This is a genomic window from Pseudomonas sp. USHLN015 (assembly GCF_037153275.1).
GTDB classification, from domain to species: domain Bacteria; phylum Pseudomonadota; class Gammaproteobacteria; order Pseudomonadales; family Pseudomonadaceae; genus Metapseudomonas; species Metapseudomonas tohonis.
In genome coordinates, this window is the sequence record NZ_JBBCKP010000012.1 from 111,275 (window position 1) to 163,997 (window position 52,723).

At 68.5% G+C, this 52,723-nt stretch carries 58 protein-coding genes (1 of these 58 only partly in view); 29 read left to right on the forward strand and 29 right to left on the reverse strand.

The genetic code is table 11. The features are described from left to right. Window positions 1-402 carry the 5' portion of a MarR family winged helix-turn-helix transcriptional regulator gene (locus WFQ67_RS24270; protein WP_173178345.1) on the reverse strand. It extends 57 nt beyond the left edge of the window, so 402 of the gene's 459 nt are visible here — the first part of the coding sequence; its start codon is at window positions 400-402; its stop codon lies off the left edge, out of view. An 82-nt stretch (window positions 403-484) separates the two neighbouring features. Here WFQ67_RS24270 and WFQ67_RS24275 point away from each other — a divergent pair, with 82 nt between their 5' ends. The 4 genes from WFQ67_RS24275 to WFQ67_RS24290 are packed head-to-tail and all read left to right on the forward strand — an operon-like array spanning window position 485 to window position 3,235. Continuing rightward, complete coding sequence (locus tag WFQ67_RS24275; RefSeq protein WP_337058431.1) at window positions 485-1,651, forward strand: aminotransferase-like domain-containing protein; 1,167 nt, start codon at window positions 485-487, stop codon at window positions 1,649-1,651. A 14-nt stretch (window positions 1,652-1,665) separates the two neighbouring features. Next, a complete protein-coding gene (locus tag WFQ67_RS24280; RefSeq protein WP_213629253.1) occupies window positions 1,666-2,268 on the forward strand; it encodes a glutathione S-transferase family protein in 603 nt (200 codons plus the stop codon). Window positions 2,269-2,298: 30 nt separating this feature from the next. Continuing rightward, window positions 2,299-2,841: a GNAT family N-acetyltransferase gene (locus WFQ67_RS24285; protein WP_337058432.1), complete on the forward strand. Its 543-nt coding sequence runs from the start codon at window positions 2,299-2,301 to the stop codon at window positions 2,839-2,841. A 43-nt stretch (window positions 2,842-2,884) separates the two neighbouring features. Then, the gene (locus tag WFQ67_RS24290; protein WP_213629255.1) at window positions 2,885-3,235 is read left to right on the forward strand and encodes a GFA family protein; all 351 of its coding nucleotides are present in this window, start codon (window positions 2,885-2,887) and stop codon (window positions 3,233-3,235) included. Window positions 3,236-3,476: 241 nt separating this feature from the next. Here the strand turns inward: WFQ67_RS24290 and folE are convergent, their stop codons facing one another. The 4 genes from folE to WFQ67_RS24310 all read right to left on the reverse strand — a co-directional run bounded on the left by folE (window position 3,477) and on the right by WFQ67_RS24310 (window position 5,914). Beyond that, entirely contained in the window at window positions 3,477-4,037 is a 561-nt protein-coding gene (gene folE, locus WFQ67_RS24295; protein ID WP_021222675.1) for a GTP cyclohydrolase I FolE, read from the reverse strand. Window positions 4,038-4,274: 237 nt separating this feature from the next. Next, window positions 4,275-4,937, reverse strand: a complete 663-nt coding sequence (locus tag WFQ67_RS24300; protein WP_213629256.1) for a class I SAM-dependent methyltransferase — start codon at window positions 4,935-4,937, stop codon at window positions 4,275-4,277. Between the two features lie 75 nt (window positions 4,938-5,012). Next, window positions 5,013-5,222, reverse strand: a complete 210-nt coding sequence (locus WFQ67_RS24305) for a cold-shock protein (protein ID WP_111264092.1) — start codon at window positions 5,220-5,222, stop codon at window positions 5,013-5,015. A gap of 350 nt (window positions 5,223-5,572) precedes the next feature. After that, window positions 5,573-5,914 carry a winged helix-turn-helix transcriptional regulator gene (locus tag WFQ67_RS24310; RefSeq protein WP_213629257.1) on the reverse strand — a complete coding sequence of 114 codons (342 nt, stop codon included), beginning with the start codon at window positions 5,912-5,914 and terminating at the stop codon, window positions 5,573-5,575. Between the two features lie 90 nt (window positions 5,915-6,004). Here WFQ67_RS24310 and WFQ67_RS24315 point away from each other — a divergent pair, with 90 nt between their 5' ends. Then, window positions 6,005-6,553, forward strand: a complete 549-nt coding sequence (locus tag WFQ67_RS24315; RefSeq protein WP_213629258.1) for a carboxymuconolactone decarboxylase family protein — start codon at window positions 6,005-6,007, stop codon at window positions 6,551-6,553. Here WFQ67_RS24315 and WFQ67_RS24320 read toward each other — a convergent pair whose 3' ends face one another. From WFQ67_RS24320 to WFQ67_RS24330, 3 genes are all read right to left on the reverse strand, one after another. Beyond that, window positions 6,554-7,111, reverse strand: coding sequence for a Smr/MutS family protein (locus WFQ67_RS24320; RefSeq protein ID WP_111264089.1), 558 nt, complete (start codon window positions 7,109-7,111; stop codon window positions 6,554-6,556). It lies immediately after the preceding gene. A 45-nt stretch (window positions 7,112-7,156) separates the two neighbouring features. Next, the gene (locus WFQ67_RS24325) at window positions 7,157-7,477 is read right to left on the reverse strand and encodes a hypothetical protein (protein ID WP_173178354.1); all 321 of its coding nucleotides are present in this window, start codon (window positions 7,475-7,477) and stop codon (window positions 7,157-7,159) included. 100 nt (window positions 7,478-7,577) lie between these two features. Next, window positions 7,578-8,174, reverse strand: coding sequence for a cysteine hydrolase family protein (locus WFQ67_RS24330; RefSeq protein ID WP_173178355.1), 597 nt, complete (start codon window positions 8,172-8,174; stop codon window positions 7,578-7,580). A gap of 150 nt (window positions 8,175-8,324) precedes the next feature. Here WFQ67_RS24330 and WFQ67_RS24335 point away from each other — a divergent pair, with 150 nt between their 5' ends. Next, window positions 8,325-8,456, forward strand: a complete 132-nt coding sequence (locus WFQ67_RS24335) for a hypothetical protein (RefSeq protein ID WP_274384541.1) — start codon at window positions 8,325-8,327, stop codon at window positions 8,454-8,456. Between the two features lie 49 nt (window positions 8,457-8,505). Continuing rightward, a complete protein-coding gene (gene prmB / locus WFQ67_RS24340) occupies window positions 8,506-9,420 on the forward strand; it encodes a 50S ribosomal protein L3 N(5)-glutamine methyltransferase (protein WP_213629260.1) in 915 nt (304 codons plus the stop codon). A gap of 170 nt (window positions 9,421-9,590) precedes the next feature. Here the strand turns inward: prmB and WFQ67_RS24345 are convergent, their stop codons facing one another. Further along, the gene (locus WFQ67_RS24345; RefSeq protein WP_213629261.1) at window positions 9,591-10,370 is read right to left on the reverse strand and encodes a hypothetical protein; all 780 of its coding nucleotides are present in this window, start codon (window positions 10,368-10,370) and stop codon (window positions 9,591-9,593) included. 57 nt (window positions 10,371-10,427) lie between these two features. Continuing rightward, the gene (locus tag WFQ67_RS24350; RefSeq protein WP_337058433.1) at window positions 10,428-11,414 is read right to left on the reverse strand and encodes an alpha/beta hydrolase; all 987 of its coding nucleotides are present in this window, start codon (window positions 11,412-11,414) and stop codon (window positions 10,428-10,430) included. A gap of 130 nt (window positions 11,415-11,544) precedes the next feature. Between WFQ67_RS24350 and aroC the strand changes: the two genes are divergently transcribed. The 5 genes from aroC (at window position 11,545) to mtnC (ending at window position 15,831) form a co-directional block, all read left to right on the forward strand. Then, window positions 11,545-12,636 carry a chorismate synthase gene (gene aroC / locus WFQ67_RS24355; protein WP_213629263.1) on the forward strand — a complete coding sequence of 364 codons (1,092 nt, stop codon included), beginning with the start codon at window positions 11,545-11,547 and terminating at the stop codon, window positions 12,634-12,636. Next, window positions 12,633-13,784, forward strand: a complete 1,152-nt coding sequence (locus WFQ67_RS24360; RefSeq protein ID WP_213629264.1) for an MFS transporter — start codon at window positions 12,633-12,635, stop codon at window positions 13,782-13,784. The genes aroC and WFQ67_RS24360 overlap by 4 nt, the downstream gene beginning before the upstream one ends. Then, a complete protein-coding gene (locus tag WFQ67_RS24365) occupies window positions 13,781-14,395 on the forward strand; it encodes a methylthioribulose 1-phosphate dehydratase (RefSeq protein WP_337058434.1) in 615 nt (204 codons plus the stop codon). Before WFQ67_RS24360 ends, WFQ67_RS24365 begins: the two co-directional genes overlap by 4 nt. 86 nt (window positions 14,396-14,481) lie before the next feature. Then, window positions 14,482-15,027 carry a 1,2-dihydroxy-3-keto-5-methylthiopentene dioxygenase gene (locus WFQ67_RS24370; RefSeq protein WP_173178362.1) on the forward strand — a complete coding sequence of 182 codons (546 nt, stop codon included), beginning with the start codon at window positions 14,482-14,484 and terminating at the stop codon, window positions 15,025-15,027. Window positions 15,028-15,147: 120 nt separating this feature from the next. Then, window positions 15,148-15,831: an acireductone synthase gene (gene mtnC / locus WFQ67_RS24375; RefSeq protein ID WP_213629266.1), complete on the forward strand. Its 684-nt coding sequence runs from the start codon at window positions 15,148-15,150 to the stop codon at window positions 15,829-15,831. Window positions 15,832-15,844: 13 nt separating this feature from the next. Here the strand turns inward: mtnC and WFQ67_RS24380 are convergent, their stop codons facing one another. After that, a complete protein-coding gene (locus WFQ67_RS24380; protein WP_213629267.1) occupies window positions 15,845-16,729 on the reverse strand; it encodes an endonuclease/exonuclease/phosphatase family protein in 885 nt (294 codons plus the stop codon). A gap of 129 nt (window positions 16,730-16,858) precedes the next feature. Between WFQ67_RS24380 and WFQ67_RS24385 the strand changes: the two genes are divergently transcribed. Genes WFQ67_RS24385 through WFQ67_RS24395 form a run of 3 tightly spaced genes read left to right on the forward strand, consistent with a single transcriptional unit; the run spans window position 16,859 to window position 17,850 of the window. Next, window positions 16,859-17,056 (forward strand): PLDc N-terminal domain-containing protein, encoded by a 198-nt coding sequence (locus WFQ67_RS24385; RefSeq protein ID WP_228723576.1) that lies wholly within the window; start codon window positions 16,859-16,861, stop codon window positions 17,054-17,056. 51 nt (window positions 17,057-17,107) lie between these two features. Further along, entirely contained in the window at window positions 17,108-17,299 is a 192-nt protein-coding gene (locus tag WFQ67_RS24390) for a PLDc N-terminal domain-containing protein (RefSeq protein ID WP_111264079.1), read from the forward strand. Continuing rightward, window positions 17,296-17,850, forward strand: coding sequence for a histidine phosphatase family protein (locus tag WFQ67_RS24395; protein ID WP_213629268.1), 555 nt, complete (start codon window positions 17,296-17,298; stop codon window positions 17,848-17,850). Before WFQ67_RS24390 ends, WFQ67_RS24395 begins: the two co-directional genes overlap by 4 nt. Window positions 17,851-17,873: 23 nt before the next feature. Here the strand turns inward: WFQ67_RS24395 and WFQ67_RS24400 are convergent, their stop codons facing one another. Both WFQ67_RS24400 and WFQ67_RS24405 read right to left on the reverse strand, forming a co-directional pair. Then, window positions 17,874-18,374 carry a methylated-DNA--[protein]-cysteine S-methyltransferase gene (locus WFQ67_RS24400; RefSeq protein WP_213629269.1) on the reverse strand — a complete coding sequence of 167 codons (501 nt, stop codon included), beginning with the start codon at window positions 18,372-18,374 and terminating at the stop codon, window positions 17,874-17,876. Window positions 18,375-18,377: 3 nt separating this feature from the next. Further along, window positions 18,378-19,268 carry a DNA-3-methyladenine glycosylase family protein gene (locus tag WFQ67_RS24405; RefSeq protein ID WP_337058435.1) on the reverse strand — a complete coding sequence of 297 codons (891 nt, stop codon included), beginning with the start codon at window positions 19,266-19,268 and terminating at the stop codon, window positions 18,378-18,380. A 169-nt stretch (window positions 19,269-19,437) separates the two neighbouring features. Here WFQ67_RS24405 and speE point away from each other — a divergent pair, with 169 nt between their 5' ends. After that, window positions 19,438-20,298 carry a polyamine aminopropyltransferase gene (speE, locus tag WFQ67_RS24410; RefSeq protein WP_173178367.1) on the forward strand — a complete coding sequence of 287 codons (861 nt, stop codon included), beginning with the start codon at window positions 19,438-19,440 and terminating at the stop codon, window positions 20,296-20,298. A gap of 200 nt (window positions 20,299-20,498) precedes the next feature. Here the strand turns inward: speE and WFQ67_RS24415 are convergent, their stop codons facing one another. From WFQ67_RS24415 to WFQ67_RS24430, 4 genes are all read right to left on the reverse strand, one after another. Then, window positions 20,499-21,815 carry an MFS family transporter gene (locus tag WFQ67_RS24415; RefSeq protein ID WP_337058436.1) on the reverse strand — a complete coding sequence of 439 codons (1,317 nt, stop codon included), beginning with the start codon at window positions 21,813-21,815 and terminating at the stop codon, window positions 20,499-20,501. A 295-nt stretch (window positions 21,816-22,110) separates the two neighbouring features. Next, window positions 22,111-22,656: a GNAT family N-acetyltransferase gene (locus tag WFQ67_RS24420; protein WP_213629272.1), complete on the reverse strand. Its 546-nt coding sequence runs from the start codon at window positions 22,654-22,656 to the stop codon at window positions 22,111-22,113. Continuing rightward, window positions 22,656-23,000: a hypothetical protein gene (locus WFQ67_RS24425; protein WP_213629273.1), complete on the reverse strand. Its 345-nt coding sequence runs from the start codon at window positions 22,998-23,000 to the stop codon at window positions 22,656-22,658. The genes WFQ67_RS24420 and WFQ67_RS24425 overlap by 1 nt, the downstream gene beginning before the upstream one ends. Then, on the reverse strand, window positions 22,997-24,037 hold the full coding sequence (locus tag WFQ67_RS24430) for an AraC family transcriptional regulator (protein WP_337058437.1): 1,041 nt from the start codon (window positions 24,035-24,037) through the stop codon (window positions 22,997-22,999). The genes WFQ67_RS24425 and WFQ67_RS24430 overlap by 4 nt, the downstream gene beginning before the upstream one ends. A 166-nt stretch (window positions 24,038-24,203) precedes the next feature. Between WFQ67_RS24430 and WFQ67_RS24435 the strand changes: the two genes are divergently transcribed. From WFQ67_RS24435 to WFQ67_RS24460, 6 genes are all read left to right on the forward strand, one after another. Beyond that, on the forward strand, window positions 24,204-25,679 hold the full coding sequence (locus WFQ67_RS24435) for a flavin-containing monooxygenase (RefSeq protein WP_337058438.1): 1,476 nt from the start codon (window positions 24,204-24,206) through the stop codon (window positions 25,677-25,679). After that, the gene (locus WFQ67_RS24440) at window positions 25,663-26,601 is read left to right on the forward strand and encodes an alpha/beta hydrolase (RefSeq protein ID WP_337058439.1); all 939 of its coding nucleotides are present in this window, start codon (window positions 25,663-25,665) and stop codon (window positions 26,599-26,601) included. Before WFQ67_RS24435 ends, WFQ67_RS24440 begins: the two co-directional genes overlap by 17 nt. Before the next feature lies 1 nt (window position 26,602). Next, window positions 26,603-27,364, forward strand: coding sequence for an SDR family oxidoreductase (locus WFQ67_RS24445; protein ID WP_271105690.1), 762 nt, complete (start codon window positions 26,603-26,605; stop codon window positions 27,362-27,364). Between the two features lie 208 nt (window positions 27,365-27,572). After that, window positions 27,573-28,472 carry a DMT family transporter gene (locus WFQ67_RS24450; RefSeq protein ID WP_337058440.1) on the forward strand — a complete coding sequence of 300 codons (900 nt, stop codon included), beginning with the start codon at window positions 27,573-27,575 and terminating at the stop codon, window positions 28,470-28,472. Window positions 28,473-28,725: 253 nt separating this feature from the next. Then, the gene (locus WFQ67_RS24455; protein WP_173178375.1) at window positions 28,726-29,067 is read left to right on the forward strand and encodes a ribonuclease E inhibitor RraB; all 342 of its coding nucleotides are present in this window, start codon (window positions 28,726-28,728) and stop codon (window positions 29,065-29,067) included. A 134-nt stretch (window positions 29,068-29,201) separates the two neighbouring features. Next, window positions 29,202-29,945 carry a type 1 glutamine amidotransferase gene (locus WFQ67_RS24460; RefSeq protein ID WP_337058441.1) on the forward strand — a complete coding sequence of 248 codons (744 nt, stop codon included), beginning with the start codon at window positions 29,202-29,204 and terminating at the stop codon, window positions 29,943-29,945. Window positions 29,946-30,626: 681 nt separating this feature from the next. Here the strand turns inward: WFQ67_RS24460 and ydcS are convergent. Next, window positions 30,627-31,784: a putative ABC transporter substrate-binding protein YdcS gene (gene ydcS / locus WFQ67_RS24465; RefSeq protein WP_337058442.1), complete on the reverse strand. Its 1,158-nt coding sequence runs from the start codon at window positions 31,782-31,784 to the stop codon at window positions 30,627-30,629. Between the two features lie 393 nt (window positions 31,785-32,177). Between ydcS and WFQ67_RS24470 the strand changes: the two genes are divergently transcribed. The 4 genes from WFQ67_RS24470 (at window position 32,178) to WFQ67_RS24485 (ending at window position 36,205) form a co-directional block, all read left to right on the forward strand. After that, window positions 32,178-33,587: a circularly permuted type 2 ATP-grasp protein gene (locus WFQ67_RS24470; protein WP_337058443.1), complete on the forward strand. Its 1,410-nt coding sequence runs from the start codon at window positions 32,178-32,180 to the stop codon at window positions 33,585-33,587. A gap of 2 nt (window positions 33,588-33,589) precedes the next feature. Next, window positions 33,590-34,540 (forward strand): alpha-E domain-containing protein, encoded by a 951-nt coding sequence (locus WFQ67_RS24475; protein WP_021222640.1) that lies wholly within the window; start codon window positions 33,590-33,592, stop codon window positions 34,538-34,540. Next, window positions 34,537-35,340 carry a transglutaminase family protein gene (locus WFQ67_RS24480; RefSeq protein ID WP_173178378.1) on the forward strand — a complete coding sequence of 268 codons (804 nt, stop codon included), beginning with the start codon at window positions 34,537-34,539 and terminating at the stop codon, window positions 35,338-35,340. Before WFQ67_RS24475 ends, WFQ67_RS24480 begins: the two co-directional genes overlap by 4 nt. A 133-nt stretch (window positions 35,341-35,473) precedes the next feature. Further along, window positions 35,474-36,205 carry a proteasome-type protease gene (locus WFQ67_RS24485; protein ID WP_111264281.1) on the forward strand — a complete coding sequence of 244 codons (732 nt, stop codon included), beginning with the start codon at window positions 35,474-35,476 and terminating at the stop codon, window positions 36,203-36,205. 242 nt (window positions 36,206-36,447) lie between these two features. On the opposite strand, the gene WFQ67_RS24490 is transcribed toward WFQ67_RS24485, so the two are convergent. The 5 genes from WFQ67_RS24490 to WFQ67_RS24510 form a co-directional block, all read right to left on the reverse strand. Continuing rightward, the gene (locus WFQ67_RS24490) at window positions 36,448-36,714 is read right to left on the reverse strand and encodes a hypothetical protein (protein WP_173178379.1); all 267 of its coding nucleotides are present in this window, start codon (window positions 36,712-36,714) and stop codon (window positions 36,448-36,450) included. Then, a complete protein-coding gene (locus tag WFQ67_RS24495; protein WP_337058444.1) occupies window positions 36,711-39,530 on the reverse strand; it encodes a DUF4132 domain-containing protein in 2,820 nt (939 codons plus the stop codon). Before WFQ67_RS24495 ends, WFQ67_RS24490 begins: the two co-directional genes overlap by 4 nt. A 21-nt stretch (window positions 39,531-39,551) precedes the next feature. Continuing rightward, entirely contained in the window at window positions 39,552-39,995 is a 444-nt protein-coding gene (locus tag WFQ67_RS24500) for a hypothetical protein (protein WP_337058445.1), read from the reverse strand. A gap of 90 nt (window positions 39,996-40,085) precedes the next feature. Continuing rightward, a complete protein-coding gene (locus WFQ67_RS24505) occupies window positions 40,086-40,880 on the reverse strand; it encodes a cytochrome c (protein WP_213629284.1) in 795 nt (264 codons plus the stop codon). Continuing rightward, window positions 40,880-41,236, reverse strand: coding sequence for a rhodanese-like domain-containing protein (locus WFQ67_RS24510; protein WP_337058446.1), 357 nt, complete (start codon window positions 41,234-41,236; stop codon window positions 40,880-40,882). Before WFQ67_RS24510 ends, WFQ67_RS24505 begins: the two co-directional genes overlap by 1 nt. A 120-nt stretch (window positions 41,237-41,356) precedes the next feature. Here WFQ67_RS24510 and WFQ67_RS24515 point away from each other — a divergent pair, with 120 nt between their 5' ends. The 3 genes from WFQ67_RS24515 to WFQ67_RS24525 all read left to right on the forward strand — a co-directional run bounded on the left by WFQ67_RS24515 (window position 41,357) and on the right by WFQ67_RS24525 (window position 46,157). Beyond that, the gene (locus WFQ67_RS24515; protein ID WP_173178384.1) at window positions 41,357-42,244 is read left to right on the forward strand and encodes an AEC family transporter; all 888 of its coding nucleotides are present in this window, start codon (window positions 41,357-41,359) and stop codon (window positions 42,242-42,244) included. 547 nt (window positions 42,245-42,791) lie between these two features. Next, window positions 42,792-43,997: an acetyl-CoA C-acetyltransferase gene (locus WFQ67_RS24520; RefSeq protein WP_337058447.1), complete on the forward strand. Its 1,206-nt coding sequence runs from the start codon at window positions 42,792-42,794 to the stop codon at window positions 43,995-43,997. Window positions 43,998-44,012: 15 nt separating this feature from the next. Beyond that, a complete protein-coding gene (locus WFQ67_RS24525) occupies window positions 44,013-46,157 on the forward strand; it encodes a 3-hydroxyacyl-CoA dehydrogenase NAD-binding domain-containing protein (protein WP_337058448.1) in 2,145 nt (714 codons plus the stop codon). Between the two features lie 57 nt (window positions 46,158-46,214). Here WFQ67_RS24525 and WFQ67_RS24530 read toward each other — a convergent pair whose 3' ends face one another. The 6 genes from WFQ67_RS24530 to WFQ67_RS24555 form a co-directional block, all read right to left on the reverse strand. After that, window positions 46,215-47,129 carry a sugar kinase gene (locus tag WFQ67_RS24530; RefSeq protein ID WP_337058449.1) on the reverse strand — a complete coding sequence of 305 codons (915 nt, stop codon included), beginning with the start codon at window positions 47,127-47,129 and terminating at the stop codon, window positions 46,215-46,217. A 4-nt stretch (window positions 47,130-47,133) separates the two neighbouring features. After that, on the reverse strand, window positions 47,134-47,526 hold the full coding sequence (locus tag WFQ67_RS24535; RefSeq protein ID WP_213629290.1) for a RidA family protein: 393 nt from the start codon (window positions 47,524-47,526) through the stop codon (window positions 47,134-47,136). A gap of 11 nt (window positions 47,527-47,537) precedes the next feature. Beyond that, window positions 47,538-48,992 (reverse strand): N-acyl-D-amino-acid deacylase family protein, encoded by a 1,455-nt coding sequence (locus tag WFQ67_RS24540; RefSeq protein ID WP_337058450.1) that lies wholly within the window; start codon window positions 48,990-48,992, stop codon window positions 47,538-47,540. Between the two features lie 3 nt (window positions 48,993-48,995). Continuing rightward, window positions 48,996-49,853, reverse strand: a complete 858-nt coding sequence (locus WFQ67_RS24545; RefSeq protein WP_337058451.1) for a MurR/RpiR family transcriptional regulator — start codon at window positions 49,851-49,853, stop codon at window positions 48,996-48,998. Further along, window positions 49,853-51,205 (reverse strand): GntT/GntP/DsdX family permease, encoded by a 1,353-nt coding sequence (locus WFQ67_RS24550; protein ID WP_337058452.1) that lies wholly within the window; start codon window positions 51,203-51,205, stop codon window positions 49,853-49,855. The genes WFQ67_RS24545 and WFQ67_RS24550 overlap by 1 nt, the downstream gene beginning before the upstream one ends. Before the next feature lie 82 nt (window positions 51,206-51,287). Next, the gene (locus WFQ67_RS24555) at window positions 51,288-52,559 is read right to left on the reverse strand and encodes an amino acid deaminase (protein ID WP_337058453.1); all 1,272 of its coding nucleotides are present in this window, start codon (window positions 52,557-52,559) and stop codon (window positions 51,288-51,290) included. Between the last annotated feature and the right edge of the window lie 164 nt (window positions 52,560-52,723).

A 52,723-nucleotide genomic window follows, 5' to 3' on the forward strand; every position in this document is an offset into this window, starting at 1 on the left:
CAGCCAGCCATCCACGGCGTCCGCCCCGGCCTCGCTGAAGGCGCGCTCCAGCAGGCGCGCCTGTTCGCGGCGCAGGCTCTTCTCCAGTTTCGAGCCGTCGGCGGTCAGGCCCAGCTGGCGCTTGCGCTTGTCGTCGTCGGCGGCGCTGCTCTGCACCAGGTCCATCTCCATCAACTGGCGCAGCGGCGTGTTCAGCGCCTGCTTGCTGACGCCCAGGTAGCCGAGCATTTCCTTGACGCTGAGGCCCGGGTACTTGGCGATGAAGAACAGGATGCGGTGGTGCACCCGCGACAGGCCGCGACGGGCGAGCATCTCGTCGGGCTTGCTGGTGAAGGCCTGGTAACCGAAGAAGAAGGCCTCCATGGCGGCGTGCTGGACGGCTGGGTTTTTAAGGTCAAGCATATTGACGTATCCATCCCGGTCATCGTAATTTCGGTCAAGCAGTTTGACTCAATTTTCCCGTCTTCGCATCCGGTGACAACCCATGGCCTTCTCCGAACGCATCGCCCGCCTGAAAAGCTCCTTGATCCGTGAAATCCTTGCCGCGGCGCAGCGCCCGGAAGTGATGTCCTTCGCCGGTGGCCTGCCGGCCGAGCCGATGCTGCCGAAGGTGGAGTGGGCACAGATGCCGGTGAGCATGGGCCAGTACGGCATGAGCGAGGGCGAACCGGCGCTGCGCGAGGCCATCGCCGCCGAGGCGCAGAAGCTGGGTGTTCCCTGCGACGCCAGCCAGGTGCTGATCGTCAGCGGCTCCCAGCAGACGCTGGACCTGGCTTCCAAGCTGTTCATCGACCCGGGCACCGAGGTGCTGCTGGAGGCGCCGACCTACCTGGCCGCCCTGCAGGCCTTCCAGCTGTTCGGCGCCGACTGCATCGCCGTCGCCCAGGAGGCCGATGGCCCCGAGCTGGCGTCCCTGCGCCAGCGCCTGGAGCAGCACAAGCCGGCCTTCGCCTACCTGATCCCGACCTTCCAGAACCCCTCGGCCGTGCGTTACAGCGAAGCCAAGCGCGACGCCGTGGCGGCACTGCTGGACGAGTTCGGCGTGACCCTGATCGAAGACGAGCCTTATCGTGAGCTGGTGTTCGACGAAGGCACCGCCACCCCCATCGTCAGCCGCCTGAAGAAGGCCAGCTGGATCTACACCGGCACCGTTTCCAAGACCCTGCTGCCGGGCCTGCGCGTGGGCTTCCTGATCGCCAGCCCGGACCTGTTCCCCTACCTGCTGCGCCTGAAGCAGTCGGCCGACCTGCACACCAACCGCATCGGCCAGTGGCAGGCCCTGCAATGGCTGGGCACCGAGCAGTACCGCGAGCACCTGGCCGAGCTGCGCGGCTTCTATCGCCAGCGCCGCGACGCCATGCAGGCTGCGCTGGAGGAGCACTTCGCCGACCTCGCCACTTGGCAGGTGCCCCAGGGCGGGCTGTTCTTCTGGCTGGCGCTGAAGCAGCCGCTGGACACCCGCACCCTGCTCAAGCCGGCGCTGGAGCAGAATGTCGCGTTCATGCCGGGCGAGCCCTTCTTCATCGACCCGGACCAGCATCCCGGCTACCTGCGCCTCAACTTCAGCCATGTGGCGCCCGAGCGCCTGGGCGAAGGCCTGCAGCGCCTCGCCGGGGTCATCCGTCACGCACTGGCCGCCGAGGCCGCCTGATCGAGGAGTACGACATGTACAAGGTCCACGGCGATTACATCTCCGGCAACTGCTACAAGATCAAGCTGATCCTCACCCTGCTCGGCAAGCCCTACCAGTGGGTGCCGGTGGACATTCTCAAGGGCGAGACCCAGAGCGAAGCCTTCCTGGCGCTGAACCCCAACGGCAAGATCCCGGTCCTGGAGCTGGAAGACGGCACCACGCTGTGGGAGTCCAACGCCATCCTCAACTTCCTCGCCGAGGGCAGCGACCTGCTGCCCAGCGAGCCGCGCCTGCGCACCCAGGTGCTGCAGTGGCAGTTCTTCGAACAGTACAGCCACGAGCCCTATGTGGCGGTGGCGCGCTTCATCAAGCTGTACCAGGGCATGCCCGCCGAGCGCGAGGAGGAGTACCGCACCTGCCTGGTGCGCGGCTACAAGGCGCTCAAGGTGATGGAGCAGCAGCTGTCGCGCACGCCTTACCTGGTGGGCGAGCAGTACTCCATCGCCGACATCGCCCTCTACGCCTACACCCATGTCGCGGAAGAGGGCGGCTTCGACCTCTCGCGCTTCCCGGCCGTGCTGGCCTGGATGGACCGCGTGGCCAGCCACCCCAAGCACGTGGGCATGCTCGGCTGACAAGACACTATGGGGCAGGGAGGCCCGAACATGACGACACCAAGGTTGCATGGCCCGCGCGTCGGGCTGCGCCCGTTCAGGGCCGACGACGCAGCCGAGGTGCAGCGCCTGGCCGGCGACCCGGCCATCGCCGCGACCACCGCAACCATTCCCCATCCCTACTCCCTGGAACTGGCCCAGCGCTGGATCGCCAGCCTGGAACCCGGCTACCCGCAGCATCCGCGCATCACCTGGGCCATCGTCCGTCCTGACGATGACGCGCTGCTCGGCTGCATCAGCCTGATCGGCCTCGGTGTCGAATCCGGCGAGCTGGCCTACTGGATCGGCACGCCCCACTGGGGCCGGGGTTATATGCAGGAGGCCGCGCGCCTGGTGCTGGCCCATGCCTTCGAGGTGCTCGGCCTGGCCTGGGTGGAGGGCTTTTGCCTGGCGCACAACCCGGCTTCGGCGCGGGTGATGACCGGCATCGGCATGCAGCCCCTCGGGCAGCGCTTTGCCCGCGAATTCCGTGGCCGCGAGGAGACGCTGCTGGGCTTCCGCCTGGACGTGGCGCACTGGGCGAGGCTGGTCTAACGTGGCGACATCGGTTCGCGACGGGCCAGGCAGGGAGACGTCCATGAAATACAAAGGTGGCTGCCACTGCGGCCGGATTGCGTTCGAGGTGGACGGCAGTCCGCTCGCCGAGGTGATGGAGTGCAATTGCTCGCTGTGCAGCAAGCGCGGCTACCTGCTGTGGTTCGTGCCACGGGCGCAACTGACGCTGTCGACAGCGGATGCGGACCTGTCCACCTACCGCTTCAATCGCATGCACATCGCCCATCACTTCTGCGCCAACTGCGGCTGTGCGCCCTTCGGCGAGGCGGCCGATCCCAAGGGCAATGCCATGGCGGCGGTGAACGTGCGCTGCCTGGAAGGGGTCGATCCCGACACCCTGAAGGTGGTGAAGGTGGATGGGCGGAGTTTCTAGCGCGCTTGGTTCAGGCAGAACGATGTGTTGGATTCGACTCCGCCTGGTGGAGGTGAAAAGCGACCTCCACCCTACGCAGCGGTCATGCGGGATGCACCTGTAGGGGCGACTTCAGTCGCCCGGCGGTGCCGCGCCGCCGGTCTTTTGGGAGCCACTTCATTCGCGAGCAGAGCCCACATCGGATCCTCGAGCCCGATAAACGAAAAAACCGGCCGAGGCCGGTTTTTTCATGGGGGCGGCTTCAGCGGATCAGGCTGAGGAACTCGCTGCGGGTCGCGGCGTTCTGGCGGAATTCGCCGAGCATGACCGAGGTGACCATGGAGGAGTTCTGCTTCTCCACGCCGCGCATCATCATGCACATGTGCTGGGCCTCGATGACCACGGCCACGCCGGCCGCGCCGGTGACCTGCTGCACGGCCTCGGCGATCTGGCGGCTGAGGTTCTCCTGGATCTGCAGGCGGCGGGCGAACATGTCGACGATCCGCGCGACCTTGGACAGGCCCAGCACCTTGCCGCTCGGCAGGTAGGCGACGTGGGCCTTGCCGATGAAGGGCAGCAGGTGGTGCTCGCACAGGGAATACAGCTCGATGTCCTTCACCAGCACCATTTCGCTGTTGTCGGAGCTGAACAGCGCACCGTTGGTGACTTCCTCCAGCGTCTGCTCATAGCCGCGGCAGAGGTACTGCATGGCCTTGGCGGCGCGCTTGGGGGTGTCCAGCAGGCCTTCGCGGGAGACGTCCTCGCCGAGCTGGCCGAGGATCGCGGTGTAATGTTGCTCGAGTTTCTGATTGCTAGATTCCATGGGGCTTCCAGGGGCTAGTGAAATATCAGCGTGCCCGTCGTGGGCCTCCCGGTGCCCGGGGGCCGCACCGCGCGCCCATCTCGGTGGGCTCGGGACAGCTTCTGCACGCTATGGCCGGGTTGCTGGCGATAGAGGTGGGCATCATACCCGCCATGACGCTTCGGGTCGCGTCGGTGAAGCGGCCATTTTACTGCGGGCGCCGTTGCGCCCGGGTATCCATGTGCGCCATGCAAGGGCTCAGGGGGCGACTGCGCCTCGGCTGAAGTGCAGGTAGGAGCCCCTGAAGCGCTCGCCGTTGGCCAGCATGCAGTCGGCGTGGCTGATGTTCATGCCGTAGCCGAGCTCGGCCATCTCGTCGTGGAAGGTCTGCTGGCCCTGGCGATCCGGGTCGACCAGCAGTACTTCCACGGAACTCGCGGAGTGGCGGTCGATGAAGTCGGCCAGGTCGGCCTGGTTGTCATGGTCATAGAGCAGGTCGCTGCCGATGATCAGGTCGAACTCGCCGAACGCCTCGGTGCCGCCCCAGTCGCAGGTTTCGTAGCGCATCGGCGGCAGGCCGTTGAGTCGGGCGTTCTCGGCGAGGAAGGTGGGGATCAGCGGGTGGATGTCGCTGGCGGTCATGTCGCCGCCGCGCTGGTGGCCCACCAGGCTGGCCAGGCAGAGCCCGGCGCCGACTTCCAGCACGCGCAAGCCGGTGAGGTCGCGGGTCGCCATCGTCTGGGCCAGCGCTTCGCCTGCCGGCCACACCTGGCCGAACAGCGCCCAGGTGTCTGCGGTGATGCCCAGGCCGGCAGCCTCGCCCAACGGGTCATGGAATTGCTCGGCGTCCAGCAGCGATTGCATGTGGAAGTCCCGGCCGCCTACGCGGAAGGTACTGGTCTTTATCAGATAGCCTGGCATGTCGCTCCGTAGCGCTGGAAAAAGAGAAGGCAAAAAAAAGCCCCGGGAACCCGGGGCTTCTTTCGGAGGCGGGGGTCAGACCACCTGGACTTGCTCGGCCTGCAGGCCTTTCGGGCCCTTGGCGACCAGGTAGCTCACCTGCTGGCCTTCGGCGAGCGACTTGAAGCCGGCGCTTTCGATGGAGCGGTAGTGGACGAAGAGATCCGGGCCTTCCTGGGGGGTGATGAAGCCGAAGCCTTTTTCATCGTTGAACCATTTGACGGTGCCGGATTGACGATTGGACATGATGTATCTCCAGGGAAATGTAATGGCATCGACGCCGGGACATCCGGGTCGAGACTGAGGGCGAAAGCGAAGGAAGCCGAGGAGATGAAAAGATGGGAATCGTTACATCAGGTCAGAAATCGCAATGACACGTTGCATCCAGTGCGCACACCATACTCCTAATGCGGGAATAACCCAGGTTTATTTTTGTCGGTGCGCCGCCAGGGGCGTCCGGGAGGGAAGAAAAGGCCGCCATCAGCTGAATTTGGGGGGACCGATGGCGGCCCTACTGCAGCCCTCAGCAGGGCTTCCAGAGGATAGTGAGGCTCCCGCCACGCGCCATCGCCGCCCGTCGCCGCGCCGCCGGCAGCTCATGCGTCCGAGGGCGGCGGCAGGCGTTCGGCCCAGGTTTCAGCCCACTCGGCGAGGGGCAGGCAGCGGCGGACCAGTTCCTCGCCGTCCTCGCTGAGCCGATAGCCGGCATCCCCCGTGTCGATCAGCAGCGCCTGGCGCAGTTCGCCCATGCGGGTATTGAGCACCGAGGGCGAGAGGCCTTCGCAGCGTGCCTGGAGTTCGCGGAAAGTGGCTGGGCCCTGGCGCAGTTCCCAGAGGATGCGCAGGCTCCAGCGGCGGCCGAGCAGGTCCAGCAGGGCCATGATGGGCCGGCCGGTGGTGGAGCCGCGGACCGGTTTGCCGGGGAGGGGAAGGGTCATGATCTTATTCCTTGCTTCTTTTTTAGTAGCGGGCGAAGGTCTTTGCTGCTACGTTTTGCGTAGCGTAACAGCCCGACAGGAGATCCGGCCATGAGCACTGCGCGTATCCACCCGCTCCAAGCCCCCTATGACCCGGCCGTGCAGGCCGCCTTCGACAAGGTGATGCCGCCCGGCGTGCCGCCGCTGAAGCTGTTCCGCAGCATGGCGCATAACCCCCGTGTGCTGCAGCGCTTGATCGCGGGGGGCCTGCTCGACCCCGGCAGCATCAGCCTGCGTGAGCGCGAGGTACTGATCCTGCGCACCACCGCCCGTTGCGGCGCCGAATACGAATGGGGCGTTCACGTGGCCTTCTTCGCCGAGCGCGCGGGGTTCAGCGCGGAGCAGGTGGCGGACAGCTGCAGCGAGCAGCCTGAGCCGTCACTGTGGAGCGCGGCCGAGTTGGCACTGATGGAGCTGGCCGATGGCCTGAACCGTTCGGCTCGGGTGGAGGAGGGGTTGTGGCAGCGGCTGGCCTCGCACTTCAGCGATGCGCAACTGATCGAGTGCCTGACACTGGTCGGCTTCTACCACGCGGTGTCGTTCGTGGTGAACGGCACCGGCGTGGAGCGGGAGGCGGGCGTGCCGCGCTTCCCGCGCTGACTACTCGTCGCGGCCTTCGAGCATGGTGCGGCGCAGCATCACGTAGAGCGCGCCGGTGCCACCGTGGCGCGGCAGGCAGGAGGTGAAGCCGAGCACCTGCGGGTGCTGGCGCAGCCAGGTGTTGACGTGGCTCTTGATCAGCGGGCGCTTGCCGTCCAGGCGCGCGGCCTTGCCATGGGTGATGCGCACGCAGCGGATCTCGAACTTCGCTGCTTCGGCGAGGAAGTCCCAGAGGGTTTCGCGGGCCTTTTCCACGGTCATGCCATGCAGGTCGAGGCTGCCTTCGAAGCCGATCTGGCCGAGCTTGAGCTTGCGCATCTGGCCTTCCTGCACGCCGTCGCGGGCCCAGTGCAGCTCGTCCTCGGCGCCGACGTCGATGACGAACAGGTCGGAGAGGCCGTCGACCTTGGTCGATTCGGTTATCTGGGTCGCGTTCTGCCGCAGGCTGGCGACCTGCTTGCGGTCGGCCTTCGGCTTGCCGGTTTCCGCGCGGTCGTTCTGGATGCGCTTCACGCCGCGCATCTCGTTGGTGAACAGGGAAAAGTCGTCGTCTTGCATAAGGCCTCCACGAAGGAGGCCTAGTTTAACCAACAGAGGGGGGCGTCAGTCGCGCTTCTTCATCAGCCCGGGAGACAGGCTCAGGTCGTTGCGACGGCGGGAGCGGCGGCGGGCGATGCGCCAGCCGGCGACGCCGAGCCAGAGGAACAGCAGGCCGATGACCAGGAGCACCACGGCGGAGCCGGTGCTGTCATTGAGCGTACCGAGGGCCGGCGGGCGGCCGAGCAGGGTGGCGGTGCCGGCCATGGCCAGCAGGATGCCGAAGCTGGCGATCAGGGCGGCCAGGGCCGCGGCGAAGCGCCAGCGCCAACTGCCCGGGCCACGGGGGCGCAGGCGGCGGGCATCGAAACCATCGGATAACTTCATCCGGACGTCCTCTGTTGCAATCGGGCGTATGACCGGCGCATGTCGGCGGGGTTCCGGTCATGCGCCCGATTGGATGTCGCCAGATGTGTAGCGCCCAGGCTCAGGCCAGGGCGCGGGCGTGGGGCACCACGCTGGCGAAGTTGTCGGCGAGGGCTATGACTTCGACACGGTGCATGTCTTCGGCGCTGATCACGCCGCCGTCGGTGGTGGGCAGGTCGCGGGTGGCGCAGGCGGCGCTGACCAGGGTGCAGCGGTAGCCGTAGTCCTTGGCGGCGCGCACGGTGGTGCTGACGCTGGAATGGGTCATGAAGCCGCAGACGACGAGGTCCAGATGGCCGATGTCCTGCAGGCGGTCATGCAGTTCGGTGCCGGCGAAGGCATTGGGCAGGCGTTTCTCGACCACGATCTCGCCCGGCAGCGGGGCGACTTCGGGGAGGTGCTGGCCGCGTTCGCCCTGGGGGTCGAGCAGGCCGCCGGGCACCCCCAGGTGCTTGACGTGGACCACGGCGCTGCCGATGGCGCGGGCTGCCGCCAGCAGGGTGGCGATCTCCTCGAGCGCGGCGTCCAGGCCGGGCAGGGCGAGGACGCCGCTGCGGTACTCCTCCTGCGCGTCGATGATCACCAGGGTGGCGTTGTTCAGGCTGGCGGGCGGGTAACCACGGCCACTCAGTTGGAACATGGATTTGGGGGCGGACATGCGGATCTCCGGTACGGCTGTGCCGCCCATTGTCCGCCGAGCGGAGAGATAAGTGAACCATGTCGCGCATCCGACTTGTCGATCCCGGTACGGCCGTGCACTATCGATGCGTTTCGCAGGATGCGAAGCCCCCCGCAGAAGGAGCTGCCCATGCCCGATTTCTCTGAGGTCCCCGCTTATTTCTGGTTGCTCTTCGCCCTGGCCGTGGCCATCGCGGTGATGCGCGAACTGCGTCGTGAACGGCGCGAGGACATCGGGCAGCCGCCGCGTCGCAAGCCATGAGTCGACGGGTGTAGAATCGCCTGTCCGTTCTTGCCTGAGGTCGTCCTTCGTGTCCGAATCCCGCTTGCGCACCCTGCGCGATCACATCCGCTGGGCGGTCAGCCGTTTCCATGCGGAAAACCTGTTCTTCGGTCATGGCACTGACAACGCCTGGGACGAGGCGCGCCAGCTGGTGCTCGGCGCGCTGCACCTGCCCTACGAGGTGGCCGACAGCTACCTCGACTGCCGCCTGGAAGACGACGAGCGTGCCCACGTCCAGGCGCTGCTGCGCCGCCGCATCCTCGAGCGCGTGCCGGTGGCCTACCTGCTGGGCGAGGCCTGGTTCTGCGGCATGCCTTTCGTGGTGGACGAACGTGTGCTGGTGCCGCGCTCGCCCATCGGCGAGCTGATCCAGCAGGGCTTCGAGCCCTGGCTGGCCGCATCGCCCGCGCGGATTCTCGACCTGTGCACCGGCTCCGGCTGCATCGGCATCGCCGCCGCCCACGCCTTCCCGGATGCCGAGGTGGTGCTGGCCGACCTGTCCTTCGACGCGCTGGAAGTGGCCAACCTGAACATCGAGCGGCATGACCTGGAAGACCGCGTCTTCACCGTCCAGGGCGATGGCTTCGATGGCCTGCCGGGGCAGCGCTTCGACCTGATCCTGTCCAACCCGCCCTATGTGGACGCCGAGGACTTCGCCGACATGCCCGAGGAGTTCCAGCACGAGCCGGCCATGGGCCTGGCCTGTGGCGACGACGGGCTGGACCTGGTGCGCCGGATGCTGGCCGAGGCCGCCGACCACCTCACCGAGCGCGGCACGCTGATCATCGAGGTCGGCAACAGCCAGGTGCATGTCGAGGCGCTGTATCCGGAAGTGGACTTCACCTGGCTGGAATTCAGCCACGGCGGCCATGGCGTGTTCCTGCTCGGCGCCAGCCAGTGCCGGGAGCACCAGGCTCTGTTCCGCTCGCGCCTGAACGGCTGATCGACGCCAAGCCCCGAAGCCCGTCCCACGCCAGTAGACGGGCTTTTTCATGCCTGGGGCATTCACAGGTGCAGGGCGGGTGAAACCCGCGTGCGAGGGGCACGGCCCTGTCGGGTTGCACCCGACCTACAAGCATTGTCGCGCGAGGCGTCTGTGGGTAGCGCGCAGGCTCAGTGGGTGGCGATCCAGATCAGCAGCCCCGCCTGGAACACCGCGAACACCACCAGGCAGGCGATGGTGAAGCGCAGGCCGCTGTCTTCGCGCTGGAAGGCGTTGACCCGCTCCTGCAGCTTGCGGATCTCGATCTCCTGCTGGTGCAGGTTGTGGTCGGCCTGCTGGAGCATGGCGGCGGCGTCGAGCATGTCGACGACCTGCACCTTCTCCCGGTTCCAGTCCTCGTGCAGCTCGCTGACGCGACCGGCGCGGTACTCGGCCTTCAACTGCAGCGCATCGAGGTAGGCGACTTCGAAGCCCTGGGCCTTGAGGAAGTGGTCGCGGCGCAGGCGGAGGTCCTCGGCCACCGCGTCCTTGGCCGCCAGGGCACCGCCCTCGACCTTGTAGTGCGGCCAATGGCGCCGCGCCCAGCCGATGCCGCGTGCCAGCAGGAAGCGACCAAGGCCGCGGTTCTGCGGCTCCAGCTGGAGGCCGCTGTCGGCGCCGAAGCGCACCTCCTTCAGGCGGTGGTCGGCCCAGACCTCGAACAGGTTCTGCTCCTTGCGCACGCGCTGCCCGGGCAGGTGCAGGCTAAGGTGCAACACGCTCTGGTCGGTGCTGTGGCGCTCCACCTCGCCGAGCTGGACGAAACGCAGCGGCCGCGCACCGGTCTGGCGATCGGTAGGCAAGGGCGCCAGGCGCAGCAGCTGGAAACGCTCCGGCGGCAGGTCGGCCCAGGGATGCGGCTGCGGCGTCGGTTCGGTGGTTTCCTGCTGTTCGGTTTCGTTGTCGGTCATCGAGCACAATCCTGTGGCGGAGTGCAGCGGCCCAGTGGCGGCGCGCTGACCTGACCCTTATCGGCCGCTTTTCCCGTCGCTGGAGGGCAGGCGTTCGATGAAGGCGATCAGGCGTTCGCCGAGCTCGCGGGCCAGGGGCAGGCCGGGGGAATTATAGGTGGCGAGCGGGTCGCGGGCGTCCGCCGGGGTGATGCGCAGGACATGGTCCATGCCCGGGATGATCACCAGCTCGGCATCCGGGCGGATCGCCTGCAGGGCACGGGCGTCGGCCACGTCCACCTGGCTGTCGTGGCTGCCCTGGACGATCAGCGCCGGCACCCGCACGGCGGCGAAGGCGGCGGCCGGGTCCTTGGCGAACAGGGAGATGAGGTAGGGCTGCACGCTGGGGCGGTAGAGCACCAGCAACGGCTTGGGCACGCCCGGCACCTGATGCCCGGCCCTGAGGCTGGCGAGGATTTCGTCGCTGCGTGCCAGCAGTGGGGGCGGCAGGCGCCGTTGCAGTTGCTCCTGCAGCACCTGGTCGATGGGGCGGGCGCTGCCGGCGATGGAGACCAGCGCATCGGCACCGGCATCCGGTGCGGCCAGGCTGGCGATCAGGGCGCCTTCGCTGTGGCCGATCAGCACCAGGCGCGAGAAGCGCGGGTCGGCCTTGAGCGTGTGGCCCCAGGCCACCGCATCGGCCACGTAGAGGTCGACGCTCAGTTGCCGCTCGTCGGGGCCGGCGGCCTGGCTCGCAGCGATGCCGCGCTTGTCGTAGCGCACGCTGGCGATGCCGTGGCGCGCCAGCAGCTCGGCGAGCTTCTTCAGGCTGTCGTTGCGCCCGCCCATGGGGTTGTTGCCGTTGCGGTCGGTGGGGCCGGAACCGGACAGCAGCAGTGCCACCGGCACCGGGGCGTCGGTCCCGGGGCGCAGCAGGGTGCCATGCAGCGTGCCGCTGGCGGTCTCCAGCTCGATGGGGCGCTGGAGGACGGTCCAGGGGCTGGCCAGGGCTGTGCCGGTGAAGGAGAGCAGGAGCAGGGCGAGCAGGGGGATGAGGCGTGGCATGAAGGGTTCCGGGTACGGCGACGTGGCTTTGACGCCGGCGCCGACGCAAGGTTCGTGGGTGAACTGGCCGGGCGCCGCAGGTATACTCCTCGGCCTTTCTTCGAGGCCCAATTTCAGCGGAGCACTGTGCATGTCCGGCAACACCTACGGCAAGCTGTTCACCGTCACCACGGCTGGCGAAAGCCACGGCCCGGCGCTGGTCGCCATCGTCGACGGCTGCCCGCCCGGGCTGGAGCTTTCCCTGGAGGACCTGCAGCGTGACCTCGACCGCCGCAAGCCGGGCACCAGCCGTCACACCACCCAGCGCCAGGAGGCCGACGAGGTGGAAATCCTCTCCGGCGTTTTCGAAGGCCGCACCACCGGCTGCTCCATCGGCCTGCTGATCCGCAACACCGACCAGAAGTCCAAGGACTACTCGGCGATCAAGGACCTGTTCCGCCCGGCCCACGCCGACTACACCTACCACCACAAGTACGGCGTCCGCGACTACCGCGGCGGCGGCCGTTCCTCGGCGCGTGAGACCGCCATGCGCGTCGCCGCCGGCGCCATCGCCAAGAAGTGGCTGGCTGGGCAGGGCATCCGCATCCGCGGCTACATGAGCCAGCTCGGCCCGATCGAGATCCCCTTCAAGACCTGGGACTCGGTGGAGCAGAACGCCTTCTTCAGCCCCGACCCGGACAAGGTGCCGGAGCTGGAGGCCTACATGGACCAGCTGCGCCGTGACCAGGATTCCGTCGGCGCCAAGATCACCGTCATCGCCGAAGGCGTGCCGCCGGGCCTGGGCGAGCCGATCTTCGACCGCCTGGACGCGGAGCTCGCCCACGCGCTGATGAGCATCAACGCGGTGAAGGGCGTGGAGATCGGCGCCGGCTTCGCGTGCGTCGCCCAGCGCGGCACCGAGCATCGCGACGAGCTGACCCCGGAAGGCTTCCTCAGCAACAACGCCGGCGGCATCCTCGGCGGCATTTCCTCGGGCCAGCCGATCGTTGCCCACCTGGCGCTCAAGCCCACTTCCAGCATCACCACGCCGGGCCGATCCATCGACGTCGACGGCAACCCGGTGGACGTGATCACCAAGGGCCGCCACGACCCCTGCGTCGGCATCCGCGCCACGCCCATCGCCGAAGCCATGATGGCCATCGTGCTGATGGACCACCTGCTGCGCCACCGCGGGCAGAACGCCGATGTGCGCGTCACCACCCCGGTGCTCGGCCAGCTGTGACCGGCGGCGCGCTGCCGTATTGGCGGCTGTCCGGCTTCTACCTGTTCTACTTCGCCCTGCTGGGGGCCACGGCGCCCTTCCTCGGGCTCTACTTCGCCCACCTGGGCTTCTCCGCCGCGCGCATCGGCGAGCTGGTGGCCATCCCCATGCTGATGCGCTGCGTGGCGCCCAACCTCTGGGGCTGGCTGGGCGACCGCAGCGGCCGGCGCCTGGCCATCGTCCGGCTGGGCGCGTTCTGCACCCTGTGCACCTTCGCGCTGATCTTCGTCGACAAGAGCTACGCCTGGCTGGCGATGATCATGGCCCTGCACGCTTTCTTCTGGCATGCGGTACTGCCGCAGTTCGAAGTGATCACCCTGGCCCATCTCAGGGAGCAGGCCGCGCGCTACAGCCAGATCCGCCTGTGGGGCTCCATCGGCTTCATTCTCACCGTGGTCGGCCTGGGCAAGGCGTTCGAGGTGTTCAGCCTGGACGTCTACCCGGTGGCGCTGGTGGTCATCATGGCCGGCATCGTGCTCAGCAGCTGGTGGGTGCCCAATGCCACGCCGGTGGCCCGGGAGGGAGGCGCCCGCGGCGGTTTCCTCGACCAGCTGCGGCAACCCGGCGTGCTGGCGTTCTACCTGTGCGTGGGGTTGATGCAGCTGTCCCACGGCCCGTACTACACCTTCCAGACCATCTACCTCGAAAGCCTCGGCTACCCGCGCGGCTTCATCGGCCAGCTGTGGGCGCTGGGCGTGGTGGCGGAGGTCTTGATGTTCCTGGCGATGGCGCGCATCCTCTCGCGCTTCCCGGTTCGCCAGGTGCTGGCCGCGAGCTTCCTGCTCGCGGCGTTGCGCTGGCTGCTGCTGGGGCATCTTGCCGACAACCTCGCGGTGCTGCTGTTCGCCCAAGTGCTCCATGCGGCGACCTTCGGCAGCTTCCATGCGGCGGCCATCCATTTCGTGCAACGCCAGTTCGGCCCGCAGCAGCAAGGCCAGGGCCAGGCGCTCTACGCAGCACTCGCCGGCACCGGCGGCGCGCTCGGGGCCCTGTACTCGGGTTACAGCTGGAACAGCCTGGGTGCCTCCTGGACCTTCGTCATCGCCAGCCTGGCCGCCATGGCTGCTGCCGTTATCATTGCCACTCAATTGAAAGAGGAGCGGGCATGAACCGCGAAACACTCACCCGTGAAATCATCGAGGCCGGCCGCTTCCTCTATGGTCGCGGCTGGTCCCCGGCGACCAGCAGCAACTACTCGGCGCGGCTGTCGGTCGACCAGGCACTGCTGACCGTCTCCGGCAAGCACAAGGGCCAGCTCGGCGAGGACGACGTCCTGGCCACCGACCTCGACGGCATCAGCCAGGAGCCCGGCAAGAAGCCCTCCGCCGAGACCCTGCTGCACACCCAGCTGTACCGCTGGCAGCCGGGGATCGGCGCCGTGCTGCACACCCATTCGGTCAATGCCACGGTGCTCTCGCGCCTGACCCTGGCCGACTCGCTGGTGTTCGCCGACTACGAGTTGCAGAAGGCCTTCAGCGGCGTCTCCACCCACGAGTCGCAGGTGCTGGTGCCGATCTTCGACAACGACCAGGACATCGCCCGCCTGGCCGCGAAGGTGCAGCCCTGGCTGGACGCGCATCCCGACTGCGTCGGCTACCTGATCCGTGGCCACGGCCTCTACACCTGGGGCCCACGCATGAGCGACGCGCTGCGCCAGGTCGAAGCCTTCGAATTCCTGTTCGAGTGCGAGCTGAAGGTTCGCGCCCTCCATAAACCCTGACGCTTCCTTCCGCCGAAGGTGCATGACCGATCGAGCGTCCGCCCGACCTGCCCCAGAGCGGGAGCGCGGCGCCAGGAGCAGCCCCGATGAGCAGCCTTACCGTCTACCACGAGTCCAGCCCCGACGTTCCCAACAAGATGCTGACCCATGTCGATGACATCGCCAGCACCCTCGCCGATGTCGGCGTGCGCTTCGAGCGTTGGCAGGCCAGTGCGCCGATCACCGCCGGCGCGTCCCAGGAGGAGGTGATCGCCGCCTACCGCCCGCAGATCGACGCCCTGATGCAGGAGCGCGGCTACGTGACGGTGGACGTGGTCAGCCTCGACCGCGACCACCCGCAGAAGGCCGAGCTGCGTGCCAAGTTCCTCGACGAGCACCGCCACGCCGAGGACGAAGTGCGCTTCTTCGTCGCCGGGCGCGGCCTGTTCACCCTGCACATCGACGACTATGTCTACGCCGTCTTGTGCGAGAAGAACGACCTGATCTCGGTGCCCGCCGGCACCCGCCACTGGTTCGACATGGGCGAGGAACCGCATTTCGTCGCCATCCGCCTGTTCAACAACCCCGAGGGTTGGGTGGCGCAGTTCACCGGCGAGGACATCGCCAGCCGCTTCCCGCGGTTGGAGGATTGAGGTGGCAGGTTTGGGGAAAGCGGTGGGCTGAAGCCCACCCTACGCCCACCCTGCGCTCGTGCCTCACTTGCCCGCTGTCCCCGCTCGGGGCTCATTGAATAACGCGACACCGGAGCCTGCATGCCCATCAAAGCCATCCTCACCGATATCGAAGGCACCACCAGTGCCGTCAGCTTCGTCTTCGACGTGCTCTTCCCCTATGCCGCCCGCCACCTGCCGGAGTTCGTGCTGACCCACGCCGAGCGGGCGGATGTCGCCGAGCAGCTGCAGGCTGTGCGTGTGGAGAGCGGCGAGGCCGATGCCGATGTGCGACGGGTGGTGGAGATCCTCCTCGGCTGGATCGCCGAAGACCGCAAGGCCACGCCGCTGAAGGCGCTGCAGGGCATGGTCTGGGAGCAGGGCTATGCCGCCGGCCAGCTCAAGGGCCACGTCTATCCGGACGCGGTGGATGCGCTGAAGCGCTGGAAGCAGGACGGCTACGACCTCTATGTCTATTCCTCCGGCTCGATCCAGGCGCAGAAGCTGATCTTCGGCTGCTCCGAGGCGGGCGACCTGACGCCGCTGTTCTCCGGCTACTTCGACACCACCTCCGGTCCCAAGCGCGAGGCGGCCTCCTATGCGCGCATCGCCGAGGCCATCGGGCGCCCGGCCGAGGACATCCTCTTCCTCTCCGATGTGGTGCAGGAGCTGGACGCCGCGCAGCAGGCCGGCATGCCCACCATCGGCCTGGCCCGCGAAGGCGGTGAGCTCGCCGGCCATCCCACCGTGGCCAGCTTCGCCGTGATCGACCCGGCGCGCGCCTGAGCCGTACCGGGCCTCACTGGTCCAGCCACACCGCGCGGTGATCCGAGCCGCGCCAGGGCAGGGTGCCCACCGCGCGCACCGGCCGCTCGCCGCGCACCAGGATGTGGTCCAGCCCGAGCATGCCCGGCCACCAGGTGGGGCGGATGCGCGGGCTGGTCAGGCGCAGCCCGGCGGTGGCGAGGAAATCCTGCAGGCGCGGTGAATAGGCCGTGCTGTTGAAGTCCCCCAGCACGACCACTTCCGGCCCCTCGGAGGCCACGCGCTCGGCCAGTTGCCGCAGCGACTCGTCGCGCGCCAGCGCCAGTTGCGTGCCCAGCGGCGGCGGCGGGTGCACGCCATAGAGCACCGTGCCGTCCTCCAGCTCCGCGCGCAGGTAGGGGTAGCCGCTGGCGGCGCCGGCGAGTTCCAGCACCTGGCAGCTTTTCAGTGGCAGGCGCGAGAACAGCGCCAGGCCGAAGGGCGAGTCGGTGTAGCGGGCGCAGGCCTCGAACGGGCGCAGGGTGGCCAGCTGTTGCGACCAGGCGGGCGTGGCCTCGGTGACGAAGACCAGGTCTGCGCGCTGTTTTGCCAGCCAGCGGGCATCGGCCCCGGCGTCGGCGTTGTCCAGTTTCAGGTTGAAGGCCAGGAAGCGCCGCGCGGGGGCCTCCGTCGCCAGGGGCTCGGCGGGCAAGGGGGTCAATGCCCAGCCCAGGGCGCCCAGCCCACAGAGCGCGAACAGCAACGATGAGGCATTGCGCGGCTGCACGGCGGCGCCGAGCAGCATCACCACGGCCTGGATCGGCACGAAGTGGCTGAGCAGCTCCAGGCCCCAGTGCAGGCGGCCGAACTGGCCAAGCACCAGGGTGACCAGGGCCAGCCAGGCGAGCTGATTGAGATGAAAGCGCAAGGCCTTGAGCACGCGTGCGTCCTGCATTCATGGGAAAGGCGCGAATTGTAGGCCATCCGACGTGCCTCGCGTGATCGGCGACGGGAACCCTGGCCGGCGCCCATGTCCTAACACTTGAGAGCCACCCTGCCGGAGCCCACGATGAGCCAACACGCGATGACCCTCTACGCCGTCCTGGGCACGCTGTACCTGCTGCTCACCGCCTGGGCGCTGTTCAATGTCCTGGGCAGCGGCGCGCGGCGCGAGCAGAAGGTCCTCTGGACTGCCCTGTTGCTGCTGTTCCCGCTGCTCGGGCTGTTCAACTGGGCCTGGATGGGGCCGCGTCGCCAGCACCGTTGATCCAGGCTCACCTATCCTGCACCCACACCCCCCGCAATAAGGAGCATCGCCATGGGTTCGATCCTCAACAGCCTGGCCGGGCTGATCATTCTCGCCCTCGACATCTGGGCCATCCTCAACGTCATCAAGAGCAACGCCGAGATCGGCATGAAGGTGCTGTGGATCCTGCTGATCGTGCTGCTGCCGGTGATCGGCCTGATCATCTGGGCCATCGCCGGGCCGCGGGGCGACGTGAGGATATGAACCGCCGCCGTGGCGCCTGGCTGCTGCTCTGGGCCTGCCTGGCGCTGCCGGCCCACGCCTACGAGGATGCCGCCTGGGCCGCGCTGCGCGGTGGCCAGGCGGTGTTCCTCATGCACCACGCCACCGCGCCGGGAGCGGGCGACCCCGACACCTTCCGCCTCGGCGACTGCACCACCCAGCGCAACCTCGATGCCGGCGGGCGCTACCAGGCGCAGCAGTGGGGCCAGTTGTTGCGCAGCCACTGGATCGAGGGGCCGCGCATCTTCACCGGGCGCTGGTGCCGCACCCAGGACACCGCCCTGGAAATGGGCATGGGCGCCTCGCAGCCGATGCCCGAGCTGGACTATTTCGAGGGGGATACCGCCGTCATGCAGCGCATGCGCCAGGCCATCAACGCGCTGCCACGCGGCCTGCCGCTGGTGCTGGTGACCCACGGGGTGAACATGACGGCCCTGACCGGAGTCCCGGCGGCACCGGATGAAGCCCTGATCGTCGCGCTGCCCATCACCGAGCCGGCGCGGGTGCTGGCACGGGTGCCCGCGCCGCGCTAGGCCCGGCGCCAGGGTGAAGGGGGTCAGATGAGCTGCAGCTGATCCTGCACCGGCTGCATTGCCGCGCCTTCCAGGCGCAAGAGGATGGCCTTGCGCTCCAGCCCTCCGCCGAACCCGGTCAGGCTGCCGTCACGGCCGATGACCCGGTGGCAGGGGATGATCACCGCGATGGGGTTGGCACCGTTGGCCAGGCCGATGGCGCGCACCGCCTTGGGCCTGCCGATGCGCATCGCCTGGGTGGCGTAGCTGATGGTCTGGCCATAGGGGATATCCAGCAGCGCCTGCCAGGCGGCCCGCTGGAACTCGGTGCCCTGGGGCGCCAGCTGCAGGTCGAAGCGCTTGCGCTTGCCGGCGAAGTACTCGTCCAGCTGGCGGCAGGCCGCATCGAGCTGGCGGGTGGCCGGGTGCCAGAGCGGGTCCAGCTCTGTCGGCCGCTCGGTCTCCATGTGCAGCAGGCGCAGCCCGGCCTCGTCGCCGGCCAGCAGCAGCGGGCCTATGGGGCTGTCCTGATAGCGGAAGTACATGGATCAATTCTCCGATGCGTAGCTGTGCCAGAGGTACACGGCGGCGTAGGCGCGCCAGGGCCGCCAGTGTTCGGCGCGGCTGGCCAGGGCCTTGGCGCTGATGCCGGCATCGCCCCAGAACGGCGACTTGAGCAGGCCCAGGTCGGCGGTGGGGAAGGCATCCGGCTGGCCGAAGGCACGCAGGGCGATGTATTCGGCGGTCCAGGGGCCGATGCCGGGCAGGGCGCAGAGCCGCGCGATGAGCGCTTCGACGCCCTCGGCCACCGAGAGTTCCAGGGCACCGGAAGCCACCGCGTCGGCGAAGCGGCGCAGCGTCTCCACCCGCTTGCCGGGCATGCCGATGCCGGGCAGCGCGTCGTCGGCGATGGCGCGGGCGGTGGGGAACAGGCGCAGCGGGCCGTCGTCGGGGGAATCCGCCAGGGGCTCGCCAAGGCGCTCCACCAGGCGCCCGGCGATGGTCACCGCGGCCTTCACCGTCACCTGCTGGCCGATGATGGTGCGCACGCCCTGCTCGAAGGGGTCGAAGGCCACCGGCAGGCGCAGGCCGGGGTAGCGTTCCAGCAGGGGTTGCAGCTGCGGGTCGCCGCAGAGGTGCCGGGCGATGGCCAGGGGGTCGCTGTCGAGGTCGAACATCTGTCGCACCCGCGCCACCAGCTCCGCTTCGCGGCCGAGGCACGAGGGGCTCAGCTCCAGGGCGAGGTGCCCGGCACCGGGGCGCACGCGGAACCAGCCATGCAGCTCGCCGAGGCGGAAGCTGCGGCAGTAGCTTGCGGCGTCGATGCGCTCGACGCCGGGCAGGCGGCGCAGGGCGAAGTGGCGCAGGAACTGCTCCCAGCTCCAGGGTTCGATGTAGGGAAGGTGCAGGCCGGGCGGCAGGGGGGTGGATTCGTTCATCGGGCGACGATACCGGCGGTCGTGGCGGCTGTCTCTCGGAAACTGATCATCGAATTCCCCACCTTCGCGGTTCGACCTGAAACCCGGGCCATCGTAGAATGCGCGCCTTTTCTTCGGACGGGCCCGGGCCAGCCGCCCACCCACCTGCAGCCATCACGGGAGACCCCTCATGAGCGACTACCAGGAAACTCTCTACGAAGGCTACGGCCAGCGTTTTCGCATGGACAAGCTGCTCCACGAAGTGCGCACCGAGCACCAGCACCTGGTGATATTCGAGAACCCGCGCATGGGCCGCGTCATGGCCCTGGACGGCGTGATCCAGACCACCGAGGCGGACGAGTTCATCTACCACGAGATGCTCACCCACGTGCCCATCCTCGCCCACGGCGCCGCGCGTCGCGTGCTGATCATCGGCGGTGGCGACGGCGGCATGCTGCGCGAGGTGCGCAAGCACAAGGGCGTCGAGAGCATCACCATGGTCGAGATCGACGGCACGGTGGTGGAGATGTGCAAGGAGTTCCTGCCCAACCACTCCAGGGGCGCCTATGACGACCCGCGACTGAACCTGGTGATCGACGACGGCATGCGCTTCGTCGCCAGCACCGAGGAGAAGTTCGACGTGATCATCTCCGACTCCACCGACCCGATCGGCCCGGGCGAGGTGCTGTTTTCCGAGAACTTCTACCAGGCCTGCCGCCGCTGCCTGAACGAAGGCGGCATCCTGGTCACCCAGAACGGCACGCCCTTCATGCAGCTGGGCGAGGTGCAGACCACAGCCGGGCGCATGAACGGCCTGTTCGCCGACTGGCACTTCTACCAGGCGGCCGTACCCACCTACATCGGCGGCTCCATGACCTTCGCCTGGGGCGCCACCCACCCGGAGTCGCGCAAGGTCTCGCTGGAAACCCTGCGCCAGCGCTTCGCCGGCAGCGGCATCGTCACCCGCTACTACAACCCCGAGATCCACCTCGGCGCCTTCGCCCTGCCGCAGTACGTGCTGCAGGCCATCGGCAAACCGAGCAACGACTGAGTCGCGCGACACCAGGAGGCCCCGCAAGGGGCCTTTTTCGTGCCCGCCCGATGGTCGGTGCAGGAGCGGTTTCACCGCGAAATGGCTCGCGAAGGACACCGTTGCGGCACAGTAGGGGCGAATTCATTCGCCCACGGGCAACGGCGTTGCCCTGATCGTGGAAGGCAGCCCTGCGGGCTGACTGGCGACTGAAGTCGCCCCTACAGATCGTGATGCAGGTAGCTCGCCTGTTTCGGCAGCCGCAGGCTGAAGAGGAAGGCCACCACCATCATGGCCGAGACGTACCAGTAGAAGCTTTCCTCCATGCCGATGGACTTCAGCCCCAGTGCCGCGTATTCCGCCGAGCCGCCGAAGACGGCGTTGGCCACCGCATAGGCCAGGCCGACGCCGAGGGCGCGGACTTCCGGCGGGAACATCTCGGCCTTCACCAGGCCGCTGATGGAGGTGTACAGGCTGACGATGGCCAGCGCCACGATGATCAGCGCGAAGGCGATGTATGGGCTCTGCACGCCCTTGAGCGCGGTGAGGATCGGCCAGGTGCACAGCGCGCCCAGGGCGCCGAACCAGAGCATCGATGTGCGCCGGCCGATGCGGTCGGAGAGGGCGCCGAACAGCGGCTGCATGAGCATGTAGACGAACAGCGCGCAGGTCATCACGGCGCTGGCGGTCTTGGTGGTCATGCCGGCGCTGTTGACCAGGTATTTCTGCATGTAGGTGGTGAAGGTGTAGAAGATCAGCGAGCCGCCGGCGGTGTAGCCGAGCACCGTGACGAAGGCGCGCTTGTGGTGGCGGAACAGGTGGCCCAGGCTGCCGGATTCCTCGCTGTGCAGCTGGTCCTGGCGGGCGGTCTCGTTCAGCGAGCGGCGCAGGTAGAAGGCGATCACCGCCGTCGCCGCGCCGATCACGAAGGGGATGCGCCAGCCCCAGGCCCGCAGTTCGTCCTCGCTCAGCACCTGCTGCAGGATCACCACCACCAGAACCGCCAGCAGCTGTCCGCCGATCAGGGTCACGTACTGGAAGGACGCGAAGAAGCCGCGCTGGCCCCTGAGCGCCACCTCGCTCATGTAGGTGGCCGTGGTGCCGTATTCACCACCCACCGACAGCCCCTGGAACAGCCGAGCCACCAGCAGCAGCGCCGGCGCCAGGGCGCCGATGGCGGCATAGGTGGGCATGCAGGCGATGGCCAGGGAGCCGGCGCATATCATCAGCACCGAGATCATCATCGAGCGCTTGCGCCCGTACCTGTCGGCGATGCGGCCGAACAGCCAGCCGCCGATGGGGCGCATGAGGAAGCCGGCGGCGAACACGCCCGCGGTATTGAGCAACTGCACCGTCGGGTCGTCGGAGGGGAAGAAGGCCGGGGCGAAGTAGATGGAGCAGAAGGCGTAGACGTAGAAGTCGAACCACTCCACCAGGTTGCCGGAGGAGGCGCCGACTATCGCGAACACGCGTTTGCGGCGCTCTTCGAAGCTGTAGTGCGGATGGGGGCTGTCGAGGTGTTCGGTCGTACTGCTCATGGGGCTGGGCACTCGTTCTGGAAGGAGTTGCGGCCCGCGCCCCCGAGCGGGAGACGGGCCGGGCCTGTCCTTGGATTGACTGCCGGTGTCACAAAATGTTGCGGCTCCTGGTATCAGCCAAGCCCCGGTTGGACGGGAAAGCAACGACCGCAGGGCGGCTCGCGGACGATGTTAGGGGACGTATAGGGCGCGCGTAGGATGGGTAGAGCTTGGCGAAACCCATGCTGTGGTGGTCGGTGGCGCTGGCGTGGGTTCGGGCTCGGGATCGATGGGGTTCGCTGCGCTCTACGCCATCCTACGGGACGGGTGCGGGGATCACCGGGCCGAGGCGCAGTTGCATGGCCACCCGGTCGGCCAGGCCGAAGGCCTTTTCCTCCTTGAGGCGGCGGATCAGCTCGTCGTGCAGCTCGGCTTCCTCCAGCGGGCGGAAGCCGAGCCGGGCGTAGTAGGGGGCGTTCCAGGGAATGTCGGCGAAGGTGGTCAGGTACAGCGCATCGTGGCCGCGTGCCTCGGCCCAGTCGCGGGCGGCGGCGATCAGGCGACGGCCGATGCCGCGACGCCCCAGGGCCGGCAGCACGTCCAGTTCCGCCAGCAAGGCGATGCCGCCGAGCACCTCCACCAGGGCGAAGCCCACGGCCATGCCGCCGCTGTCCTGTGCCACCCACAGGCGGCCTTCGGCCTGCCCCTGGGCCAGCAGCGCCTGGGGCACGGTCGCCTCGCGCAAGAGTGCGGGAATGGCACCCTCCGGGAACAGGCTGGCGGCGGCGCGCTCGATCTCGGCCAGCACCGCCAGGTGACGGGGCTCGGCCGGAACCACCGGGTAGTCCTCCTGGGCGAGCATCAGCGCCACTCGCCCCGCTGGTCCACCAGCGTGCGGTCGCCCCGGGTCACGCTCAGGCGGCCGTCCTCGCCGACGAAGTAGTGGGTATCGCCGTTGTTGAACTCGTAGCCCAGGGAATGGCAGGGGGTGATGCCGTCGGCACACAGTCGCATGAGCTGGCGACCCTTGAGTTCGAGGGTGTTGCCGCTCTTCTTGCTGGTGCCCCGGTAGAGCACGTTGTCGCAGCCGACGGTGCCTTCGTCGCACTGCTCGATGATCTCGACGCGGTAGCCGGGGGTGTCCAGGGTGGCCGCCGGCAGCGGGCCGGCAACGAGCAGCAGGGGCAGGGCGAGGGCGGGTCTCATGACAGGGCGTTCCGGGTCTGGAGTTGGCTGCGGTACTGGCCGGGCGTGATGCCCTTCCAGCGTTTGAAAGCATGGATGAAGTTGGACAGTTCGCCATAACCGAGGCGTTCGGCGATCTCTTCCAGTCGGATGCCATCGGTGGCCAGCAGTTCCTCGGCCAGGGCGTTGCGCACTTCCTCATGCAACTGGCGGAAGGAGGTGCCCTCGGCGTCCAGGCGGCGGCGCAGGGTGCGCGAGGTCATGTGCAGCTCGGTGGCGATGCGCTCCATGTCCGGCAGCAGCCCCGGCTGGGACAGCAGGCGATCGCGGATGCGCCCGGCGAGCCCCGCGCGCACCCGGCGGCGCGCCAGCAGCGCCTTGCACTGGGCCTCGCACTGCTGCGCCACCTGCGGGTTGGCGCCGGGCAGCGGCAGGTCGAGCAGGGCGCGGGCGAAGACGATGCGGTTCTCCGGGGCGTCGAAGCCCGGCATCACCCCCAGCAGCTCGCGGTAGGGCGTGGCGTCGGCCGGGGCGGGCAGGGCGAGGCTCACGCGCTGCAGCGGCAGGTCGGCATTGTTCAGGTCGCGCTGCACGCTGAGGGCCCCGGCGATGTCGCGCTCCAGCAGGAAGCCGCGCAGGTCCTCGGGCAGGCCGCGCCCCTCCAGCACCAGGTGCGCTTCGTCGTCGTGCTCTTCCAGGCGCATGGTGTGGAAGGCGTAGGTCAGGTCGAGGTAGCGCAGGCCCAGTTCGGCGGCGCTGCGGTAGGTGGGGCTGCTGAGCAGGGCGAACCCCCAGATGCCATAGGTGCTGAGGTGGTAGCGGCGGCCGGCCTTGAGGCCGATGCCGGGAATGTGCCCGAGGGCCTGGACGATGTTGCGCACCAGGGCCAGTTCCTGGGCGGCGTTGACCTCGGCGCCGGGGTCGGCCAGGGCGTTCCAGTCCAGGCCGGTGCCGGCCAGGCAACGTTCCACCGACAGGCCGTGGTCGAGGCCGAACTGGGTGAGCAACTGCACGCTGATGGCACTGCGGCGGGGCGGCCAGTGGGAAATGTCCTGCATATCGTGTCGCGTTCCTTGGCAGTTGAACGGGCATTTATGTCCGAAAAGCACAATTCGCTGTCCGATCATGCCATAAACAGCGTGCGCCGCCGCGCATTAGCATCCTCTCATCCGCACGTTCGGCTGGCCTGGTCCCCGACGGTTGCGGCGAGCATGGGAGAAAACAATGAACAACAATCCCCAGCACCCGGCGCCCCTGCGCGTGCTGATCATCGGAGCCGGCTTCGGCGGCCTCGGCCTGGCCATCCGCCTGCAGCAATGCGGCATCGAGGATTTCCTGATCCTCGAGAAGGCCGCCGACCTCGGCGGCACCTGGCGTGACAACACCTACCCCGGCGCGGCCTGCGACGTGCCTTCGCACCTCTACTCCTTCTCCTTCGAGCCCAAGCTCGACTGGTCGCGCAAGTTCGCGCCCCAGGCGGAGATCCACGCCTACCAGCAGCAGTGCGCCGAGCGCCACGGCCTGCGTCGGCGCATCCGCTTCGGCACCGAGGTGGCCGGCGCCCGCTTCGACGAAGAGGCGGCGCTGTGGCGGGTGGAAAGCACCACGGGCGAGCACTTCAGCGCCCGCGCCCTGATCAGCGCCTGCGGCCAGTTGAACCGGCCGGCCATGCCGCGCCTGCCCGGCATCGAGCGCTTCACTGGCGAGGTGTTCCACTCGGCGCGCTGGAACCATGACTACGACCTGGCCGGCAAGCGCGTGGCGGTGATCGGCACCGGCGCCAGCGCCATCCAGTTCGTGCCGCAGATCGCGCCGCAGGTGGCGCAGCTGCACCTGTTCCAGCGCTCCGCCGCCTATGTCATCGCCAAGCCCGACCGCGCCTACCGCCCGTGGGAGCTGGCGCTGATGAAGCGCCTGCCGGTGCTGCAGAAGGTCGACCGGCTGCTCAAGTACGTGCAGCACGAGGCGCGCGCCCTGGCCTTCACCGTCTTCCCGCCGCTGATGAAGGTGATGCGCCTGAGCTTCCACCGGCACCTGTCCCGCGGCATCCGTGACCCGGAACTGCGTCGGCGCCTGCAGCCGGACTACCCGCTGGGCTGCAAGCGCATCCTCATCTCCAACGACTTCTACCCCGCCCTGGCGCGGGACAACGTCGAGCTGGTGGAGCAGGGCATCACCGGCATCAGCGAGCGTGGCGTGCTCACCGCCGACGGCCGCGAGCGCGAAGTGGACGCGATCATCTATGGCACCGGTTTCGCCGCCACCGATTTCCTCGCCCCCATGAGCATCCGCGGGCGCGACGGCCGCGACCTCAACGAGGCCTGGCGCGAGGGCGCCGAAGCCTACCTGGGCATCAGCGTCAGCGGCTTCCCCAACCTGTTCATCCTCTACGGGCCGAACACCAACCTGGGGCACAACTCGATCCTCTACATGCTGGAAAGTCAGTTCGCCTATGTGCTTGGCTGCCTGCGCGCGCTGCAGCGCGACGGCCTGCGCTACATGGACCTCAAGCCCGAGGTGCAGCGCCGCTTCAACGACAGGCTGCAGCACGCCGTTCGCCATACGGTGTGGGAGCGCGGCTGCAACAGCTGGTACAAGACCGCCGATGGCCGCAACACCAACAACTGGCCCGGCTTCACCCTGACCTACCGCCAACAGACCCGCCAACCGGAGCTCGACCACTATGAATGCGTCCGTTGATTTCACCGCGCCCGATGCCGGCCAGCCGCTGCTGCGTGCGGTGCTGCGTGGGGGCTTGCGGGTGCTGTTCCGGAGCCTGGTGCGCCCGCCGATGCCCATCGCCGGGCAGCGGGCGGTGATCCGCGCGCTGACTTCCACCCCGGTGTCGATGCGCGGTGTCACCCGCAGTCGCGACAGCCTCGGCGGGGTGCCCTGCGAATGGCACCGCCCTGCACGGGACAACGGCAGCGTGCTGCTCTACCTGCACGGCGGCGCCTTCCTCATCGGCGCCGCCGCGACCCACCGTGCCATCACCGCCACCCTGGCGCGCCGGGGCGGGCTGTCGGTCTGCGCGCTGGACTATCGCCTGGCGCCCGAACACCCGTTCCCCGCCGCCCGCCAGGACGGCGTGGCCGCCTACCGCGCGCTGCTGGCCCAGGGGTATGCCAGCGAGCGCATCTTCATCGGCGGTGATTCCGCAGGTGGCAATCTCAGCCTGATCACCGCCCTGGAACTCGGTTGCCAGGGGCTGCCGCAGCCGGCGGGGCTGGTGCTGCTGTCGCCGGTGACCGACTTCAGCGGCGAGCAGATGCACCAGCCTCCGGCCGGCGACCCGCTGCTAAATCCGCTGTGGATGGAGCAGGCCATCAGCCTCTACGCCCCGGCAGGGCTGGATCGACGCGACCCCGGGCTGTCGCCGATCTACGCCGACCTGGCCGGCCTGCCGCCGATCCTGGTGCAGGTGGGCGAGGACGAACTGCTGCTCAACGACAGCCTGCGCCTGGCGGACGCGGCGCGGGCGGCCGGGGTGCCGGTGCGCCTGGAGCGCTACCCGGGGCTGTGGCATGTGTTCCAGGCCCACGCCGGCATACTGCGTGCCGCCGACCAGGCGCTGGCCAGTATCCTCGCCTTCATCCACGCCCGCAGCGGCGAGGGGGCTTGAAATGCACAACATCCTCATCACCGGCGCCGCTTCCGGCATCGGCCGGGCCACGGCGCGGCTGTTCCACCAGAAGGGCTGGACCGTCGGCCTGCTGGACATCGCCCCGCAGCCGCTGGAGGAACTCTCCGCCGAACTGGGCGGGCTCTGGTACCAGGCGCTGGACGTCACCGACCTGGCCGCCGTCGAAGGCGCCCTGGCGGACTTCTGCGGGCGCCATGACGGGCAGTTGCGGCTGCTGTTCAACTGCGCGGGCCTGCTGCGCTTCGGCCACTTCGAGACGATCGATGTGGCCGAGCACGCGCGCATCCTCGCGGTGAACGTGCTGGGCCTGGTGCAGATGACCCACGCGGCCTTCCCCTATCTCAAGGCCACCGCCGATGCCCAGGTGATCAACATGGGCTCGGCCTCGGGTCTCTACGGCACGCCGCACATGGCCAGCTACTCCGCCTCCAAGTTCGCCGTGCGCGGCTTCACCGAGGCCCTGGAGCTGGAGTGGCGGCGCCACGGCATCCGTGTCGGCGACCTGATGCCGCCCTTCGTGCGCACCCCGATGGTCGAGAGCCAGCGCTTCGAGCCGCCGACCCTGCGCCGCCTCGGGGTGAGCCTCAAGGCCGAGGACATCGCCGAGGCGGCCTGGCAGCAGGCCCATGGCGCCGCGGTGCACCGGCCCATCAGCCTGCTGTTCAAGCTGATGTACTGGTCCGGGCAGGTGTCGCCGCCGTGGGTCAGCCGGCTGATCATGGGCCGGCTGAGCCGGGAGTAGGGCGGCCGACGGGTCATGGCTGAAGCCGGTCTCCAGTGGGCCCCGCGTCCGCGAGGGTGACGGTGTCTGCGGGGCTTGCATGCACGCCGTCATCCCCGCGAAAGCGGGGACCCACCGAAGAGACAGCTCCGGGTGGCTTTGCACGGGGGCCGGCACCCTATAGCCTGGCCGGCCGCACCTCCCTGGTGCGCCCGAAAGGACGCCTTCCATGACCCCCTGGTTCGCCTACGCCTGTCTCGCCCTGTCCATGCTGCTGGTCGGCGGCAATATCGCCATCGGCAAGCTGGTGCTGGCCGAGGTGCCGCTGTTCGTCTTCGCCTGCCTGCGCTTTCTCATCGCCACCCTGGTGCTGGCGCCGGGCATGCTGTCGTCCAGGGTGCGTCGGGGTCTGGATGCCACGGCCGGCAAGGGACTGTTCCTGCAGGCGTTCTTCGGCTGCTTCCTGTTCAGCCTGTTCATGCTCTATGGCGTGCAGCACACCAGTGCCACCAGTGCGGGCATCATCACCAGCGCGACGCCGAGCGTGGTGGCGCTGCTGGCCTGGTTCTGGCTGCGTGAGCGGGTTGGCGCGCAGGGCGCGCTGGCGATTGCGTTGGCGGTAGCGGGCATCGCCCTGCTCAACCTGCTGGGCGGCGGCGAGGGCGGCACCGGCAGCGTGCTCGGCAATACGCTGGTGCTGGGCGCGGTGCTGGCCGAGGCGATCTTCGCCATCTATTCGCGGCGCCTGTCCCTGGCGCTGCATCCCTGGGCGATGGCCTTCGGCGTGAACCTCGCCGGGCTGGCGCTGTTCCTGCCCCTGGCTCTGGTGCAGGCCCCCGCGTTCGACTGGATGGCGATAAGCCTGGCGAGCTGGGCCTGGGTGCTGTTCTATGCGCTGAGCGCCAGCGTGCTGTCCTTCCTGCTCTGGTACCGCGGCATCAGCCAGGTGCAGGCCAGCGTGGCCGGGCTGTTCACCGGGCTGATGCCGGTGGGCGCGGTGCTGGTCGGCGGCCTGCTGCTGGGCGAAGGGCTGAGCGCCGGCCAGGCCCTGGGCATGGCCCTGGTGCTGGGTGCCATCGGCCTCGGTGGGCGGGCGGAGCGACGGGCGGTTTCGCCCGGCGGCGCCTGAAGTGCCGCCCGTCGTGCCGGGCGAAGGAAAGTTCGCTCGACGGCGGGCAGACCGGCCGAGCTGACGCTAACCTGCACTCTGATGCAGTCGATCGTTGTGCGTGAGAAAAGCAGCGGCCATCTCAAGGAGCTGGCCAGGGTGGTGCCCCGCGTCCGCGGGGCCGCCCGTGGCGACGCCGCCAGGTGTCGCGAGGCCGAAGCCTTCGGCCGTCTACAAGCGAAACTCATCAATCGCCAGAGAGGAGGTCGTTACCATGAGCACAACCTTCCACGATGACGTCAGCAGCAATGTTCTACGGCGCATGAAAGAGGGCGGTTTCGATTTCGCCCGGGTACATCCCATCGAGTTCTACGCCATCTTCCCCGACGAGGACCGGGCCCGGATGGTTGCGCGAAAGTTCTGCGGTGAATGGCTTAACGCCCAGGTATCCCCCCGTGATGACGGGGCCTGGCACCTGCAGGTGAGCAAGGTGATGTACGCCACCCACGCCGGCATCGGCGATTTCGAACACGACCTGGAGGAGCTGGTCGTGCCCCTCGGCGGGACCCTGGATGGATGGGGCGTGACCCAGGAACTCCCCGCGCCTTCGCGCTGAGTTCCCCAACGCCTGGTAATCACCGGCCAGCCCTGCGCTGGCCGGTGTCGTTCCAGGTGCCTGAAAAAACTTACCTTTTCCTGACTCGACCTCGGCACGGGCTTTGCCTCAGACTCCGGAAACGGAGGGCTGACATGACCGATATCCTGATTCTTACCCACGCCGATTTCTGTCCGGCTGGCCATCTCGCGAACGTGCTGGACGCGCAAGGCCGGGCCTTCACCGTGTTGCGCGCGGACCAGGGCGAACTGTACGGCTACGACCTCGATCGCCCGCGCGCGGTCGCGGTGATGGGCGGGCCGATGAGCGTCAACGACCCACTGCCCTGGATCGAAGCGGAAATCGCGGCGCTGCGGCATTTCATCGCGCGGGACATCCCCCTCATCGGGCACTGCCTCGGCGGCCAGTTGCTGGCACGGGCGCTGGGGGCGGCGGTGCACCGCATGCCCTATACCGAGATCGGCTGGCAGCCGCTGGAGAAACGCGCGCTGGCGGTGGGCAATCCCTGGGTCGCGCACCTGCCCATGCAGTTCCCGGTCTACCAGTGGCACAGCGATACCTTCGATCTGCCCAGCGGCGCGCAGTGGCTGTTCGACAGCCCCTGGTGCCCCAATCAGGGCTTCTCCTGGGGCGACAAGGTGCTGGCCCTGCAAGGCCACCCGGAGATGACCGAGGAACTGGTGCAGCTGTGGCTCACCGACTGGGCCCACCTGCTCGACGAGACCCAGCCCAGCCAGCAGTCCAGGGAGCGCATGCTCAAAGACCTGCCGGCCAAGGTGGAGGCGCTGCACCAGGTGGCGGAAGGGTTCTACCGACGCTGGCTGGACCTGGCCTTCCAGGACCAGCCCCAGCGCTCGGCCCCCGCGTTGAGCGCCTAGCGCTGGGTTGCACCCGACCTATATGAGGCCAATGCCTGACGCCGTACCGCGATCGACCCCGCCTGGTGGAGGTAAAAAGCGACCTCCACCCTACGCAGCGGTCGGGTCCGGGGTGGGAGCGAATTCATTCGCGAAAAGGGCCGTGCAACGCGCCCACCCATGATTGCCATGAAGTCCGTGGTGCGTAGGGCGGGTGGAACCCGCGGCGTTGTGCACCATCGTCGGGTCGCACCCGACCTACATGCGATCCAGACCCTGTAGGGGCGAATTCATTCGCCCAGCGGCGCGCAGCGCCGCCGCTCTCCTGCCGGGGTAAACTCCCAGGCCTGACGCCGTGCCGTGATCGAGCCCGCCGGGTGGAGGTGAAAAGCGACCTCCACCCTACGCAGTGGTCAGGACCGGCGTGGGAGCGAATTCATTCGCGAATACGGCCCGAGCCGGGCGTCGCGGTTGAAACCGCTCCTACATGAGGCGCCTGCACTGTAGGGGCGAATTCATTCGCCAAGCGGCGCGCAGCGTCGCAGCTCTCCTGCCGGGGTAAACTCCCAGGCCTGAAGCCGTGCCGTGATCGAGCCCGCCGGGTGGAGGTGAAAAGCGACCTCCACCCTACGCAGCGGTCGGGTCCGGGGTGGGAGCGAATTCATTCGCGAAGAGGGTCGCACGGCGCCTCGGGCAGGCCCGCTAACGCCCACCCATGATCGCGATGTAGTCCTGGGTCCAGCGGCTGTAGGGCACGCATTGCCCGTCGCCGCATTTGGCCTGGGGCGTCTTCCAGAAGGCGATCTTATCGAACTGGTCGTAGCCGTTGGTGGCGCAGCCGCCGGCGCCGAGCAGTTCGCTGCTGGAGCAGCCCTTGGGTACCGCCGGCACCGAGCCGAACCAGGCCGCCACGTCGCCCTGCACCTTGGGCTCCAGGGACCAGTTCATCCATCTGTAGGCGCAGTTGGGGTGCTTGGCCTCGGCGTGCAGCATGGTGGTGTCGGCCCAGCCGGTGGAGCCCTCCGTGGGGATGGTGGAGGCGACGGGCTGCTTCTCGCCGCGCAGGGCGTTGACCTGGTAGGGCCAGGAGCCCGAGGCGGCCACGCCTTCGTTCTTGAAGTCGCTCATCTGCACGGTCGCGTCGTGCCAGTAGCGGTGGACCAGCGGTTGCTGGCCGCGCAGCAGGGCGATGACGGCGGCGTACTGCGCCTCGCTCAGTTCGTAGGGATCGCGGATGCCCAGCTCGGGCCGGGTGCGGCGCAGGTAGAGGGCGGCGTCGGCGATGTAGATGGGGCCGTCGTAGGCCTGCACGCGGCCCTTGTTGCTCTTGCCGTCGGGCAGGGTGGTCTCCTCGAACACCACGTTCCAGCTCGTGGGCGGCTTGGGGAAGACCTGGGTGTTGTACATCAGCACGTTCGGCCCCCACTGGTAGGGCGTGCCGAAATGCTGCCCGGCCACGGTGTGCCAGGCGGCGTCCCTGAGCCGCTCGTCGAGGTTCTTCCAGTTGGGAATCAGCGCGGTGTCGATCGGCTGCACGCGCTTGCCCGCCACCAGGCGCAGGGAGGCATCGCCGGAGGCTGTGACCAGGTCGTAGCCACCCTTGGCCATGAGGCTGACCATCTCGTCGGAGGTGGCGGCGGTCTTCACGTTGACCTTGCAGCCGCTGTCCTTTTCGAAGGCGGTGACCCAGTCGTAGGCCTTGTCGGTCTCGCCGCGCTCGACGTAGCCGGGCCAGGCGATGATGTCGAGCGCGCCTTCGCCCTCGCCAATCTGCTTGAGCGGTTGTGCGGCCTGCAGCGCGCCGCTGAGCAGGGCGCTGGCGCAGGCAAACGCCGAAAGGGTGCTTCTGATCGAGGACATGGTCGACTCCTGATGCGGATGCGGCGGAGCCTGGGCGGCGACCGCCAGAGCAGCGGGCCGTGAGGCGGGAGGTGCTCAAGCCAGCGTAGTTCGCGGCCTGTGGCCTGACAAGCAAGGTTACCGACGGCGCGGGCAGGCTGGCGGCCTTGTCCTAGACTGCTTGCGTGGGCGCATTCGCGATGAGCGAAGAATTAGGGAACAAGTACGCGCAGCTCCCCGTCCTAATCCGTATCGCCGCCAAACGGGGCGGTGGCACCCGTTCCGCTTCCGAAGCTGCACCATCGCAGTGCGTCGGAGTGGGAGTCCGAGTGCAACTCATTGATACGTAAGGGGTTGAGTCGCTGGCACGAGGCTTGCGACTGCAAGATGGTCGGTGGTGACAAGGAGTCCGGCATGGCCCGCACCTTTTTTGACGAGATGTACGACGCGAGTGGCGAATGCCGCCCGCACTACCGGGAATTCGCCCGCTGGTTGGCCGATACCCCCGAGGAGCTGCTTGCCCAGAGGCGGCGCGAAGCCGACCTGCTGTTCCACCGGGCGGGCATCACCTTCACCCTCTATGGGGATGAACAGGGCACCGAGCGCCTGATCCCCTTCGATACCATTCCCCGATCCATCCCCATGAGCGAGTGGCGTGTCGTCGAGCGCGGCTGCATCCAGCGCGTCAAGGCGCTGAACATGTTCCTCGCCGACCTCTACCACGGCCAGCGCATCATCAAGGCGGGGATCATCCCGGCCGAGCAGGTGCTGGCCAACGAGGGCTACCAGATCGCGATGCAGGGCCTGGACCTGCATCGCGACATCTACGCCCATATCGCCGGCGTGGACCTGGTGCGTGACGGCGACGGCACCTACTACGTGCTCGAGGACAACCTGCGCACCCCCAGCGGCGTCAGCTACATGCTCGAAGACCGCAAGATGATGATGCGCCTGTTCCCCGAGCTGTTCGCGGCGCAGCGCGTGGCGCCCATCGACCACTACCCGAACATGCTGCTGGAGACCCTCAAGAGCTCCAGCCCGCTGGACAACCCCAGCGTCGTGGTGCTGACCCCGGGGCGCTTCAACAGTGCCTACTTCGAGCACGCCTTCCTCGCCCGCGAGATGGGCGTCGAGCTGGTGGAGGGCGCCGACCTGTTCGTCCGCGACGACCGCGTCTACATGCGCACCACCTCCGGCCCGCAGCCGGTGGACGTGATCTACCGTCGCCTCGACGACGCCTTCCTCGACCCGCTGGCCTTCAACCCGGACTCCATGCTCGGCGTGCCCGGACTGCTGGCGGCCTACCGTTCCGGCAACGTGGTGCTGGCCAACGCCATCGGCACCGGGGTGGCGGACGACAAGTCGATCTATCCCTATGTCGGCGACATGATCCGCTTCTACCTCGACGAGGAACCCATCCTCGCCAACGTGCCCACCTGGCAGTGCCGCAAGCCCGAGGAGCTGTCCCACGTGCTGGCCAACCTGCCGGAGCTGGTGGTGAAGGAAACCCAGGGTTCCGGCGGCTACGGCATGCTAGTCGGCCCGGCTGCCACCAAGGCGGAGATCGAAGCCTTCCGCGAACGCCTCAAGGCGCGCCCGGAGGCCTACATCGCCCAGCCCACGCTGAGCCTGTCCACCTGCCCGACCTTCGTCGAGAAGGGCATCGCCCCGCGCCACATCGACTTGCGCCCGTTCGTCCTCTCCGGCCGCGAAACGCGCCTGGTGCCGGGCGGCCTGACGCGCGTCGCGCTGCGCGAAGGCTCGCTGGTGGTGAACTCGTCGCAGGGCGGCGGTACCAAAGACACCTGGATCGTGGAGGACTGATCGTGCTGAGCCGTACTGCCTCCGATCTGTACTGGATGTCGCGCTACCTGGAGCGCGCCGAGAACCTCGCGCGCATGCTCGATGTGAGCTACTCGCTGTCGCTGATGCCCCAGGACGGCCGTGGCGATGGCCTGGAAGAGCTCGCCATGCCGCTGCTGATCACCGGCACCCTGGACGCCTACCTGACCCGCCACGGCCAGCTGCACGCCGAGCGCATGCTGCACTTCTTCGCCCTCGACGCGGAGAACCCGGCGAGCATCTACAGCTGCCTGGGCGCCGCCCGTACCAACGCCCACGCCGTGCGCGGCCGCATCACCGCCGACATGTGGGAGAACATCAACGCCACCTGGCTGGAGATGCGCGGCATCGCCGGCGAGGGCCTGGGGCGCTACGGGATCAAGCGCTTCTGCGAGTGGGTCAAGGAGCGCTCGCACCTGTTCCGCGGCGCCACCTTCGGCACCATCATGCGCCACGACCCCTACCGCTTCATCCGTCTCGGAACCTTCATAGAACGGGCGGACAATACGTTGCGCCTGCTCGATGCACGCTACGAGATGCTCGGCGAGGAGGCGGAGGAGGTCAGCGATACGTCCGCACGTGGCTACTACCAGTGGAGCGCCTTGCTCCGCGCGCTGTCGTCCTTCGAGGCCTACACCGAGGTGTTCCGGGGTTCGCCCGGTGCACGCCAGGTGTCCGAGCTCCTGTTGCTGCGCCCCGACGTGCCGCGCTCCCTGCGCGCCTGCATGGAGGAGCTCAACCTGATCCTTTCCAGCCTGCCCGGCGAGAACGGTCGGCCGGCCCAGCGCCTGGCCGCCGAGCTGGACGCGCGCCTGCGCTACACGAGCATCGACGAGATCCTCGGTGAGGGCCTGCACGGCTGGCTCACCGACTTCATCCTGCTGGTTCGCCAATTGGCCAGAGCGATCCACAGCTCTTATCTGGAGGCCGTATGAAACTGTCCATCCGCCACGAAACCACCTATCGCTACGACGACCAGGTTCGCGCGAGCATCCAGTACCTGCGCCTGACGCCCCACGACAGCGAGCGCCAGCACATCCTCAGCTGGCAGCTCGACCTGCCGCGACCGGTTCGCGCACAGATCGACCCCTACGGCAACATCCTCCACGTGCTGACCCTGGATGAACCCCATGAGGCCATCGTCATCGGCGCCCGTGGCCAGGTGGAGATCGACGAGCACAGCGAGGCCGAGCACGACAAGCTCTCGGCGCTGCCGTTCCTGCGCTCCACCCGCCTGACCACGGCGGACGAGGCGCTGCGTGCCTTCGCCCACGCCCACTGCAAGCCCCGGCCCGAGCGCAGCGGCCTGATCACCCTGATGGACGCGCTGCACGAGCACATCGACTACCAGACCGGCGTCACCGCCGTGGACAGCACCGCCGCCGAGGCTTTCGCCGGCCGCGCGGGGGTCTGCCAGGACCATACCCACGCCTTCCTCGCCTGCGCCCGCACCCTCGGCGTGCCGGCGCGCTTCGTCTCCGGCTACCTGTACAAGGAGAACAACGCCCACCTGGTCAGCCACGCCTGGGCGGAAGCCTGGCTGGGCGATGCCTGGTACAGCTTCGACGTCACCAATCGCCTGTCCCGCCCGGAGCGCCACCTCAAGCTCGCCGTCGGCCTGGACTACCTGGACGCCTGCCCGGTCCGCGGCATGCGCCGTGGCGGCGGCGAGCAGATGCACGCGCGCGTCGACATCGACGTGCCGCCGCTGCTGATGGTCCAGGAGCAGCAGTAACACGCGTCACAGGACTTCTCGCTGCATCACCGGTCATTCGACTGCCCGCCTGCCATCCCGGCAGGCACGGGCCGGTGATGCCGAAGCGCAAGGCGCGGGGGAGGCGGGGGCATATAAAAAACGGGAGAGAACCATGACCTACTGCGTCGCCATGCACCTTGCCGATGGCCTGGTGTTCGTTTCCGATTCGCGCACCAACGCGGGCATCGACCACATCGCCACCTTCCGCAAGCTCTTCACCTTCGGCACGCCCGGCGAACGCCTGATCGTGCTGCAGACGGCGGGCAACCTGGCCACCTCGCAGTCGGTGGTCAACCTGCTCAAGCAGCGCCTGGGCAGTACCCTGGTGAACCTCGACAGCGTGCCCACGCTCTACGACGCCACCGCCCTGGTCGCCGAAACCATCCGCGAGGTGGTGGCCCGCGATGGCGCGCCGCTGGCGGGCAACACCGACCTGACCTGCTCCTTCCTCGTCGGCGGCCAGATCGCCGGCCAGCCGCCCGCGCTCTACAGCATCTACCCGCAGGGCAACTTCATCCAGGCCACCGAGGACACGCCCTTCCTGCAACTGGGGGAGAGCAAGTACGGCAAGCCGATCCTCGACCGCAACCTCAAGCACGACACCAGCCTGGAGGAGGCGCTGCGGTGCGCGCTGGTCTCCTTCGACTCCACCATCCGCAGTAACCTCTCGGTCGGCATGCCGCTGGACCTGCTGGTCTACCACACCGACAGCCTGATCCTCCCCGCCGGCTACCGCGTCACCGAGGACGACGAGTACTACGAAGGCGTCCGCCGCCAGTGGGCCGCCGGGCTGCACGAGGTGCTGGAGAAACTGCCGGCGCCACCGGCGGAATACAACGTCTGAGGTTGAACTCGCAGGCGGCGCGAAAGCGCGGGCGAATGAATTCGCCCCTACAGGCTGTGGGCGCCTGTAGGTTGAACCGGGATTGTGGGAGCGGCTTCAGCCGCGAAAGGGGCGGGCACGGTGCCGGCTTCATCGCGAATGAATTCGCTCCCACGTGGGAGGCGGCGCCAGCATCTTTTTCCGCGAACAACGATGCCGTAGGGCGGGAGAAACCCGCGTGCCTGAGCGCTAGGTCAAAGGCGTTACTCGTAAAGGCTGCCGCATAGCAGGAAGGTAGCGGCGCAGCGCCAGGGGTTGGCGCCTGCCAGACCCTGGCGGGCGCCGAAGTCACTGTCATCGGCCCAGGCCAGCGCGCCGTCGAGGAAGTCCTCGATGGTGTCGTGGGCCCACTGCCCGGTCGCGGGGGCGGCGACGGCGCGCAGGCGGTCTTCGCGCAGGGCGCGGACGAAGGCGAGGAAGCTGGCCGCGTCCTCGACTTCGGCCAACCGTGCGGCGAGTACGTCGCTCACGCCGGCACCTCGCTGCGGCGGATCTGTTCGAGGATGCTGGGGTCGTCGATCGCCCCGTCGTCCAGCAGCAGGAACAGCTTGCTGATGATCTCGCTGGTGCGTGCATCGCTGTCGGCGAAGGGCAGGTAGAGGTCATCCGCCGGCTTGCCGGCGGGAACGATGCACAGGTAGTTGCCCGGCTCGATATGGATGACGCCGCTGCCCAGGTGCAGCCGGTAGCGCGCGCGGGCGCCGGTGATGTGCGCGTGGTGGCCCTCGCAGCGCACATTGGCCAGCCCCAGGTTGCCCACCAGGGCCTGCACCAGTTCGGCGCGGCGCTGGATGACCTCGGCGCTGCCGGCGTGGGTGCCGGTCTCGCCGGTGAAGGCCACGGAGACGATCAGGTCGGCGTCGCGCAGGGTCTCGGAGAACACCAGCGGCGGGACCTCTTCCAGGGGCAGGGGCGCGCGGTCGCGGACGAATTCGATGGCCTGCAGGGTGATGGTCTCGGTCAGCGGCAGGTAGCGCTGCGCATCGGGGAAGTCGACGAAGGCATACAGGCCCTGGCCCCAGTTGCGGAACACTTCCTCGCCGTCATGGGTGGTCCAGCCCCGGGCCCGCAGCAGGCGGGCCGCCACGGCGCTGCGCAGCACGTGACCGGCGAAGCGCATGGACTTCAGGCCGTTCTCCCGTTCGGCCGGGGTCAGCAGGTATAGCTCGCGGAACACCTGCTTGAAGGGCTGCACCCGGCGCTGGGCCACCAGGGTCTGTTGCCAGGCGGAGAGCGCACCGGCTTCGTACAGGTGCAGCGGGTGGGCGATCAGCAGCGGACCTTCGATGGGGCGCGCGGGTCCGGTCAGCGGGCGCAGGGCGAAGGCGTCGCCGTCCAGCCAGCCCAGCAGGCCGTCGCCATCGCGCAGCACCAGGTGGTCCAGCAGCAGGCGCGCCGCCGGCATGCGAAGCAGTTGGTGCAGTTGTGTCGGCTCCAGGGCCTCGCCCCGGGCCATGATGGCTTCCAGGGTCAGGCGGAAGCGGCGGATCTGGTCCTTCATGCGGCCCTGCAGGGTCTTCAGCTCCGCGTGGCCGTCGTGCTTGCGCAGGGCGGCGGGTACGGACTTCAGGCGCTTGCCCCCCTTGCTGGCGACCATGACCGGGTTGAGGCCCTGCAATTCCAGCCACAGGTCGTAGCCGTCCAGGTGCAGGCGGTCCGGGGTCTGTTCGGCGATCTCCGCTTCCATCGCCCATTCCAGCCGGGTGGCGTCGCCGTAGCCGGCGGTGCGGGCGAGGTTCTCCAGCCCGGCCTGGATGGCCGCCTGGGAGTTGGCCTGGCGTTCGGCACCGTAGCGCTCGACTTCGCGGTGGTAGCGCTTGAGGGCCAGGTAGCGTTCGCGGGTTTCGTCCGCGCCGCGTGTGGGCAGCAGGCCGTAGGCGCGCAGGGCGGCCTGGGCGTGGCGTTGCAGCTTCTTCTCCAGGGCCTTGCGCTCCAGGCCACGGAAGGCGTCCAGCAGCAGGCGGGTGTTGGGGAAGGCCCAGGGGGTGCCTTCCAGCGCGGCGAGGTAGTCGGCCAGGTGCCCGGCGTCGGCCTGGTCCAGGGCGGCTTGCAGGGCGTCGCGGTCCACCACGCCCAGCTCCGGGTCGTCGCTGCTTTGCAGGTCTTCCACCTGTCGCCCGCTGTGGTCGGTGGCCAGCGCCAGGTCGAGGTAGAGGCGCTGCAGGGGCTTCAGGTCGCTCCAGCCGAGGGCGTCCAGCACCGCTTCGCTGGCTGCACCGCTGAAGGGCAGGGCGGTGAGCAGGCTGGCGCGGGGGAAGCCGGCGAGCTGTTCGGCCAGTGCGGCCTCTTCGTCCTTTTCCAGGTGGCCGACGTCGAGCAGGGCGGTCAGTGCCCGGCCGGATATGTCGTTGTAGTGGGTATTGAGGGTGCCTGGCTCCAGGCCGAGGCGGGCCAGCTCGCGCACCCCAGCCAGCAGCCAGCGGGCGGTGGAGGTGCCGCGTTCGCCGATGAGGCGGAACAGGCCGCTGGTGTCAGGCAACTGGGCGAGGTTGCGGTCGACGAGCTCGGCGTTGAGTGCGTCGAGCCGCTGTTCGCCCGTACTGTCGCCTTCCTCAAGCGGCGGCAGCGTGCACAGGCTGTCGGCCCAGGTGAGCACGGCTCGTTGGTGCTGCGCCGCATCCAGGTGCCCGGCGTCGGCCAGGGCCACGGCGAACTGCCGGATGGCATCCGCCGCCTTGCCCTGGTAGACCTCGGCAAGACGCGGGTAGTAAGCGTTCGAGGCGGGGTTGGGGCGGTCCCATTCGCCCCCGAGCAGCCACTGGGCCAGGTCCAGCCAGGCTTCGTCGATAGGGTGTCCGGCCAACAGCGCCAGGCACTCCGCCAGGCCGGGCCTGGCCCAGGCCCCAGAGGGATAGTCCCAGTGGTTGTCGGCCTTGTAGCCGGGTTGCAGGGCGTGGTCGCTGTCCTCGAAGGCGTGGACCAGCATGTGCCGCACGCGCCGCTCCAGTGCCTGGAAGCCATAGGGGCTGGGGTAGGCCGCGACACCGGCCTGGTTGACGATCTGCAGCAGGCGCTGGCGAATGTAGGCATGGTCGCTCTCGTCATGGCCCAGGCTGCGCGGGAAGACCAGGGCGTCCACCAGGGCTTGCTGGCCCTCGGGGCCGGCTTCGGCGAGGAAGACGTCGGCCAGGGCGAGGCCGTCGACCTCGTCCCAGAACGGATGCTGGTAGCCGTCTTCGGCCAGCAGGGCGTCGCGCTCGGGCAGGGCATCCAGTTGGCGGTCGAGGAAGGCTTCGAGCAGGTCGATGCGGGTCTGCTGATGGGCGTCGGCTTGGTAATGCTGCATGAGGAGTCCGTTCGTCAGGGCTTAGCCGCCCACCAGGGGCACCAGGCGCAGGAAGGTGAGCCGGGCCTGGGCGGGCAGGTCGAGGGAATGGTCGAGGTCGTTGAGCATCCGGCCATCGAGGAGGATGCGATAGCGGCGCTGGCGGAAGCCGTCCAGGGCTCGCTGCACCTCGGCTTCGGCGTCGATCCGGGGGGCGTCGGGCACCTCGGTGCGCAGCTTGATGGCGCCCCGGGCTGACTGGCGGCGGATGTCGTCGTCGCTGAGGTAGTCGGAGGGGCCGCTGGCCTGGAGGCGATCCAGCCAGCCGGTGACCGTCCGTTCGGCCACCTGATGCAGCACCACCCGGCGGATCAGCTCGCCCAGGCTGAGCCGGGGGTCGTCCAGGTGCAGGTTGAGGTCGGGGGTGAGGGCCTCGTTGCGGGCCCCGCGCAGGACCAGGCTTTCGACGTGGAGCTCGGTGCTCATGCTGGCCCTCCCGGCCGGCGGTTCAGGTGGGTGAGCGTAGCGCCGGTCCGGGCGCCGGAAAAGTCCATCCGCGTCCGTCCGTGAGGGACATCACGGCGTCTTGCGACCGCTCATGTGGCGCAGGTAGGCGACCAGTTGCTGCAGCTGCGCATCGTCGATCACCGCCGCCGGGAAGGCGGGCATCCGGCCCTGGGGCCAGCGGCGCATGGCCTGCGGGTCGCGGATGTAGCGCTGGAGGAAGCCCTCGGCGAAGTATTCGGTGGGGTTGTAGGGCAGGTTGAGGTCGGGGCCGAACTGGGCATCGCCGGCGCCGTTGAGGCGGTGGCAGGCCAGGCAGTTCTTCTGGAACTGGGCGAAGCCGGCCTGAACGTCAGCGCTCGCATCGGCTGCCGGCAGCAGCGCGGGGAAGCGCTCGGCGACCGAAGCCAGGTAGCGGATCCTGACCACCTGGAAGGGCCATTGCTCCGGGCCGATGCCGCCGGCCTGCGGGTCGGTCCACACCAGGTAGAAGGGCCCGGCGCTGGGCTTGCCCTCGGCCAGGGGCGGCCAGGGCTTGCCCGGGTCTTCCACCGCCAGCCAGGCCCGGGCGCCATCCTTGGCGAGCAGGGGCGCGGCGGGCAGTTCGGCGGCGAAACCATCCGCCGCCACGGCCTGCAGGTGCTGGCCGGGCTCGACCCCGTCCAGCAGCGCCGCCAGGGGCAGGGCGCGGTAATGCATGGTGCGCTTGTAGGCGACATCCGCGGGTACGTCGATATCCCGCGCCTGGGGGTGGGCCAGCAGCCTGGCGCTGTCCCAGCGTTGCGTGCCGCCGGGCAATTCGAGCAGCAGCTCGGCGGCGTGCAGGGTGGGGGTCAGCAACAGCAGGCAGAGCAGCAGGTGGCGCATCAGGGCGTGTCCAGAATCGGTTTGAGGGTGGAGTAACCGCCGGCATTCTGCACATTGGTGTAGCCCCTGGCACGCAGATCTTCCTGGGCGATGCCGGAGCGGCGGCCACTGCGGCAGTAGAGGACGATGGGGGTGTGCTTGTCCGGTGCCAGTTCCGCGATTTTCGTACCGATGTCCTCGAAGCCGATGTAACGGGCACCGGGCAAGGCTCCTGCCTCGATTTCTTCCGGTGTACGCACGTCGATCAGCACGGCGCCCGGTTGCTTGAGGGCTTCCAGCGCAGCGGCCTGGTCGACGTCGGCGGCGGCTGCGGGAAGGCTGAGGCAAAGGGTGAGCGTGGCGAGCATCTTGCGCATGGTGTAACTCCCTGAAAAACAAGAACCCTTGGACCCTAGCACAATTGCCGAGGGGCATCGCGAACCGCTAGGATCGGGCCTTTCAGCCATTCCACGACCCTCCGGGCCAAGGAGCGGGCCATGCTGGCCGCGCTGTTCGCCGTCATGGCGCCGATCCTGATCACCGCCGGTATCGGCTATGCCTGGGCACGCTCCGGGCAGAATTACCCGACAGACTTCGTCGCTCGTCTGGTTCTCAACGTGGGCACGCCGAGCCTGGTGCTTTCCACCCTCAGCCAGGCGCAGATCGACAAGCATGCCTTCGGCCAGATCGCGCTCGCCTGCCTGCTCACTACGGCGCTGATGGGGGCGATCGGCATGGGCCTCGGCCGGGCCATGAAGCAGGACTGGCGCGTGCTGGTGCCGGCCTTCCTGTTTCCCAACTCCGGCAACATGGGCCTGCCGGTGGCGCTCTACGCGTTCGGCGAGAAGGGCCTGGCGCTGGCGGTGGGCTTCTTCCTGGCGCTGGCGGTGGTGCAGTTCAGCCTGGGGCTGCTGCTCTCGGGCAGCGAGCGCTCGGTGAAGAAGCTGTTCATCAACCCCATCGTCATCAGCCTGGCGCTGGCCATCCCGCTGATCGTCTTCGACCTGACGCTGCCGCGCTGGCTGGCCAACACCATCGAGCTGCTGGGCGGCATGACCATCCCGCTGATGCTCCTGACCCTCGGCGTGTCCCTGGCCAGTATCCGCGTCGGCCACCTGGGCAGCGGGCTGCTGCAGGGGGCACTGCGCATCCTCTTCGGTGCGGGCGTGGGGTGGGGAGTGGGCCTGGCGCTGCAACTGGAGCCGCTGACCCTGGGCGTGCTGGTGATGCAGTCGGCGATGCCGGTGGCGGTGTTCAACTACCTGCTGGCAGTGCGCGCCGGGCGTTCGCCGGAGCAGGTGGCGAGCCTGGTGATGTGTTCGACGCTGCTGTCGTTCGTGACCATTCCGCTGCTGCTGGCCTGGTGGCTACCTGCGCTGCGTTGACCGCTCGCGGCGGTGCGCAGCACAGGACGATGCCCGCGTTGTCAGCTGACCAGCCGGGTCAGGTTGGGGAGGATGAGGATGACGGTGGTGGCGAAGACGATGAGGCTCGCTTGCCGCATTTTCGGCTGTTTGAACATGGCCTGCTGCCTTTGTTTTTGTTGGAGGCGCCGTGCGTCAGGCGTCAACGGCCTGCCTGTCGGCCTGGCCGCCTCCTTGGCGGTGGGTGGATAGAGCCGCTCCGGCAAAACCCGGCAACGACCTCTGACAACCTGAACTCTAGGGGCCGGCCCCCGATCCCTTTAGAACGCTTGGGATCAATAGGCGAATGCTTAGAACCCCATCGCCGGGTGGCACCGGAACCGCGCGTGGCAACCCTTGCGCCAGACGCATCGCATTGACCCCCGGGTCAGGCGACCGTTCGTCTGAGCGTAGAAGTCAATGGCGCTGAGCAGTTCGGTCATTGAGTGCGGCCCGCGTGCCGCTAAGGTAAGCCCCACAGCGGTTGGCCCCTGGCCGGCCCGTCTGCCTAACGACAAGAGAGAACGCCATGACCGAAGCATATATCTACGACGCGGTGCGCACGCCCCGCGGCAAGGGCAAGAAGGACGGGGCGCTGCACAGCGTCAAGCCGGTCAACCTGATCGGCGGGCTGCTCAGGGCCCTTCAGGCGCGCAACACGCTGGATACCAGCCAGGTCGACGATATCGTGCTCGGTTGCGTGACCCCGGTGGGCGACCAGGGCGCCGACATCGCCAAGACCGCCGCGCTGGTGGCCGACTGGGACGAGACCGTCTCGGGCCAGCAGATCAACCGCTTCTGCGCGTCGGGCCTGGAGGCCGTGAACCTCGCCGCGATGAAGGTGCGCTCCGGCTTCGAGGACCTGGTGGTGGCCGGCGGCGTGGAATCCATGTCGCGCATCCCCATGGGCTCCGACGGTGGCGCCTGGGCCATGGACCCGGAAACCAACCTGCACACCAGCTTCGTGCCCCAGGGCATCGGCGCCGACCTGATCGCCACCCTGGAAGGCTTCAGCCGCCAGGACGTCGACGCCTTCGCCCTGCGCTCCCAGCAGAAGGCCGCCCGCGCCCGCGCCGACGGCTCGTTCAACAAATCCCTGGTGCCGGTCACCGACCAGAACGGCATCGTGCTGCTGGACCACGACGAGTTCATCCGGGGCGAATCCACCCTCGAAGGCCTCGGCGCGCTCAAGCCTAGCTTCGAGATGATGGGCCAGATGGGCTTCGACGCCACCGCGCTGCGCAAGTACAGCCACGTCGAGCGCATCCATCACGTGCACACCCCGGGCAACAGCTCCGGCATCGTCGACGGCGCCGCCGCGATGCTCATCGGCTCTGCAGCCAAGGGCAAGGAACTGGGCCTCAAGCCCCGCGCACGCATCGTCGCCACGGCGGTGACCAGCACCGACCCGACCATCATGCTCACCGGCCCGGCGCCGGCCACCCGCAAGGCCCTGGCCAAGGCCGGGCTGTCGGTGGGCGACATCGACCTGTTCGAGGTCAACGAAGCCTTCGCCTCGGTGGTGATGAAGTTCATGAAGGACATGGGCGTGCCGGAGGAGAAGGTCAACGTCAACGGCGGTTCCATCGCCATGGGCCATCCCCTGGGCGCCACCGGCTGCGCCATCCTCGGCACCCTGCTCGACGAGCTGGAGAAGCGCCAGCTGCGCTACGGCCTCGCCACCCTGTGCGTGGGCGGCGGCATGGGTATCGCAACGATCATTGAGCGCGTTTGAGGCCGGAGAACAAAAATGACTGACGCCATCCGTTACGAAAAAGGCCCGGACAACATCGTCGTCCTGACCATCGACATGCCCGGCCAGAGCGCCAACACCATGAACGCGGTGTACCGCGAGGCCATGGGCGCCACCGTGGACCGCCTGGAAGCCGAGAAGGACTCCATCGCCGGGGTCATCGTCACCTCCGCCAAGAAGACCTTCTTCGCCGGCGGCGACCTCAACGAGCTGATCAAGGTCACCCAGGCCGATGCCAACGGCTTCTACCAGATGATCCTCAAGATCAAGGGCCAGCTGCGCCGCCTGGAAAGCCTCGGCAAGCCCGTGGTTGCCGCCATCAACGGCGCGGCCCTGGGCGGCGGCTGGGAAATCTGCCTGGCCTGCCACCACCGCATCGCCCTTGACGAGAGCCACGTCCAGCTCGGCCTGCCGGAAGTCACCCTGGGCCTGCTGCCCGGTGGCGGCGGCGTGGTGCGCATGGTGCGCCTGCTGGGCATCGAGAAGGCGCTGCCGTACCTCGCCGAAGGCAAGAAGGTGCGCCCGGACCAGGCCCTCAAGGCCGGCCTGATCCACGACATCGCCAAGGACCGCGACGAACTGCTGGCCAAGGCCCGTGCCTTTATCGCCGCCAACCCTACGGCCGTGCAGCCCTGGGACGTGAAGGGCTACAAGATCCCCGGCGGCACCCCGTCGACCCCGGCCGTGGCGCAGATGCTGGCCATCGCCCCGAGCGTGCTGCGGGACAAGACCAAGGGCTGCTTCCCGGCGCCGGAGAAGATCATGTGCGCCGCCGTCGAAGGCGCCCAGGTGGACTTCGACACCGCCCAGCTGATCGAGGCGCGCTACTTCACCGAGCTGACCACCGGCCAGGTGGCGAAGAACATGATCGGCACCTTCTGGTTCCAGCTGAACGAGATCAACGCCGGCAGCTCCCGGCCCAAGGGCCCGGCCCGTTATGAAACGAAGAAGGTCGGCGTGCTCGGCGCCGGCATGATGGGCGCGGGCATCGCCTACGTCTCCGCCGCCGCCGGCATCGAGGTGGTGCTCAAGGACGTCTCCATCGAAGCCGCCGAGAAGGGCAAGGCTTACTCCGCCGGCCTGCTGGACAAGAAGGTCGCCCGTGGCCACATGAGCGCGGAGAAGCGCGACGCCTTCCTCGCCCGCATCAAGCCGACCGTGGATGACGCCGACTTCGACGGCTGCGACCTGATCATCGAGGCCGTGTTCGAGAACCGCGAGCTGAAGGGCAAGGTCACCGCCGCCGCCGAGGCCAGCGCCCTGGCCGATGCGGTGATCGCCTCCAACACCTCCACGCTGCCCATCACCGGGCTGGCCACCGCTGTCGCCAAGCCGGAGAAGTTCATCGGCCTGCACTTCTTCAGCCCGGTCGACAAGATGCCGCTGGTGGAGATCATCCGTGGCGAGAAGACCTCGGACGAGACCCTGGCCCGTGGCTTCGACTACGTGTTGCAGATCAAGAAGACCCCCATCGTGGTCAACGACAGCCGTGGCTTCTTCACCTCGCGGGTGTTCGGCACCTTCACCAACGAAGGCATCGCCATGCTCGGCGAGGGCGTGTCGGCGGCGATGATCGAGAACGAGACCCGCCAGGCCGGCATGCCGGTGGGCCCGCTGGCGATCTCCGACGAGGTCTCCATGAGCCTGATGACCCACATCCGCAACCAGACCGCCGCCGACCTCAAGGCCGAAGGCAAGGCGATGCCGCAGCACCCGGCCTTCGCCGTGATCGACCTGATGGTCAACGAGTACAAGCGTCCCGGCAAGGCGGCTGGCGGCGGCTTCTACGAGTACCCGGCAGGCGGCAAGAAGCACCTGTGGCCGGAACTGAAGGCACGCTTCGAGAAGGCCGACCGGCAGATCCCGGCGCAAGACGTGCGTGACCGCATCCTCTTCATCCAGGCCATCGAGACCGTGCGTTGCGTGGAGGAGGGCGTGCTGCTGTCCACCGCCGACGCCAACATCGGCTCGATCTTCGGCATCGGCTTCGCCGCCTGGAGCGGTGGTGCCCTGCAGTTCATCAACCAATACGGCGTGCAGGACTTCGTCGCCCGTGCCCGCTACCTGGCCGAGCAGTACGGCGAACGCTTCGAGCCGCCGGCGCTGCTGCTGGAGAAGGCGGCCAAGGGGGAGGGGTTCTGATCCTCTGATGGCGTCACGACAAAGCCGGCCTCGCGCCGGCTTTGTCGTTCCCGGGGCTCAGGCGAAGGCTGTGGGCATGGCGCAGCGCGGGATGATCGCGCCTGGATGCCCGATCACGGCAGCGGCAAGGCGGTGCCCGTCTTCGGCGGATATGGCGGGCGATCGCCGCAGGGTGCGCCCGGCCAGGTAGCCGGCCGCAAAGGCGTCGCCCGCCGCGCAACTGTCCACCACGCGCGGGACGGGCAGAGCGGGCACCTCGATGCGCTGATCGGCGGTCGCGACCAGGCAGGCGGCGGCGCCGCGCTTGATCACCACCTCCGCACAACCCAGCTGGAGTGCCCGATCCGCCGCGGCCCGTGCCTCATGGGGGCCGTGCAGTCGGCATTCGTCATCCAGCGTCAGCAGGGCGATGTCCGTCAGGGACAGCATCCGCTGGTGCACGGGGCGGGCCTCTTCGACGCTCCAGAGTTCCGCCCGGTAGTTGCTGTCGAAGCCGATCCGGCCGCCCTCGGCCCTGAAGTCGGCCAGTGCAGCCAGCAGCGCCTCGCGCCGTGGTGGCGGAAACAGCGCGAGGCTGATGCCGGACAGGTAGAGCATGTCGAGGCGTGGCCGGGCGAGCCAGTCCTCCAGCGCGATCTCGCCGACGAACCAGCGGCGCGCGGCGCTTTCCCCGCGCCAGTAATGGAAGCGGCGCTCGCCCAGCGCATCGACCTCCACCAGGTACAGGCCCGGACGGTGACCCGGGAGCCGCGCCACCCGACGGGTATCGATGCCTTCCTCTGCCCAGGCGTGGAGCATCTGCTCGCTCAGGGGATCGTCACCAAGGGCGCTGAGGTACTCGACCCGGTGGGGCGTTCCCGCCAGCAGCCGGGCGAGGTAGAGCGCGGTGTTCAGGGTGTCGCCGCCGAAGCCGCGCCTGAGCGGGGTGGCGGCGAGTTCCACCATGCATTCTCCAAGGCAGGCGATGCGCATGCGCTCACCTCCGCCCGGGCGTGCGGTAGGCGATGCAGTCCACCTCGACGCGGCAGTCGATCACCATGCTGGAGACCACGCAGGCCCGCGCTGGCGGGTGTTCGCCGAAGAACTCCAGGAACACGGCGTTGAAGGCGGCGAAGTCCCGGGGGTCGTCCAGCCAGACACCGCAGCGCACCACGTGCTCGGGCCCGTAGCCGGCCTCCTCGAGTATCGCCACCAGGTTGCGCAGGCACTGGCGCGCCTGGGGGACGATGCCGCCGTCCACCATCACCCCGTCCAGAAGCGGCGTCTGGCCGGATACATGGAGCCAGCCGTCGGCCTGTACGGCGCGGGCGAATGGCATGGGCTGGGCGGCGCTGCCGGTGGCCCGGGCGTAGCGTTTCAACGCGGTCATGGGGAACTCCTTCAGGTCCGTTCGGGTGTGTCGCGGGTGAGGAAGCGGCCGGCCCTCTGCGGGCAGGCTTCGCCGGGGCGATGGGCCAGGGTGCCGTTGACCCACACGGCGTGAATGCCGGCCGCGGGGCATTGCGGGTCTTCGAAGCTGGCGACGTCCGAAAGGCTCAGCGGGTCGAAGAGCACCAGGTCGGCCCAGTGGCCGGTGCGGATCAGCCCGCGCCGGTCCAGCCCGAAGCGCCCGGCAGGCAGCGAGGTCATCTTGCGCACCGCTTCCTCGAGGCTGAACAGGCCGATGTCCTGGGCGTAGTGGCCGAGCACCCGGGGGAACGTTCCCCAGAGCCGTGGGTGGGGGTGCGGGTCTTCCGGCAGGCCGTCCGAGCCGATCATGGTCAGCGGGTGCGCGAGGATGCGCTGCACGTCCGCCTCGCTCATGCAGTGATACACCGCACCGGCGGGTTGCAGGCGTCGCGCCGCCTCCAGCAGGGGCAGGTCCCAGGTGGCGGCGATGTCGGCGAGGGTGCGGCGCGCCATGTGGGGATGGGGCTCCGACCAGGTGATCAGGATGTCGTAGGCGTCGGTGACCTGGCCGAGGTCGAGGGTCGAGGCGCTGGCCGCATAGGGGTAGCAGTCCCAGCCCAGGGGCTGCGCTGCGCTGGCGGCGTCCAGGTGGGCGAGCACCTCGGCGCTGCGTCCCCAGTTGCCGGCGCCCGCGCACTTGAGGTGGGACACCACCACCGGGCTGTCGGCGTGGCGGCCGATGGCGAAGGCCTCGTCGAGCGCCTCGAGAATGCCGTCGAACTCATCGCGCAGGTGCGTGGCATACAGGCCGCCGTGATGGGCCAGTTCTTCGGCCAGCCCACGCACTTCCTCGATGTCCGCGGCGCGGGCCGATGCGTAGGCCAGCCCGCTGCTCAGGCCGATGGCGCCTTCGGCCAGGCTTTCGGCCAGCTCGATGCGCATGGCATGGATCTCGGCCTGCGTGGCGCTGCGCTCGAGACGGTCCAGCTGGTTGTTGCGCAGGGCGGTGTGCCCCACCAGGGCGGCGACGTTGACGGCCGGGCAGGCCTGCTCGACCGCCTGGCGATAGTCGGCGAAGCGCGGATAACGGAACGCCTCGGCCGGCCCCAGCAGGTTCATCGGGTCCGGCAGGGGGCCGGCCAGCGTGACGGGGGCGGCGCTGATACCGCAGTTGCCGACGATCACCGTGGTGACGCCCTGGCTCAGCTTGGGCAGCATGGCCGGGTGGCGGATCACCGCCATGTCGTCGTGGGTGTGCGCGTCGATGAAGCCCGGGGCCAGGACCAGCCCCTCGGCGTCGAATACCCGGTTGGCCGTGCTGCCGTCGGCGGCCTCGCCGATGTGGACGATGCGCCCCTGGCCGAGCCCGACATCGGCGACGAATTCCTCCGTGCCGCTGCCATCCATGATCCGCGCGCCGCGGATCAGCGTGTCGTAGTGCGTCATGCTTCAGTCCCCCAGTGGTAGTCGGTCGCCGTCCTGGCGGTATTCGTCCAGCGCCAGCTTCACCCGGCGCAGGAGTTCCTGGCTGGCATCGACCTTGCGCAAGGCGAGCTCCGTGGCGAGGAGGTCGATGACCAGCAGCATCCCGTAGCGGGCAGCCGTCGGTTTGTGGATGAAGTCGGTTTCATCGAGGTGCAGCCCGAGCACCACGTCCGCCAGCGGGGCCAGTGGCCCGTCGGCCCGGGTGAGGGCGAGGATCCGGGCGCCATAGGCTCGCGCCAGGCGCAGGATGTCCGGCATGCCCGGGAGCGCGCCGGTGAGGGAGAGGACGATGAGCACGTCGTCCTCCGTGCAGGTCGAGGCGACCATGCGCATCAGCACCGGGTCGTGGTAGCTGGAAACCGGATAGCCCAGCCGTACCAGGCGATACTGCACCTCCATCGAGAACAGCGTGGAGCAGCCGCCCATGCCGAAGGCGTGAAGGCGTCGCGCGCCGGCCAGCAGGTCGACGGCGGCTTCCAGGCGTGCCTCGTCGAGCCCGTCGAGGTGGCGACGCAGGCTGGTTTCGATGTCCGCCAGGATCTGCCCGTGGAAGGGCGAGACCGGCTTCGGTGCTCCCCCCAGGAAGCGATGCCCGACCCGGGACGCGCGGGCCAGCTTCAGGCGCAGGTCGCGCAGGTCGTCGCAATCCATCAGCCTTGCGAAGCGCGACATCGCCGCCTTGCTCACGCCGGCCTTGCTGGCCAATTGGTCGATGCTGGCCGCCGCGGCGAAGGCGACGTCGTCCAGCACCGCTTCGGCGATGCGTGCCGCGTTGCCGCTCAGCGTTTCCCGGCGGCTGCGGATGAGGTACAGGATGTCCATCAGAGGATCAGCGCCAGGCCGCCGGTGAGCAGCAGGGCGACCAGCGAGATCAGCGTTTCCAGGACCGTCCAGGTCTGCAGGGTCTGGAGCACGGACAGGTTGAAGTACTCCTTGATCAGCCAGAAGCCGCCATCGTTGACGTGGGAGAGGATCAGCGAGCCCGCGCCCGTGCTCAGCACCAGCAGCTCCGGATGGGGATAGCCGCCGGCCAGGGCGATGGGCGCGACGATGCCGGCGGCGGTGGTCATGGCGACGGTGGCCGAGCCGGTGGCGATGCGCATGAGCGCGGCGACCAGCCACCCCAGCAGCAGGGGCGACAACTCGAAGCGCGACGACAGGGCGACGATCTCGGTGGTGATGCCGGTCTCCATGAGGATGCGATTGAGGCCGCCACCGGTCCCCACCAGCAGGGTGATGGCGGCGGTGGGGGCCAGGCATTCGGTGCTGAACTTCAGGATCGCGTCACGGTTGAAGCCTCGCGCCAGCCCCAGGCTCCAGAAGCTGAAGAGGGTGGCGATCAGCAGGGCGACCACCGAGTTGCCGATGAACGAGAGAACCTGGTTGAGCCCGCTGCCCCGGGTGCTCAGCGCATCGGCCCAGCCTCCGAGCAGCATCAGCGCCACCGGCAGCAGGATGGTGCCGAGGGTGATGCCGAAGCCCGGCAGCGAAGCGGATGAGCCCTCGGAGCGGAGCAGCTGTTCGCCGATGGGGTTGTGGGCGGGCAGCTGGATGTGCGGTGCCACCAGCCGGGTGAAGACCGGGCCGGCGATCGCGGCGGTGGGCACGCCCACCAGGATGGCGTAGAGCACGGTCCTGCCCACCTGCGCGGAGTATTCGCCCACCGCCAGCATGGCGGCGGGGTGGGGTGGAACCAGCCCGTGGACCACTGACAGCCCGGCCACCATGGGCAGGCCGGTCATCAGGATCGACACGCCGACCTGGCGGGCCACCGTGAAGGCGATGGGCACCAGCAGCACGAAGCCCACCTCGAAGAACAGCGGCAGGCCGCACAGGAAGGCGATGGCCGCCATGGCCCAATGCGCATTGCGTTCGCCGAAACGGGCGATCAGGGTCTGCGCGATGCGTTCCGCACCCCCGGACTCGGCCATCATCTTGCCGAGCATGGTGCCCAGGGCTACCACCAGCGCGATGTGGCCGAGCGTCCGGCCTACCCCGGCCTCGTAGGCGGTCATGATCTCCTGGGGCGGCATCCCGGCGGAGAGGGCGAGCCCCATGGAGACCAGGGTGATGACGATGAAGGGGTTGAGACGGTAACGCGCGATCAGCAGCACCAGGGCGATGATGGCGATCAGGGCATGGATCAGCAGGTGACTGCCGGCAGTGGCGGGCATCGTGTCCTCCTCGTCGAGGCAAAGGCCGACCGTCCCGCTCGCAGGGGGCGGGGTCGGCTCGTCATGGGAAAGGGGAGTTGGGCTAGAAGAAGGTTTCCACGGCGCCCCGGACGCGGTAGTCGTCATCCACCAGCAGCAACTGGCGCCATTTGTCGAAGGTCAGGCAGGGATGGGAGATGTCGAAAGCCAGCAGGTCGCCCACCTGCAGGTCGGCGTCGGGGGGCGTTTCCATGAAGGCGTGCTGGTCCATCATCCGCGTGAGCCTCCAGGCAGCGGGCGCGACCGTTGGCCGGGCCCCTTCGCCAGGGCGGTGGTGCAGCGCCGGCAGGGGCATGCCCGCATCGAACGCGGCGTCGCGCTTGCCCAGGCCCACGATCGCCAGGCCCCGTTCGGGCAGGGCCTGCACGTGGGCCCAGAGCTGCAGCGCCGGGAGCAGGCTGCTGCCCATCTCCCTGGCCACGGCGTTGCTGGCGTGAATGCGCCGGGCCGCCTCGCGGTAGACGCCTTCGTCATGCGTCAGGTAGCAGCCCGGGCGCAGCACCACCTGCAGCGGCCTGCCGATGTCCTGGCCGCCGAAGGTCTCCGCTACCACGTCGAACCAGGCGGAACCGGCGCCGGAGAGAATCACCTCGGGTTCGCCGAAGCGGTCTTCGCTGGCCAGTCGGCGGGTGCGTTCCAGCACATGGCCGAGCAGCTGGCGGACCTGATGCTCCTCCTGCAGCACGCCCTCGTAGACTTCGCAGCCCACCAGGCTGATCGCCTGGGGCCAGCGCGCGATGGCGGCCAGCACCTCGGCTTCCTGGGCGGCATCCCGGACGCCGGTGCGCCCACCCTGCGCACCGAACTCCAGCAGCACCCGCAGGCGCTGGCCGGCGTCGCCGAAAAAGCGCCCCAGTGCCTCGACGTTGGCAGCGGATTCCACCAGGCAACAGAAGCTGAAGCCCGGGTCGCGGAGCAGGCGCGAGATGATCGCCATGTTGGCCTTGCCCACCAGCTGGTTGGCCATCAACACGCGGCGCACGCCGTGGTTGCGTGCGGCCCGTACCTGGGGCGCGGTGGCCAGGGTGATGCCCCAGGCGCCGTGTTCCAGCTGCCGGTGGAACAGCGCCGGGCTCATGGTGGTCTTGCCGTGCGGCGCCAGTTGCACGCCATAGGCCTGGATGAACCGGCTCATCCAGGCGAGGTTGTGTTCGATGCGGCTCTGGCGCAGCACGGCGACCGGCAGGCTGACTTCGTCGGCGAGGATGTCCCAGCCGTATTCGCCCACGCGCTCCACCAAGGCTCCATCCGGAGCGTGGCCGAGGCCCTTGCCGTTGGGGTCGAGCAGTCGTCGTTGAAACTTGTTTTCAGCCATCAGGTGTTCCTCCCAGGTCCGTTGAAAACAAGTATCACCCCCTTCGCGGTCTTGGCCATGTGGCCGAGAACGGGCCTGCGCCGTGCCTCCATAGGCCCGTGAACGCCGGCCAGCCGGCGGCATGGCTGGCCTCGCCACGATTCCTCGCATGGGTTTCGGTCTTT

Excerpts from the sequence above, each read along its gene's own strand:
- WFQ67_RS24555 (WP_337058453.1), bottom strand. The coding sequence starts at position 52,559 with ATGGCTGAAAACAAGTTTCAACGACGACTGCTCGACCCCAACGGCAAG.
- WFQ67_RS24485 (WP_111264281.1), top strand. The coding sequence starts at position 35,474 with ATGACCTACTGCGTCGCCATGCACCTTGCCGATGGCCTGGTGTTCGTT.
- WFQ67_RS24320 (WP_111264089.1), bottom strand. The coding sequence starts at position 7,111 with ATGCAAGACGACGACTTTTCCCTGTTCACCAACGAGATGCGCGGCGTG.
- WFQ67_RS24520 (WP_337058447.1), top strand. The coding sequence starts at position 42,792 with ATGACCGAAGCATATATCTACGACGCGGTGCGCACGCCCCGCGGCAAG.
- WFQ67_RS24395 (WP_213629268.1), top strand. The coding sequence starts at position 17,296 with ATGAACCGCCGCCGTGGCGCCTGGCTGCTGCTCTGGGCCTGCCTGGCG.
- WFQ67_RS24350 (WP_337058433.1), bottom strand. The coding sequence starts at position 11,414 with ATGCCACGCCTCATCCCCCTGCTCGCCCTGCTCCTGCTCTCCTTCACC.
- WFQ67_RS24405 (WP_337058435.1), bottom strand. The coding sequence starts at position 19,268 with ATGAACGAATCCACCCCCCTGCCGCCCGGCCTGCACCTTCCCTACATC.
- WFQ67_RS24420 (WP_213629272.1), bottom strand. The coding sequence starts at position 22,656 with ATGCTCGCCCAGGAGGACTACCCGGTGGTTCCGGCCGAGCCCCGTCAC.
- WFQ67_RS24435 (WP_337058438.1), top strand. The coding sequence starts at position 24,204 with ATGAACAACAATCCCCAGCACCCGGCGCCCCTGCGCGTGCTGATCATC.
- WFQ67_RS24500 (WP_337058445.1), bottom strand. The coding sequence starts at position 39,995 with ATGAGCACCGAGCTCCACGTCGAAAGCCTGGTCCTGCGCGGGGCCCGC.
- ydcS (WP_337058442.1), bottom strand. The coding sequence starts at position 31,784 with ATGTCCTCGATCAGAAGCACCCTTTCGGCGTTTGCCTGCGCCAGCGCC.
- WFQ67_RS24330 (WP_173178355.1), bottom strand. The coding sequence starts at position 8,174 with ATGTCCGCCCCCAAATCCATGTTCCAACTGAGTGGCCGTGGTTACCCG.
- WFQ67_RS24315 (WP_213629258.1), top strand. The coding sequence starts at position 6,005 with ATGAGCACTGCGCGTATCCACCCGCTCCAAGCCCCCTATGACCCGGCC.
- WFQ67_RS24390 (WP_111264079.1), top strand. The coding sequence starts at position 17,108 with ATGGGTTCGATCCTCAACAGCCTGGCCGGGCTGATCATTCTCGCCCTC.
- WFQ67_RS24535 (WP_213629290.1), bottom strand. The coding sequence starts at position 47,526 with ATGACCGCGTTGAAACGCTACGCCCGGGCCACCGGCAGCGCCGCCCAG.
- WFQ67_RS24515 (WP_173178384.1), top strand. The coding sequence starts at position 41,357 with ATGCTGGCCGCGCTGTTCGCCGTCATGGCGCCGATCCTGATCACCGCC.
- WFQ67_RS24480 (WP_173178378.1), top strand. The coding sequence starts at position 34,537 with ATGAAACTGTCCATCCGCCACGAAACCACCTATCGCTACGACGACCAG.
- WFQ67_RS24300 (WP_213629256.1), bottom strand. The coding sequence starts at position 4,937 with ATGCCAGGCTATCTGATAAAGACCAGTACCTTCCGCGTAGGCGGCCGG.
- WFQ67_RS24505 (WP_213629284.1), bottom strand. The coding sequence starts at position 40,880 with ATGCGCCACCTGCTGCTCTGCCTGCTGTTGCTGACCCCCACCCTGCAC.
- aroC (WP_213629263.1), top strand. The coding sequence starts at position 11,545 with ATGTCCGGCAACACCTACGGCAAGCTGTTCACCGTCACCACGGCTGGC.
- WFQ67_RS24365 (WP_337058434.1), top strand. The coding sequence starts at position 13,781 with ATGAACCGCGAAACACTCACCCGTGAAATCATCGAGGCCGGCCGCTTC.
- WFQ67_RS24460 (WP_337058441.1), top strand. The coding sequence starts at position 29,202 with ATGACCGATATCCTGATTCTTACCCACGCCGATTTCTGTCCGGCTGGC.
- WFQ67_RS24440 (WP_337058439.1), top strand. The coding sequence starts at position 25,663 with ATGAATGCGTCCGTTGATTTCACCGCGCCCGATGCCGGCCAGCCGCTG.
- WFQ67_RS24450 (WP_337058440.1), top strand. The coding sequence starts at position 27,573 with ATGACCCCCTGGTTCGCCTACGCCTGTCTCGCCCTGTCCATGCTGCTG.
- WFQ67_RS24445 (WP_271105690.1), top strand. The coding sequence starts at position 26,603 with ATGCACAACATCCTCATCACCGGCGCCGCTTCCGGCATCGGCCGGGCC.
- WFQ67_RS24280 (WP_213629253.1), top strand. The coding sequence starts at position 1,666 with ATGTACAAGGTCCACGGCGATTACATCTCCGGCAACTGCTACAAGATC.
- WFQ67_RS24385 (WP_228723576.1), top strand. The coding sequence starts at position 16,859 with ATGAGCCAACACGCGATGACCCTCTACGCCGTCCTGGGCACGCTGTAC.
- WFQ67_RS24370 (WP_173178362.1), top strand. The coding sequence starts at position 14,482 with ATGAGCAGCCTTACCGTCTACCACGAGTCCAGCCCCGACGTTCCCAAC.
- WFQ67_RS24345 (WP_213629261.1), bottom strand. The coding sequence starts at position 10,370 with ATGACCGACAACGAAACCGAACAGCAGGAAACCACCGAACCGACGCCG.
- speE (WP_173178367.1), top strand. The coding sequence starts at position 19,438 with ATGAGCGACTACCAGGAAACTCTCTACGAAGGCTACGGCCAGCGTTTT.
- WFQ67_RS24415 (WP_337058436.1), bottom strand. The coding sequence starts at position 21,815 with ATGAGCAGTACGACCGAACACCTCGACAGCCCCCATCCGCACTACAGC.
- WFQ67_RS24290 (WP_213629255.1), top strand. The coding sequence starts at position 2,885 with ATGAAATACAAAGGTGGCTGCCACTGCGGCCGGATTGCGTTCGAGGTG.
- WFQ67_RS24545 (WP_337058451.1), bottom strand. The coding sequence starts at position 49,853 with ATGGACATCCTGTACCTCATCCGCAGCCGCCGGGAAACGCTGAGCGGC.
- WFQ67_RS24525 (WP_337058448.1), top strand. The coding sequence starts at position 44,013 with ATGACTGACGCCATCCGTTACGAAAAAGGCCCGGACAACATCGTCGTC.
- WFQ67_RS24305 (WP_111264092.1), bottom strand. The coding sequence starts at position 5,222 with ATGTCCAATCGTCAATCCGGCACCGTCAAATGGTTCAACGATGAAAAA.
- WFQ67_RS24275 (WP_337058431.1), top strand. The coding sequence starts at position 485 with ATGGCCTTCTCCGAACGCATCGCCCGCCTGAAAAGCTCCTTGATCCGT.
- WFQ67_RS24455 (WP_173178375.1), top strand. The coding sequence starts at position 28,726 with ATGAGCACAACCTTCCACGATGACGTCAGCAGCAATGTTCTACGGCGC.
- WFQ67_RS24550 (WP_337058452.1), bottom strand. The coding sequence starts at position 51,205 with ATGCCCGCCACTGCCGGCAGTCACCTGCTGATCCATGCCCTGATCGCC.
- folE (WP_021222675.1), bottom strand. The coding sequence starts at position 4,037 with ATGGAATCTAGCAATCAGAAACTCGAGCAACATTACACCGCGATCCTC.
- WFQ67_RS24425 (WP_213629273.1), bottom strand. The coding sequence starts at position 23,000 with ATGAGACCCGCCCTCGCCCTGCCCCTGCTGCTCGTTGCCGGCCCGCTG.
- WFQ67_RS24285 (WP_337058432.1), top strand. The coding sequence starts at position 2,299 with ATGACGACACCAAGGTTGCATGGCCCGCGCGTCGGGCTGCGCCCGTTC.
- WFQ67_RS24430 (WP_337058437.1), bottom strand. The coding sequence starts at position 24,037 with ATGCAGGACATTTCCCACTGGCCGCCCCGCCGCAGTGCCATCAGCGTG.
- WFQ67_RS24310 (WP_213629257.1), bottom strand. The coding sequence starts at position 5,914 with ATGACCCTTCCCCTCCCCGGCAAACCGGTCCGCGGCTCCACCACCGGC.
- WFQ67_RS24400 (WP_213629269.1), bottom strand. The coding sequence starts at position 18,374 with ATGTACTTCCGCTATCAGGACAGCCCCATAGGCCCGCTGCTGCTGGCC.
- WFQ67_RS24530 (WP_337058449.1), bottom strand. The coding sequence starts at position 47,129 with ATGCGCATCGCCTGCCTTGGAGAATGCATGGTGGAACTCGCCGCCACC.
- mtnC (WP_213629266.1), top strand. The coding sequence starts at position 15,148 with ATGCCCATCAAAGCCATCCTCACCGATATCGAAGGCACCACCAGTGCC.
- WFQ67_RS24495 (WP_337058444.1), bottom strand. The coding sequence starts at position 39,530 with ATGCAGCATTACCAAGCCGACGCCCATCAGCAGACCCGCATCGACCTG.
- WFQ67_RS24335 (WP_274384541.1), top strand. The coding sequence starts at position 8,325 with ATGCCCGATTTCTCTGAGGTCCCCGCTTATTTCTGGTTGCTCTTCGCC.
- WFQ67_RS24325 (WP_173178354.1), bottom strand. The coding sequence starts at position 7,477 with ATGAAGTTATCCGATGGTTTCGATGCCCGCCGCCTGCGCCCCCGTGGC.
- WFQ67_RS24470 (WP_337058443.1), top strand. The coding sequence starts at position 32,178 with ATGGCCCGCACCTTTTTTGACGAGATGTACGACGCGAGTGGCGAATGC.
- WFQ67_RS24540 (WP_337058450.1), bottom strand. The coding sequence starts at position 48,992 with ATGACGCACTACGACACGCTGATCCGCGGCGCGCGGATCATGGATGGC.
- WFQ67_RS24510 (WP_337058446.1), bottom strand. The coding sequence starts at position 41,236 with ATGCGCAAGATGCTCGCCACGCTCACCCTTTGCCTCAGCCTTCCCGCA.